The sequence below is a fragment of the Streptomyces vulcanius genome, from assembly GCF_042653945.1.
Taxonomy (GTDB): domain Bacteria; phylum Actinomycetota; class Actinomycetes; order Streptomycetales; family Streptomycetaceae; genus Streptomyces; species Streptomyces mangrovi.
Genome location: NZ_JBHSFK010000026.1, coordinates 112,917 through 169,893 on the forward strand (window position 1 = coordinate 112,917; position 56,977 = coordinate 169,893).

Annotated in this window: 51 protein-coding genes and 1 pseudogene (2 of these 52 only partly in view); 24 read left to right on the forward strand and 28 right to left on the reverse strand. The window is 70.2% G+C overall.

Annotated features, from left to right (window positions below):
* The 3 genes in view from ACFPIH_RS33945 to ACFPIH_RS33955 are tightly spaced (each overlapping or abutting the next) and all read right to left on the reverse strand, a layout consistent with a single transcriptional unit that may run on beyond the window.
* Positions 1-662, reverse strand: partial view of an ABC transporter permease gene (locus ACFPIH_RS33945; protein ID WP_381166951.1) — the 5' portion only. 1,900 nt of this gene lie to the left of the window's left edge; only the first 662 of its 2,562 coding nucleotides appear in the window; the start codon lies at positions 660-662; the stop codon falls past the left edge of the window.
* Complete coding sequence (locus tag ACFPIH_RS33950) at positions 659-1,408, reverse strand: ABC transporter ATP-binding protein (protein WP_381166953.1); 750 nt, start codon at positions 1,406-1,408, stop codon at positions 659-661. Before ACFPIH_RS33950 ends, ACFPIH_RS33945 begins: the two co-directional genes overlap by 4 nt.
* Positions 1,408-1,695, reverse strand: coding sequence for an SHOCT domain-containing protein (locus tag ACFPIH_RS33955; RefSeq protein ID WP_381167524.1), 288 nt, complete (start codon positions 1,693-1,695; stop codon positions 1,408-1,410). Before ACFPIH_RS33955 ends, ACFPIH_RS33950 begins: the two co-directional genes overlap by 1 nt.
* 177 nt (positions 1,696-1,872) lie before the next feature.
* Here ACFPIH_RS33955 and ACFPIH_RS33960 point away from each other — a divergent pair, with 177 nt between their 5' ends.
* The 3 genes from ACFPIH_RS33960 to ACFPIH_RS33970 are packed head-to-tail and all read left to right on the forward strand — an operon-like array spanning position 1,873 to position 3,610.
* Entirely contained in the window at positions 1,873-2,445 is a 573-nt protein-coding gene (locus ACFPIH_RS33960; RefSeq protein ID WP_381166955.1) for a TetR/AcrR family transcriptional regulator, read from the forward strand.
* Between the two features lie 8 nt (positions 2,446-2,453).
* Positions 2,454-3,038, forward strand: a complete 585-nt coding sequence (locus tag ACFPIH_RS33965; protein ID WP_381166957.1) for a DUF4865 family protein — start codon at positions 2,454-2,456, stop codon at positions 3,036-3,038.
* Positions 3,035-3,610: a phosphotriesterase family protein gene (locus ACFPIH_RS33970; protein ID WP_381166959.1), complete on the forward strand. Its 576-nt coding sequence runs from the start codon at positions 3,035-3,037 to the stop codon at positions 3,608-3,610. Before ACFPIH_RS33965 ends, ACFPIH_RS33970 begins: the two co-directional genes overlap by 4 nt.
* Before the next feature lie 9 nt (positions 3,611-3,619).
* Here ACFPIH_RS33970 and ACFPIH_RS33975 read toward each other — a convergent pair whose 3' ends face one another.
* The 3 genes from ACFPIH_RS33975 to ACFPIH_RS33985 are packed head-to-tail and all read right to left on the reverse strand — an operon-like array spanning position 3,620 to position 6,448.
* Positions 3,620-4,507 carry an NAD(P)-dependent oxidoreductase gene (locus ACFPIH_RS33975; RefSeq protein WP_381166961.1) on the reverse strand — a complete coding sequence of 296 codons (888 nt, stop codon included), beginning with the start codon at positions 4,505-4,507 and terminating at the stop codon, positions 3,620-3,622.
* Positions 4,508-4,516: 9 nt separating this feature from the next.
* Positions 4,517-5,767, reverse strand: a complete 1,251-nt coding sequence (locus tag ACFPIH_RS33980) for an ROK family protein (protein ID WP_381166963.1) — start codon at positions 5,765-5,767, stop codon at positions 4,517-4,519.
* Positions 5,768-5,794: 27 nt separating this feature from the next.
* Positions 5,795-6,448, reverse strand: a complete 654-nt coding sequence (locus ACFPIH_RS33985; protein WP_381166965.1) for an alpha-ketoglutarate-dependent dioxygenase AlkB family protein — start codon at positions 6,446-6,448, stop codon at positions 5,795-5,797.
* 67 nt (positions 6,449-6,515) lie between these two features.
* Between ACFPIH_RS33985 and ACFPIH_RS33990 the strand changes: the two genes are divergently transcribed.
* Positions 6,516-7,655, forward strand: a complete 1,140-nt coding sequence (locus tag ACFPIH_RS33990; protein ID WP_381167526.1) for a methyltransferase — start codon at positions 6,516-6,518, stop codon at positions 7,653-7,655.
* A gap of 7 nt (positions 7,656-7,662) precedes the next feature.
* Here ACFPIH_RS33990 and ACFPIH_RS33995 read toward each other — a convergent pair whose 3' ends face one another.
* The 5 genes from ACFPIH_RS33995 to htpG form a co-directional block, all read right to left on the reverse strand.
* Entirely contained in the window at positions 7,663-8,490 is an 828-nt protein-coding gene (locus ACFPIH_RS33995) for a class II fructose-bisphosphate aldolase (RefSeq protein WP_381166967.1), read from the reverse strand.
* Position 8,491: 1 nt separating this feature from the next.
* On the reverse strand, positions 8,492-9,388 hold the full coding sequence (locus tag ACFPIH_RS34000; protein ID WP_381166969.1) for an SIS domain-containing protein: 897 nt from the start codon (positions 9,386-9,388) through the stop codon (positions 8,492-8,494).
* A gap of 128 nt (positions 9,389-9,516) precedes the next feature.
* Positions 9,517-10,842: a lysine N(6)-hydroxylase/L-ornithine N(5)-oxygenase family protein gene (locus ACFPIH_RS34005; protein ID WP_381166971.1), complete on the reverse strand. Its 1,326-nt coding sequence runs from the start codon at positions 10,840-10,842 to the stop codon at positions 9,517-9,519.
* 155 nt (positions 10,843-10,997) lie between these two features.
* Positions 10,998-13,424, reverse strand: a complete 2,427-nt coding sequence (locus ACFPIH_RS34010) for an MFS transporter (RefSeq protein ID WP_381166973.1) — start codon at positions 13,422-13,424, stop codon at positions 10,998-11,000.
* Positions 13,425-13,531: 107 nt separating this feature from the next.
* Positions 13,532-15,433 (reverse strand): molecular chaperone HtpG, encoded by a 1,902-nt coding sequence (gene htpG, locus ACFPIH_RS34015; protein WP_381166975.1) that lies wholly within the window; start codon positions 15,431-15,433, stop codon positions 13,532-13,534.
* Positions 15,434-15,721: 288 nt separating this feature from the next.
* Here htpG and ACFPIH_RS34020 point away from each other — a divergent pair, with 288 nt between their 5' ends.
* Positions 15,722-18,151, forward strand: a complete 2,430-nt coding sequence (locus ACFPIH_RS34020; RefSeq protein ID WP_381166977.1) for a GH92 family glycosyl hydrolase — start codon at positions 15,722-15,724, stop codon at positions 18,149-18,151.
* A gap of 122 nt (positions 18,152-18,273) precedes the next feature.
* Here the strand turns inward: ACFPIH_RS34020 and ACFPIH_RS34025 are convergent, their stop codons facing one another.
* Entirely contained in the window at positions 18,274-19,323 is a 1,050-nt protein-coding gene (locus tag ACFPIH_RS34025) for an NAD(P)-dependent alcohol dehydrogenase (RefSeq protein ID WP_381166979.1), read from the reverse strand.
* A 17-nt stretch (positions 19,324-19,340) separates the two neighbouring features.
* Positions 19,341-20,753 carry an aldehyde dehydrogenase family protein gene (locus tag ACFPIH_RS34030; protein ID WP_381166981.1) on the reverse strand — a complete coding sequence of 471 codons (1,413 nt, stop codon included), beginning with the start codon at positions 20,751-20,753 and terminating at the stop codon, positions 19,341-19,343.
* A 205-nt stretch (positions 20,754-20,958) separates the two neighbouring features.
* Between ACFPIH_RS34030 and ACFPIH_RS34035 the strand changes: the two genes are divergently transcribed.
* A complete protein-coding gene (locus tag ACFPIH_RS34035) occupies positions 20,959-21,843 on the forward strand; it encodes an alpha/beta fold hydrolase (RefSeq protein ID WP_381166983.1) in 885 nt (294 codons plus the stop codon).
* Here ACFPIH_RS34035 and ACFPIH_RS34040 read toward each other — a convergent pair.
* From ACFPIH_RS34040 to ACFPIH_RS34075, 8 genes are read right to left on the reverse strand one after another with little or no spacing between them, the layout of a single operon-like run.
* Positions 21,823-22,596 (reverse strand): IclR family transcriptional regulator, encoded by a 774-nt coding sequence (locus tag ACFPIH_RS34040; protein WP_381166985.1) that lies wholly within the window; start codon positions 22,594-22,596, stop codon positions 21,823-21,825. The genes ACFPIH_RS34035 and ACFPIH_RS34040 overlap by 21 nt on opposite strands.
* Positions 22,597-22,634: 38 nt before the next feature.
* A complete protein-coding gene (locus ACFPIH_RS34045; RefSeq protein WP_381166987.1) occupies positions 22,635-23,381 on the reverse strand; it encodes an enoyl-CoA hydratase/isomerase family protein in 747 nt (248 codons plus the stop codon).
* Positions 23,378-24,973 carry a class I adenylate-forming enzyme family protein gene (locus tag ACFPIH_RS34050; protein WP_381166989.1) on the reverse strand — a complete coding sequence of 532 codons (1,596 nt, stop codon included), beginning with the start codon at positions 24,971-24,973 and terminating at the stop codon, positions 23,378-23,380. Before ACFPIH_RS34050 ends, ACFPIH_RS34045 begins: the two co-directional genes overlap by 4 nt.
* A 17-nt stretch (positions 24,974-24,990) precedes the next feature.
* On the reverse strand, positions 24,991-26,160 hold the full coding sequence (locus ACFPIH_RS34055) for an FAS1-like dehydratase domain-containing protein (protein ID WP_381166991.1): 1,170 nt from the start codon (positions 26,158-26,160) through the stop codon (positions 24,991-24,993).
* A 38-nt stretch (positions 26,161-26,198) separates the two neighbouring features.
* The gene (locus ACFPIH_RS34060; protein WP_381166993.1) at positions 26,199-27,371 is read right to left on the reverse strand and encodes an iron-containing alcohol dehydrogenase family protein; all 1,173 of its coding nucleotides are present in this window, start codon (positions 27,369-27,371) and stop codon (positions 26,199-26,201) included.
* A 4-nt stretch (positions 27,372-27,375) separates the two neighbouring features.
* Positions 27,376-28,458 (reverse strand): zinc-binding dehydrogenase, encoded by a 1,083-nt coding sequence (locus tag ACFPIH_RS34065; RefSeq protein ID WP_381166995.1) that lies wholly within the window; start codon positions 28,456-28,458, stop codon positions 27,376-27,378.
* Positions 28,459-28,489: 31 nt separating this feature from the next.
* Positions 28,490-29,677: a CaiB/BaiF CoA transferase family protein gene (locus ACFPIH_RS34070; protein WP_381166997.1), complete on the reverse strand. Its 1,188-nt coding sequence runs from the start codon at positions 29,675-29,677 to the stop codon at positions 28,490-28,492.
* A 59-nt stretch (positions 29,678-29,736) separates the two neighbouring features.
* Positions 29,737-31,158, reverse strand: coding sequence for an aldehyde dehydrogenase family protein (locus tag ACFPIH_RS34075; protein WP_381166999.1), 1,422 nt, complete (start codon positions 31,156-31,158; stop codon positions 29,737-29,739).
* A 295-nt stretch (positions 31,159-31,453) separates the two neighbouring features.
* On the opposite strand from ACFPIH_RS34075, the gene ACFPIH_RS34080 reads away from it, so the two are divergent.
* From ACFPIH_RS34080 to ACFPIH_RS34100, 5 genes are all read left to right on the forward strand, one after another.
* The gene (locus ACFPIH_RS34080) at positions 31,454-32,380 is read left to right on the forward strand and encodes an NAD(P)-dependent oxidoreductase (RefSeq protein WP_381167001.1); all 927 of its coding nucleotides are present in this window, start codon (positions 31,454-31,456) and stop codon (positions 32,378-32,380) included.
* A gap of 63 nt (positions 32,381-32,443) precedes the next feature.
* The gene (locus tag ACFPIH_RS34085) at positions 32,444-32,821 is read left to right on the forward strand and encodes a carboxymuconolactone decarboxylase family protein (RefSeq protein WP_381167003.1); all 378 of its coding nucleotides are present in this window, start codon (positions 32,444-32,446) and stop codon (positions 32,819-32,821) included.
* A gap of 192 nt (positions 32,822-33,013) precedes the next feature.
* Positions 33,014-34,291, forward strand: coding sequence for an MFS transporter (locus ACFPIH_RS34090; RefSeq protein WP_381167005.1), 1,278 nt, complete (start codon positions 33,014-33,016; stop codon positions 34,289-34,291).
* Between the two features lie 241 nt (positions 34,292-34,532).
* The gene (locus ACFPIH_RS34095) at positions 34,533-35,291 is read left to right on the forward strand and encodes an alpha/beta fold hydrolase (RefSeq protein ID WP_381167007.1); all 759 of its coding nucleotides are present in this window, start codon (positions 34,533-34,535) and stop codon (positions 35,289-35,291) included.
* Entirely contained in the window at positions 35,276-36,682 is a 1,407-nt protein-coding gene (locus ACFPIH_RS34100) for an MmgE/PrpD family protein (protein ID WP_381167009.1), read from the forward strand. The genes ACFPIH_RS34095 and ACFPIH_RS34100 overlap by 16 nt, the downstream gene beginning before the upstream one ends.
* On the opposite strand, the gene ACFPIH_RS34105 is transcribed toward ACFPIH_RS34100, so the two are convergent.
* Positions 36,636-37,484: an oxidoreductase gene (locus tag ACFPIH_RS34105; RefSeq protein WP_381167011.1), complete on the reverse strand. Its 849-nt coding sequence runs from the start codon at positions 37,482-37,484 to the stop codon at positions 36,636-36,638. The genes ACFPIH_RS34100 and ACFPIH_RS34105 overlap by 47 nt on opposite strands.
* 27 nt (positions 37,485-37,511) lie before the next feature.
* Positions 37,512-38,399, reverse strand: coding sequence for an aldo/keto reductase (locus ACFPIH_RS34110; protein ID WP_381167013.1), 888 nt, complete (start codon positions 38,397-38,399; stop codon positions 37,512-37,514).
* Positions 38,400-38,769: 370 nt separating this feature from the next.
* Here ACFPIH_RS34110 and ACFPIH_RS34115 point away from each other — a divergent pair, with 370 nt between their 5' ends.
* Together ACFPIH_RS34115 and ACFPIH_RS34120 are read left to right on the forward strand one after the other, a co-directional pair.
* Complete coding sequence (locus tag ACFPIH_RS34115) at positions 38,770-39,561, forward strand: helix-turn-helix transcriptional regulator (protein WP_381167015.1); 792 nt, start codon at positions 38,770-38,772, stop codon at positions 39,559-39,561.
* A gap of 292 nt (positions 39,562-39,853) precedes the next feature.
* A complete protein-coding gene (locus tag ACFPIH_RS34120) occupies positions 39,854-42,385 on the forward strand; it encodes an amidase (RefSeq protein ID WP_381167017.1) in 2,532 nt (843 codons plus the stop codon).
* Between the two features lie 103 nt (positions 42,386-42,488).
* Here ACFPIH_RS34120 and ACFPIH_RS34125 read toward each other — a convergent pair whose 3' ends face one another.
* The gene (locus ACFPIH_RS34125) at positions 42,489-43,400 is read right to left on the reverse strand and encodes a helix-turn-helix transcriptional regulator (RefSeq protein ID WP_381167019.1); all 912 of its coding nucleotides are present in this window, start codon (positions 43,398-43,400) and stop codon (positions 42,489-42,491) included.
* 161 nt (positions 43,401-43,561) lie between these two features.
* Between ACFPIH_RS34125 and ACFPIH_RS34130 the strand changes: the two genes are divergently transcribed.
* The 3 genes from ACFPIH_RS34130 to ACFPIH_RS34140 are packed head-to-tail and all read left to right on the forward strand — an operon-like array spanning position 43,562 to position 46,936.
* Positions 43,562-45,010, forward strand: a complete 1,449-nt coding sequence (locus ACFPIH_RS34130; RefSeq protein WP_381167021.1) for an MFS transporter — start codon at positions 43,562-43,564, stop codon at positions 45,008-45,010.
* Between the two features lie 43 nt (positions 45,011-45,053).
* Positions 45,054-45,905: an aldo/keto reductase gene (locus ACFPIH_RS34135; protein WP_381167023.1), complete on the forward strand. Its 852-nt coding sequence runs from the start codon at positions 45,054-45,056 to the stop codon at positions 45,903-45,905.
* 44 nt (positions 45,906-45,949) lie between these two features.
* Positions 45,950-46,936, forward strand: a complete 987-nt coding sequence (locus ACFPIH_RS34140) for an aldo/keto reductase (RefSeq protein WP_381167025.1) — start codon at positions 45,950-45,952, stop codon at positions 46,934-46,936.
* 363 nt (positions 46,937-47,299) lie between these two features.
* Here the strand turns inward: ACFPIH_RS34140 and ACFPIH_RS34145 are convergent, their stop codons facing one another.
* The gene (locus ACFPIH_RS34145; protein WP_381167541.1) at positions 47,300-47,659 is read right to left on the reverse strand and encodes a hypothetical protein; all 360 of its coding nucleotides are present in this window, start codon (positions 47,657-47,659) and stop codon (positions 47,300-47,302) included.
* A gap of 358 nt (positions 47,660-48,017) precedes the next feature.
* On the opposite strand from ACFPIH_RS34145, the gene ACFPIH_RS34150 reads away from it, so the two are divergent.
* From ACFPIH_RS34150 to ACFPIH_RS34165, 4 genes are all read left to right on the forward strand, one after another.
* Positions 48,018-48,971, forward strand: a complete 954-nt coding sequence (locus ACFPIH_RS34150; RefSeq protein ID WP_381167027.1) for an FAD:protein FMN transferase — start codon at positions 48,018-48,020, stop codon at positions 48,969-48,971.
* A gap of 60 nt (positions 48,972-49,031) precedes the next feature.
* Positions 49,032-49,487: a hypothetical protein gene (locus ACFPIH_RS34155; protein WP_381167029.1), complete on the forward strand. Its 456-nt coding sequence runs from the start codon at positions 49,032-49,034 to the stop codon at positions 49,485-49,487.
* 66 nt (positions 49,488-49,553) lie between these two features.
* A complete protein-coding gene (locus ACFPIH_RS34160; protein ID WP_381167031.1) occupies positions 49,554-50,927 on the forward strand; it encodes a metallophosphoesterase in 1,374 nt (457 codons plus the stop codon).
* A gap of 573 nt (positions 50,928-51,500) precedes the next feature.
* A complete protein-coding gene (locus ACFPIH_RS34165) occupies positions 51,501-52,706 on the forward strand; it encodes an aldo/keto reductase (protein ID WP_381167033.1) in 1,206 nt (401 codons plus the stop codon).
* A gap of 143 nt (positions 52,707-52,849) precedes the next feature.
* Here the strand turns inward: ACFPIH_RS34165 and ACFPIH_RS34170 are convergent, their stop codons facing one another.
* Complete coding sequence (locus ACFPIH_RS34170; RefSeq protein ID WP_381167035.1) at positions 52,850-53,014, reverse strand: hypothetical protein; 165 nt, start codon at positions 53,012-53,014, stop codon at positions 52,850-52,852.
* Between the two features lie 25 nt (positions 53,015-53,039).
* Between ACFPIH_RS34170 and ACFPIH_RS34175 the strand changes: the two are divergent.
* Positions 53,040-53,291: pseudogene (locus tag ACFPIH_RS34175) on the forward strand (MFS transporter); the annotation flags it as partial.
* Between the two features lie 215 nt (positions 53,292-53,506).
* Complete coding sequence (locus ACFPIH_RS34180; RefSeq protein ID WP_381167037.1) at positions 53,507-54,253, forward strand: maleylpyruvate isomerase family mycothiol-dependent enzyme; 747 nt, start codon at positions 53,507-53,509, stop codon at positions 54,251-54,253.
* Positions 54,254-54,260: 7 nt separating this feature from the next.
* On the opposite strand, the gene ACFPIH_RS34185 is transcribed toward ACFPIH_RS34180, so the two are convergent.
* Positions 54,261-54,608: a MarR family winged helix-turn-helix transcriptional regulator gene (locus ACFPIH_RS34185; protein ID WP_381167528.1), complete on the reverse strand. Its 348-nt coding sequence runs from the start codon at positions 54,606-54,608 to the stop codon at positions 54,261-54,263.
* A gap of 201 nt (positions 54,609-54,809) precedes the next feature.
* Here ACFPIH_RS34185 and ACFPIH_RS34190 point away from each other — a divergent pair, with 201 nt between their 5' ends.
* Positions 54,810-56,297, forward strand: a complete 1,488-nt coding sequence (locus tag ACFPIH_RS34190) for an MFS transporter (protein WP_381167039.1) — start codon at positions 54,810-54,812, stop codon at positions 56,295-56,297.
* A gap of 71 nt (positions 56,298-56,368) precedes the next feature.
* Positions 56,369-56,665 (forward strand): DUF6332 family protein, encoded by a 297-nt coding sequence (locus tag ACFPIH_RS34195; protein WP_381167041.1) that lies wholly within the window; start codon positions 56,369-56,371, stop codon positions 56,663-56,665.
* Here ACFPIH_RS34195 and ACFPIH_RS34200 read toward each other — a convergent pair.
* On the reverse strand, positions 56,626-56,977 hold the 3' portion of the coding sequence (locus ACFPIH_RS34200; RefSeq protein WP_381167043.1) for a response regulator transcription factor. It continues 314 nt past the right edge of the window; only the last 352 of its 666 coding nucleotides appear in the window; its start codon lies beyond the right edge, outside the window; its stop codon occupies positions 56,626-56,628. The genes ACFPIH_RS34195 and ACFPIH_RS34200 overlap by 40 nt on opposite strands.

Sequence of the window (56,977 nt, forward strand, 5' to 3'; positions counted from 1 at the left end):
ACGATGCCCGACGCCTGTCCGGGCCGGGCGGTGAGGTACTTCTCGGCGTCGGCGCGGGTCATGCCGGTGTAGGTCACCTGCGCCATGCCGTCCTCGCCGCCGAAGGTCGCGAGGCCGACGATCGTCACGCGCACCGGGTCCGGCGTGCGCAGGACGGTGGTGTCGCCGATCTTCAGACCGCCCTTCTCGGCGGATCCGCGGTTGACGACGACCTCGCCGGAGCGTGCGGGGGCGCGGCCCTCGGCGAGCCGGTAGGGGTTGAGCTTCGGGTCGTCGATCCAGTTGCCGGCGAGGGTGGGCGGGCCCTGGCCGCCGATCGGTCTGCCGTTGCCGCCGACGAGTTGGCCCGCGCCCTGGATGTCGGGGGCGGCGGCAGCGACGCCGGGGACGGCCTCGACGGCGGTGACCAGGGAGGCGTCGACCGCCCTGCGCGTGCCCCGGCTCTCGCCGGGGGTGGTGATGGCGTCGGCGCCGCGTACGACGGCGTCCGTGCCGGCGGTCGCGCTGCCGAACATGGAGTCGAAGCTCGCGCGCAGTGTGTCGCCCATGACGAGCGTCCCGGCCAGGAAGGCCACGCCGAGGAAGACGGCGAGGAAGGTCCCGGCGAACCGCCGCTTGTGGGCGCGGAGGGAGGCGAGACTGAGCCGGAGGGAGGCGTTCATGACGGCACCTCGAAGGCTTTCAGGCGGTCCAGGACACGGTCGGCGGTCGGGGACTCCATCCGGTCGACGAGCCGTCCGTCGGCGAGGAAGACGACCTCGTCGGCGTGGGCGGCTGCCCCCGGGTCGTGGGTGACCATCACGACGGTGCGGCCGGTCTCGCGCACGGTATGGGCGAGCAGGCCCAGCACCTCTCCCCCGGAGCGGGAGTCGAGGTTGCCGGTCGGCTCGTCCGCGAACACGACGTCGGGGCGGCCGGCGAACGCCCGGGCCACGGCGACCCGCTGCTGCTGGCCGCCGGAGAGCTCCGAGGGCCGGTGGTGCAGCCGGTCGCGCAGGCCGACGACGTCCACCAGGGCGTCGATCCACTCCGGTTCGCCACGGCTGCCCGCCAGGTCCAGCGGCAGCCGGATGTTCTCCTCGACGGTCAGGGTGGGCACCAGGTTGAACGCCTGGAACACGAACCCGACCCGGTCGCGGCGCAGAAGGGTGAGGCGGCGGTCGTCGAGAGCTCCGAGTTCGGTGTCGCCGATGTGGGCGGTGCCCGAGGTGAGGGTGTCCAGGCCGGCCGCGCAGTGCATCAGGGTGGACTTGCCGGAGCCCGACGGGCCCATGATCGCGGTGAACCGTCCGGCCGGGAAGGCCACGGTCACCCTGTCCAGGGCGCGTACGGCGGTGTCGCCGACGCCGTACACCTTCACGGCGTCGACGACCCGGGCGGCCGTCCGGGTGGCGGTCGCGGTCGTCATCACGCACCGCCCTTCCGATCGAACCGGCCGAACTGCTCGTCCAGGACGGACAGCCGGCGCCAGTACTCGTCCTCGTCGATCTCGCCGGCGGCGAAGCGCCGGCCGAGGACGGCGAGCGGCGAGTCACCGGTGGGACGGTCGACGGGGTTCCAGGGGCCGCGACGGCCGCGCCACACGGTGCGGCGCAGGAGCGTGACGACGCCCACGGCCACGGCCGCCCAGATCAGCGGGAAGAACAGGATCCAGGGGCCGGGGCCGCCGCCGTCCCAGTTCGCCAGGGTGTTCATCTCGGTCATCTCCTCGGTGGGGTCTTCCTGTGTTGCCTCGAGACTCCCGCCGGGAGGGGGTCCGGGTCGTCGTACGGCCAGCGGCAGTGCGCGTACCTCCCGGGGAGTACGCGAGCGTCCCGGGGCTCCTTCCTGCGACCCTCGACTTCTGTAACTACTAGTATGTACAGTGGCGGCATGAGTACCTCGGACCGACTGATCGAATCCACCCGGGAGCTGCTCTGGGAGCGCGGTTACGTGGGCACCAGCCCCAAGGCGATCCTGGAGCGCGCGGGCGCCGGGCAGGGCAGCATGTACCACCACTTCAAGGGCAAGCCGGAGCTCGCCCTGGCCGCGATCCGGCGGACTGCCGAGGAGATGCGGGCCACCGCGGGCGCAGTGCTCGACGGGCCGGGCACTCCGTACGAGCGGATCCGGGCGTATCTCACGCGCGAGCGGGAGGTGCTGCGCGGCTGTCCGATCGGCCGGCTGACGATGGACCCCGAGGTGATCGCGAGCGACGAACTGCGCGAGCCCGTGGACGAGACGATCGACTGGATCCGCGAGCGGCTCGCCCACCTGGTCGAAGAGGGCCAGGAACAGGGGCAGTTCGCGCCAGGGCTGGACGGCGAGGAGATCGCCGCCACCGTCGTCGCGACCGTCCAGGGCGGCTATGTCCTCGCCCGTGCCTCCGGCTCCCCGGCCGCGTTCGACGCGGGAGTGCGCGGACTGCTCGCGCTCCTGTCCCCGCAGTCCTGCTCCCAGTCCTAGGAGGCCCGATGCACGCGATGCAGTACGAACTCACCCTGCCCGCCGACTACGACACGGCCGTCGTCCGCGCGCGCGTGGCCCGCGTCGGACACCTCCTCGACGACTGGCAGGGCCTCGGCCTCAAGGCGTACTTGCTGCGCGAGCGCGGGACACACGGCTCGCCGGTCACCCAGTACGCGCCGTTCTACCTCTGGGACACCGTGGAGGGCATGAACGCCTTCCTCTGGGGCGGCGCCTTCCAGGGGCTGACCGACGACTTCGGCCGCCCGGTGGTCCGGCAGTGGACCGGCCTCGCGTACGAGGAGGGAGTCGCCGCCGGTTCGCCCGCGCGGTGGGCCCTACGGCTGCGGCGGCCGGTGCCGGAGGGAGGGGTGCTCGGCGACGCCGCGCGGGAGGCGGTGGAGGAGGCCGGGCGGCTGGCACGGGAGGACGGCGCGGTGCTCGCGGCGGCGGCCGTGGACACGAGCCGCTGGGAGACCGTGCACTTCTCGCTGTGGGACCACGACACGCCGAAGTCCGACGGGGAGTTGTTCCAGGTGCTGCACCTGTCGGCGCCCGGTCGGCCGGCGCTGCCCGGGGGCCGCCGGTGGTGACCGCCGTACGGACGGTCCTCGGGGACCTGCCGCCCGAGCGTCTCGGGGTGTGCGACGCACACGACCATCTGTTCCTCTCCAGCCCCCGGCTGGCCGGCCAGGAACTGCGCGCCCCGCACGCGGCACGGGCCGAGCTGGCGGCGTTCCGGGCGCTGGGCGGGGGTTCCGTCGCGCAGTGGACGCCGTACGGTCTGGGGCGGCGGGCCGCCGATCTGCCCCGGCTGTCCCGGGAGTCCGGAGTCCAGGTCGTCGCCGCGACGGGGCTGCACCAGGACGCGCAACTGGGCAGCGGCGCGCTCGACGTGCTGGACCTGCTCTGCGGGGAGTTGGAGGTGCCGCCGCACCGGGTGATCCTCGGCCATCTCAATCGCTCACCGGACGGCTCGATGCACCGTCAGGCGGCCCGGTCCGTCAACGGCGGCCCTGGGATGCCGTATCTGCTGCGCCGGCTCCGCCCCCGGCTGGAACTCGCGGTGGGAGAGGAGCTGGTGACCCGGATCCTGACGGAGAACCCCGGCCGGGCCTTCGGCGCCGACTGGAAAAGGACGGGGAAGTCACGTGAAGTGACATGAAGTGACGTGCTACGGCTGCTTGTCGAAGCTGGCGAAGTAGGCGGCGGCCATGTCCTCGTCGGCGTGTCCCAGTGCCGCCGCGCGTTCCAGGCGCTCCGCGCTCGCGGCGGCCACGTCGAGCCGTACGCCGTTGCTGCGTCCCGCCTCGACGATCAGCCGGGCGTCCTTCGCCGCCGTCGTGACCGCGAACTGGGCCGGGGAGAGCCGGCCTTCGAGGATCATGCCCGCCTTCGCCCTCAGGTAGCCCATGTCCAGGGGGCCGTCGGCGATCAGGCCGAAGAACGTCTCGGGTTCGACGTCCAGCGCCTGTGCGAGGGCGACCACCTCGCCGGTCGCCGCGGTGGCCGCGAGGACCCAGCTGTTGGCCACCAGCTTCAGCCGGGTCGCCCTGCCCGCGCCGCCGTCCTCGCCGGTCCACACGGTGCGCGCGCCGACGGCGCCGAAGACTGGCGCCACCACGTGCCGGTGGTCGGCGGGGCCGGCCGCGAGGACCGTCAACCGGCCGGTCTCGGCGGGCTGCCGGGTCCCCAGCACCGGCGCGTCGAAGAACACCAGTCCGTGCTCGTCGGCGAACGCCGCGAGGTCTCCGATCGCCTCGATCCCGGCGGTCGTCGACTGCACCCAGACGGTGCCCCGGCGCAGCGCGGGAGCGGCCTCGCGCATGACGTCCAGCACGGCCGGGCCGTCGTACAGCATGGTCAGTACGACGTCGGCGCCCTCGACCGCCTCGGCGGGAGTGCCGGTGACGGTGATGCCGTCCGCGGCCAGCGGCTCGGCCTTGGCGCGGCTGCGGTTCCAGGCGCGGACGGCGAGCCCCCCGGCTCGGGCGAGGTTACGGGCCATGCCGGCGCCCATGATGCCGGTGCCCAGGACGCTTACGGTGAGCTTGTCGGTCATGGCATCAACCTACGCTCGCACCGCGCTCAGCGCCGACAGCGGATCGTCCAGCACCGGCTGCCAGGCCAGTTCCGCCGCGCCGACCAGGCTGTTGTGGTCGAGGGAGCAGGCGAGGATAGGGACGCCGCCGCTGCGGCCCCAGAGGCTGCGGTCGGCGACGACCGCGCGCAGCCGGTCGGGGTCGGCGTCGAGGAGCGTGCGGTGCAGGCCGCCGAGGATGATGCGGTCGGGGTTGAGGATGTTCACCAGACCGGCCAGGCCCAGGCCGAGACGGTCGACGAGGGTCTCGGCGGCCGTGCGGACGACGGGGTCGCCGTACTCCTCGCGGATCAGTTCGTTGGCCTGCTGGAGCAGGGAGCCCTCGGGGCCGGGTTCGCGGCCGGCGGTGCTGAGAAGGGCGAGCGGGTCGGCCTCGACGTCCAGGCAGCCGCGGCTGCCGCAGTGGCAGGGGCGGCCCTCGGGGTTGACGGTGAGGTGGCCGACCTCGAGGGCGAGGCCCGAACTGCCGGTGTGCAGACGGCCGTCGAGGACGAGCGCGCCGCCGACGCCCCGGTGCCCGGTGGCCACGCACAGCAGGTCGCGGGCGCCGCGCCCGGCGCCGTGCCGGTGTTCGGCGAGGGCGGCGAGGTTGACGTCGTTGCCCGCGAAGGCGGGGCCGGTGATCCCGGCGGCGCGGACCTGCTCGGCGAAGATCTCCCGGACCGGCGCCCCGGCCGGCCAGGCCAAGTGGAGCGGGTTGAGGGCCAGGCCCTCGGGTTCGGCGACGGCGGACGGTACGGCGAGTCCGGCGCCCACGCAGCGGCGGCCGGTCTCGCGGAGCAGGTCGGCTCCCGCGTCCACGGCCGCGCCGAGCACCTTGGCGGGGTCGGCGTCGACGGCCTCGCAGCTGGGCGTGGTGGCGACGATCCGCCCGCCGAGGCCGACGAGCGCGGCCCGGAAGCCGTCGGCGTGGACCTGGGCGGCCAACGCGACCGGCCCCTCCTCGGCGACGTCCAGCCGGTGCGAGGGCCGGCCCTGTGAACCTGCGGCGGCGCCGGGACGGGCGTCGACCCTGATCAGACCGAGCGCCTCCAGCTCGGCGGCGACCGCGCCGGCCGTCGCACGGGTCACGCCGAGTTCGGCGGTGAGCACCGCGCGGGTGGGCGCCCGCCCGGTGTGCACGAGCTCCAACGCGGGCCCGAGCGCACCTCGCCCCCGGTCCAGCCGCGCTCTCGAGGTGGTCCCTTCCCCCGCCGGCCGGGGGTCCGCCTTCCCGCTCATGGAGGTGAGTCTCCCATGATCCGTTACTCAGACGTCGTCGGGGAAGCCGCTGACCCGCAGGGTGATGTTCAGCCGTCCGGTCAGACCCAGCGCGGCCGGCGCCGTGCCGGGCCGGACGCGCGGCACCCCGTGGTACGCGAGCCGCGACGGGCCTCCGAACACGAACAGGTCGCCGCTGCGCAGCTCGACGTCGGTCCAGGGCCGGGTGCGGGTCTCGGCGTTGCCGAAGCGGAAGACGCAGGTGTCGCCGAGGCTCAGGGACACCACCGGCGCGTCGGACTTCTCGTCGGCGTCGCGGTGCATGCCCATGCGGGCGTCGCCGTCGTAGAAGTTGATCAGCGCGATGTCGTACGGCTCCGGTGCGCGGCCCAGTGCGTCGGCCGCCGCGCGCCGGCCCAGTTCGTCCAGCCAGGCCGGGAAGGGCTTCACCGGTGTGCCGTCGCCGTCGACGACCGTGCGGGCGTACGCGTAGGGGTGCCAGTGCCAGCCGAGACAGACCTGGCGGGCGGTCATCGTGCCGCCGCCGGGGGTGCGCACCGTCCGCAGTCCGGCCGGCGGACGCGCCCACTCCCGGCAGGCCGCCACCAGCTCGCGCTGCCGGTCCGCGTCCAGCCAGTCGGGGACGTGCACCGCACCGGGTGCGACCAGCGCACGCTCCCGCGCGAACAGCTCACCGTCCATGACCTCATTCTCCCTCAGCGGGCCTGAGCTGGGACTCGGCTAGCCTTGGCACATCATGGACGACCGTATGACGACGCCGTGGGGCGAGTTCGAACTGGCCCGCTTTCCCGAGGAGCCGCGTGACAGGCTGCGTGCCTGGGACGCCTCGGACTCGTATCTGCTCAGGCATCTCGCCGAGCAGGGCACCGACCTGTCCGGCACGGTCGTGGTGCTGGGCGACCGCTGGGGTGCGCTGGTCACGGCGCTCGCGGCGCACTCGCCGGTGCAGATCACCGACTCCTGGCTGGGGCAGGAGGCGACCCGGGCGAACCTCGCGCGGGCGGGGGTGCCGGCCGGCTCGGTGGGGCTGCTCACGACGCAGGACCCGGTGCCCGACCGCATCGACGTGCTCCTGGTCCGGGTGCCGAAGAGCCTGGCCCTCCTGGAGGACCAGCTGCTGCGGCTGGCGCCGGCACTGCACGCGGGCACGGTCGTGGCCGGCACCGGCATGGTGAAGGAGATCCACACCTCGACGCTGAGGCTGTTCGAGCGGATCCTCGGCCCGACCCGGACCTCCCTGGCCGAGCAGAAGGCCCGGCTGATCCTGTGCACCCCGGCCCCCGCGCTGAAGCGGCCCGCGAGCCCGTGGCCGTACGCCTACGACCTTCCCGACGACGTCGGCGGCACGCTCGCCGGGCGCCCGGTCGTCAACCACGCGGGTGTGTTCTGCGCCGACCGGCTGGACGTCGGCACCAGGTTCTTCCTGCGGCATCTGCCGGACATGCGCGGCGGTCCGAGGGTGGTGGACCTGGGCTGCGGGAACGGGATCGTCGGTACGGCGGTGGCGCTGGCCGACCCGCGGGCCGAAGTGCTGTTCACGGACGAGTCGTTCCAGGCCGTGGCCTCGGCGGAGGCGACGTACAAGGCGAACGGGGTGCCGGGGCACGCCGAGTTCCGGGTCGGCGACGGGCTGGCCGGGGTCCCGGACGGCAGTGTGGACGTCGTGCTGAACAACCCGCCGTTCCACTCCCACCAGGCCACCACGGACGCGACGGCGTGGCGGATGTTCACCGGCGCGCGGCGGGCGCTGCGGACGGGCGGCGAGCTGTGGGTGGTGGGCAACCGGCATCTGAGCTACCACGTGAAGTTGAAGCGTCTGTTCGGGAACTGCGAAACGGTCGCCGGTGACCGGAAGTTCGTGGTGCTGAAGGCGGTCAGGCAAGGCTGAGTGGGCGTCAGGAAGGCGTGAGAAGGCGCAGGGTTCGCTCCACCGTGCGCGCCATCGCCTCCCGGCCCTCGGCCAGGTAGCCGCGTGGGTCCACCGCCTCGGGACGGGCGTCGAGGTGCTCCCGGATCGCGCCGGTCATGGCCTGGTTGAGGGCCGTGCCGACGTTGACCTTGGTGATGCCGCCCGCGACTGCGGCGGTCAGTTCGTGGTCGGGGACTCCGGAGGAGCCGTGCAGGACGAGCGGGACGTCCAGGGCAGCGGCGAGCCGGCCGAGCAGGGCGTGGTCGAGAGCGGCGGTGCGGGTGGTCATGGCGTGGACGCTGCCGATGGCGACGGCGAGTGCGTCCACCCCGGAGCCCGCGACGAAGGAACGGGCCTCGGCGGGGTCGGTGCGGGCTCCGGGGGCATGGGCGCCCTTGCCGCCGATCTCCCCCAACTCCCCCTCGATCCACAGCCCTTGGGAGTGCGCCCAGTCGACGGCCGCGCGGGTGGCGGCGAGGTTCTCGGCGTACGGCAGACGGGAGGCGTCGTACATCACGGAGCCGAACCCGGCGTCGGCGGCCTGCCGGAGGAGGCTGTCGCTCTGGACGTGGTCGAGGTGCAACGCGACGGGTACGGCGGCCTGTTGGGCGGCGACTACGGCGGCCCGGGCCAGCGGCAGCAGCCGTCCCTGGCGGAACTTCACGGCGTTCTCGCTGACTTGGAGGACGACGGGCGCTCCGGCGGCCTCGGCGCCGGTGACGACGGCCTCGATGTGTTCGAGCGTGATGACGTTGAAGGCGGTGACGGCGGCACGGGCGCGGGTGATCAGCTCGCCGGTGGTCGTGAGGGGCACGTCAGCTCCCGGTCGGCCGCGCTCGCAGGACGACCGAGCGGGTGAGATGGCGGGGGCGGTCCGGGTCGAGGCCGCGGGCTGCGGCGACGGCCACCGCGAGCCGCTGGGCGCGGACCAGTTCTGCCAGCGGGTCGAGCCGGCCGGGAATCCACAACGCGCCGGTGTCCCGCACCTGTTGGGCGAGTCCCTGGGGCTCGGCCCCGAACATCCAGGTGGCCGTGCCGGGGCCGCTCACGCTGATCGGCCCGTGCCGGTACTCCATGGCGGGGTAGGCCTCGGTCCAGGACAGTGAGGCCTCGCGCATCTTCAGCGCGGCCTCGTTCGCCAGACCGACCGTCCATCCACGCCCCAGGAACGTGAACTGTCCGCATTCCACGAGCCCTTGGGGCAGGGGCTCGGCGAGTGCGGTGCGCGCGTCGGCGACGACGGCGTCGGTGTGCAGGCCCAGATGGGCGCGCAGGAGGGTGAGCGCGGTGGTCGCGAACCTGGTCTGCACGACGGAGCGTTCGTCGGCGTGGTCCAGGACGACGACCTGGTCGGCGGCCCGCATCACCGGGGTGTCGGGGTCGGCCGTGACGGCGGTCGTGGGCGTACGTCCCTCGACGCGTGTGAGCAGGTCGAGCACCTCGGTGGTGGTGCCGGAGCGGCTGAGGGCGAGAATCCGGTCGTAGGGACGGTCGTACGGGAACTCGGAGGCGGCGAACGCGTCCGTCTCGCCGTGTCCCGCGCCCTCGCGCAGGGCGGCCACGGCCTGGGCCATGAACCAGGACGTGCCGCAGCCGACGATCGCGACCCGCTCCCCCGCCGCCGGGAGCTTCCCCGCGTGACGGGCTGCCTCGGCGGCGGCCTGCGTCCAGCACTCCGGCTGGCTCATCAGCTCGTCCTCGACGTACGTCATGCCGTCACCCTCCCCCGCGATGATCGCTCGTGCAAGGTAGAGCCGCCCTTTCGAACAACTTCGAGCAGGCGATGGTGCGGCTGTTCGAGAAGGCGGGAAACGGGGCTGCCCAACTGAACCCGTGCGGCTCAGACGGTCGCGGTCCGGCGCTCCAGGAGGGACTCATGGATCTCCGCGGCCCGGACGGCCGTCGTGGACAGCAGGGTCGAGGTCAGGCCGTGGGTGTGTTCGGTGGCGCCCTGGACGTAGATGCCGGCCGTGACGTCGGGGGTGGTCTCCACCCGGTGGTCGCGGGTCACCCGCAGGGCGTCGCCGTCGTCGCGCAGGCAGAGTTTGGCGGCCTCGCCGAGCAGGGCGGCGAGGTCCCGGGGGCGGTATCCGGTCGCGTGGACCAGGATGTCGGCATCCAGGGTCTCCTCCTCGCCGGTGGGCAGGAACCGTACGGCGATGTCCAGCGAGCCGTCGGGTTTCCGGCGTACGTCGCGGATGCGGGAGACGTTGAGGAAGCGCAGCCGTTCGCGGCCCGCGACCTTCTCGCGGTAAGCGGTGGCGTACAGCGCCTCGATCAACTCCATGTCGACGACGGAGTAGTTGGTCGAGCGGTGGTAGTCGACCAGTGACTGTTTCACCTCGGAGGGCGAGCCGAAGTACACGTCCACCGCCTCCGGATCGAAGATGCGGTTGGCGAACGGGCTGTCGTCGGCCGGTGTGTAGCCGTACTTGGCGAACACCGCGCACACCTCGGCCTCGGGGAAGGAGCGGTGGAGGTAGTCGACCGTCTCGGCTGCGCTCTGCCCGGCGCCCAGGACGACGGCGCGACGCACCGGCCTTCCCTCGGCGGTGAGTTCGGCGACACGGGGCAGCAACTCGCTGTTGTGCCAGATGCGTTCGGAGAGTTCGACGCCCGGCGGGAGGTGCGGCTCCATGCCGACGGCCACGCTGATGTTCCGGGCGCGCAGGGTCAGGGTGCGGCCGGGGCGTTTCGGGTCCCGGCAGACCACGTCGAAGCGGGTCACGTCGCCGGAGTCGTCCCGCACGGGGTCGATGGAGACGACGGGGTGGTGGTAGGCGACGAGGTGGCTCATCCGGTCCGCGGCCCACTCGAAGTACTCGTGGAAGTCCAGGCGCAGCGGGAACAGCGTCTTCTGGTTCAGGAAGTCGATGAGCCGCCCGCGCTCACGCAGGAAGCAGAGGAAGCTGAAGTCGCTGGTCGGGTTGCGCAGGGTGACCAGGTCCTTGAGGAACGACACCTGCATGGTGGCGTCGTCGATGAGCATGCCCCGGTGCCAGCCGAACCGCGGCTGGCGTTCGAGGAACAGGGCGTTGAGCTGCCGTCCGGGCGGAAGCGAGGCGTTGTGTTCCTCGATCGCGATGGCCAGGGCCAGATTTGACGGGCCGAAACCTACTCCGAGGACGTCGTAGTCGATGTCCGATCCCAGTTGCGGTGCGTTCACCGTGGCATCGCCTCCCTCAGGCCACCACATGGTAGATAAGGTAAGGCTAACCTTGCAATGAGCCACCTCTCGCGTCGCCGTGATCTCCGTCTCGCCGAACTCGCGTTTGGCAGCGCCGGAGGAGCGCGGCGCCCTCGCCCCGCTCCTCCGGCCGGCTACTCCCCGGTGTGCGTGAGTGCGATGTCGTGGTCGTCCACGTCGCCGCCCGCGAGGCTGATGCCCGCCGCGCGGGGCGGGTAGCCGGTCGCGACGACCGTGTACTGGCCGCTGTCCAGGTCGGAGAAGACATACGCCCCGTCGTGCCCGGTGGTCGTGGAGGCGACGACGTTGCCGGCGGCGTCCATCAGGGTCACCCGGGCGTCACCCAGCGGCCCGGCCGTGCCGCGTACCGTGCCCCGCACCTGCGCGCCGGGCCGCAGTTCGACGTCGACCCGGGTGATCCCGGTGGTGCCGATCTCTACGGGCAGCGCCAGCGGCCGGTGCTTGGGCGAGTTGACCGCGAGGGTCACCGGCCCCGGCACCAGGTCGGCGACCGTGAACTCGCCTATGCCGTTGGTCCGCGCGGTGGTCAGCACGTCGCCGCGGACGTCGGTGAGGATGACCACCGCGTCGGCGACCGGAGCACCGCTCTCCGCGGAGCGCACCACCCCGGCGAGCCCGCTGGTCCCGCTGAGCAGCACGTCGTACGTCAGTGGCGTGGGCCCGACCACCACGGTCGTCGCCTGCGGCTGATGGCCGTCGGCGGCGGCGATCAGGACGTACGTCCCCTCGCCGGGCGCCCGGACCGCGTAGGAGCCGTCGGGGTCGGCGACCGCGCGGCCCACCTGGCGTCCGCCCAGCGAGATCAGCGTGACCGCGGCCCCGCCCACCGGCGCGCTCTCCGCGCCGCGCACCTGTCCGCGTACGGAGTGTCCGTCGCCGGCCGGATCGCCCTCGGCGAGCCCGGGAACGGTCGCGACCAGCTCGGCCACCGCGCGGGCCAGCGGCACGGCGACGGCGGCGCCCACGGCGGCCCCGTCCGGCGCCTCTGCCGTGGCCGGCGCAGGTGCCGTGGCCGGCGCAGGTGCCGTGGCCTTGGCCGGTGCCGTGGCCGGCGCAGGTGCCGCGAGCGGTGTCGGCGCCGGTGCCGATGCCGGTGTCGGCGCCGGTGTCGGCCCCGCAACCCCCCGCTTCCGGCCCGGGATGAACACCGCGACGAACAGCGCCAGCAGCGCCGCCCCCGAGCCGACCGCCATGACCACCTTGAAGCCGTTCTCGGAGGGCAGCGCGATGCCGCCGAAGGGCGTGGTCATCTGGGCCAGGATCACCCCGGCGACGGCGCTCGCGGTCGACGTGCCGATGGACCGCATCAGGGTGTTGAGGCTGTTCGCCGCGGCCGTCTCGGAGGGGTCCACCGCGCCCATGATGAGCGCGGGCATCGCGCCGTACGCGAAGCCGATGCCCGCGCCGATGACACAGGAGGCCAGCACCAGCTCCCACACGGCGTCCATCAGCACGATGTTGATGCCGTACCCGGCGGCGACGATCACCGCGCCGATCATGAGCGTGACCTTCGGGCCGCGTGCCTTGGAGACCAGCGCGGAGAGCGGTGCCGTGGCCATCATCACCAGGCCGGTGGGGGCCATGACCAGCCCTGCGGTCAGCAGTGACCTGCCCAGACCGTAGCCGGTCGCCTCAGGCAACTGCAGGAGCTGAGGAAGGACCAGGGACATCGCGAACATGGAGAACCCGAAGGCCATCGACGCGAGGTTGGTCACCAGCACCTGGCGGCGGGCGGTGGTCCGCAGGTCCACGAGGGGTTCGCCGACCCGGAGTTCGAACAGGCCCCACAGGAGCAGCACGACGACCGCGGCGGCGAAGAGCCCGAGCGTGGTGGCGCTGGTCCAGCCCCAGTCCGCGCCCTTGGAGACCGCGAGCAGCAGACTGATCAGGCCGCCCGCCATGCCGAGGGCACCGACGACGTCGAAGCGTCCGCCGGTGCGCACCTGTGACTCGGGCACGGCCAGCAGCACGAGCACCAGCGCGACGGCACCGAGCACGGCCGAGGTCCAGAACAGCATGTGCCAGTCGAAGTGGTCCGCGATGAGCGCGGCGGCGGGCAGCCCGAGGGCACCGCCGACACCGAGGGAGGCACTCATCAGCGCGGTGGCCGACCCGAGCCGCTCGGCGGGCAGTTCGTCGCGCATGATGCTGATGCCGAGCGGGATGACGCCGGAGGCGAGACCCTGGAGGGCACGGCCGACGATCATCGGGGCGAGCGCGTCGCTGAGGGCGGCGGTGACCGATCCGGCCATCAGCATGACGAGGCTGACGAGCAGCATGCGGCGCTTGCCGTACATGTCGCCGAGCCGGCCCATCACGGGGGTGGCGACGGCCGCCGCGAGGAGGGTCGCGGTGACCGCCCAGGCCGCGTCGGAGGCGGGTGCGTCCAGCAGCTTCGGCAGCTCCGGGACGATCGGGATGACCAGGGTCTGCATGAGCGAGACCACGATCCCGCCGAAGGCCAGCACCGCGACGACCAGGTCGGGCCGCGGTGCGGCGGACTCCCCTCTCGCTGCGGGCCTGGATTGCGCGTGGGACATGGTCGGGCCTCCGTGGGGATACGAGCCTGCGCGACTGCGCAGCATCGTATGCCCATTTGATTGACTCAACCAACTAGAATTTTCGGTGCTCGAACCGTGAAGATTCGCTACAGGGCGCGCTCCAGATGGTCCGCCACCAGCTTCACGAACCTCCCGGGCTCCTTCGGCCGGCCGCCCTCCGCGAGCACGGCGAGGCCGTACAGCAGTTCTGCGGTCCCGGCGAGCTCCGTGTGGTCCTCGCGCTCCTTGTACGCCTGGTTCAGCCCCTTCACGAGCACATGCCCGGGGTTGAGTTCGAGGATCCGCTGCGCCTTCGGCACCTCCTGCCCCATCGCGCGGTACATGTTCTCCAGCGCCGGGGTGAGGTCGTCCGCGTCGGAGACGACACAGGCCGGGGAGACGGTGAGGCGCGAGGACAGACGCACCTCCTTGACGTCGTCGGCCAGTCGCTCCTTCATCCAGCCGAGCAGAGCGGCGTACTCCTCGCCCTGCTTCTCCCGCTCGTCGTCGGCCTTCTCGCCGTCCTCCGCGCCCAGGTCGACCTCGCCCTTGGCGACGGACCGCAGCCGCTTGCCCTCGAACTCGCCGACGACGTCGACCCAGACCTCGTCGACGGCGTCCGTGAGCAGCAGGACCTCGATGCCCTTGGCCCGGAACGCCTCCATGTGCGGGGAGTTCTCGATGCTCTCGCGGGACTCGCCGGTCAGGTAGTAGACGTCCTCCTGTCCGTCCTTCATCCGCTCCACGTAGTCCTTGAGCGTGGTCGGCTCGTCGGCGGAGTGGGTGGAGGCGAACGAGGAGGCGGCCAGGAGGGCGTCCCGGTTGTCGGAGTCGGTGACCAGGCCCTCCTTCAGCACGGCGCCGAACTCCCGCCAGAAGGTGGCGTACCGCTCCGGGGCGGCGCTCCGCATGTCCTTGACGGTGGACAGCAGCTTCTTGGTGAGCCGGCGCTGCATCATCAGGATGTGGCGGTCCTGCTGGAGGATCTCGCGGGAGACGTTCAGCGAGAGGTCCGCGGCGTCGACCACGCCCTTGACGAAGCGCAGATAGGACGGCAGCAGCGCCTCGCAGTCGTCCATGATGAAGACGCGCTTCACATACAGCTGGACACCGCGCTGGTAGCCCTGGGTGTAGAGGTCGTGCGGGGCGTGCGAGGGGACGAACAGCAGGGCCTGGTACTCGAAGGTGCCCTCCGCCTGCAGCCGGATCGTCTCCAGCGGTTCGCGCCAGTCGTGGCTGATGTGCTTGTACAGCTCGTGGTACTCGTCGTCGGACACCTCCTCGCGCGAGCGCGCCCACAGGGCCTTCATCGAGTTCAGGGTCTCGGGCTCGGCGTCCGTGCCGTCCTCGCCCTTCTTCGGGACGGTCCTGATCGGCCAGGTGATGAAGTCCGAGTACCGCTTGACGATCTCCCTGACCGTCCAGGACGAGGTGTAGTCCTGCAGCTTGTCCTCGTCGTCCGCGGGCTTGAGGTGCAGCGTGACGGAGGTGCCCTGCGGAGCGTCCTCGACGGTCTCCAGGGTGTACGTGCCCTCGCCGCGCGACGACCAGCGGGTGCCCCGGTCCTCGCCGGCGCGCCGGGTCACCAGGGTCATCTCGTCGGCCACCATGAAGCCGGAGTAGAAGCCGACGCCGAACTGCCCGATGAGCCCGTCGGCCCCGCCGCCCGCCTCCTGCGCCTCGCGCAGCTCCTTCACGAACTGGGCGGTCCCCGAGTTGGCGATGGTGCCGATCAGCCGGCCCACCTCGTCGTACGACATCCCGATCCCGTTGTCCCGCACGGTCAGCGTGCGGGCCTCGCCGTCGGTCTCGATCTCGATGTGCAGGTCGGAGACGTCGGCGTCGAGCGTGTCGTCCTTCAGCGCGGCGAGGCGCAGCTTGTCCAGCGCGTCGGAGGCGTTGGACACGAGCTCGCGCAGGAAGACGTCCTTGTTCGAGTAGACCGAGTGAATCATCAGCTGGAGCAGCTGACGGGCCTCTACCTGGAACTCAAACGTTTCGGTCGGCATGGTTGGCGTGTACCTCACGGGTTTCGGGATCTCCGGCGTAGTGGTGAGGCCACTCTAAGCCACCAAGTCGGCCGATGATCCAGGACGTTCACGCCGCCGGGGTGCATCCCGACCGGGTGCGGAGCATCGGGTGGGCGGCGTAATCCGCCCGGGCAGCCCTGGTTCGCGCGGGCGGCGGCCCGACCGTTCACCCCGCCTTTGCCGCCAGGTCGCACGGGCCCCTTCCCTCCCTCCGGGCGGCCTCCTAGCTTGTGCTCAACTGCCCCTCGGCGAAAGGCGACTGACCGTATGCGCTGCCAACCGCTGCACACCGCAAGACGCTTCGGCACGAGATCAGTGATCGCGCTGGTGGCCACCGCTCTCGCCGTGGCCGTCCCCTTCCCGGCCATCGCGGCCGACCGTTCGGCCGAGCATCTCTCCGCGCTCGTGGACCCGCTGATCGGCTCCGCGAACGGCGGCAACACCTACCCCGGCGCCACCCTCCCGTACGGGATGATCGCCTGGTCCCCGACCAGCACGACCGGCGACCAGACCAGCACGGGCGCGGCCAACGGCTACCAGTACGACACCACGCGCATCCGCGGCCTGAGCCTGACGCACGTCAACGGCGCCGGCTGCAATCCCGGCGCCGCCGGCGACGTACCGATCATGCCGTTCGTCGGGGACGTCACGTCCTCGCCCTCCGCCGACACCAGGGACGCCGTCTACGCCGCGGACTTCTCGCACGCCGACGAGCAGGCCGGCCCCGGCCGCTACACGCTCGGTCTGAAGTCCGGTGCCACCGCCGACCTGGCGGTGAGCAGGCGCGCGGGCGTCGCCGACTTCACCTTCCCGAGCGACAAGCCCGCCAGCCTTCTCTTCCGGGTCTCCAACTCCCTCAACGGCAGCGAGGACGCGCACGTCGACATCGACGCCGCCCACCGCAAGGTGACCGGCTGGGTGCTCACCGGCGCCTTCTGCGGCCGTCGCGCGAACGGCGGGGTCAACAACCGCAAGAGCTACTACAAGCTGTACTTCAGCGCGTCCTTCGACCGTGCCTTCTCCTCGGTCGGCACCTGGAAGGACGGCACGCTCTCCCCCGGCTCGGCCACCGCCTCCGGCGGCGAGGGCTACGCGACGGGCGCGAACCGCGCGGGTCGCGGCTCCGGCGGCTGGGTCGGCTTCGACACGAGCGCCGACAACGATGTCCACATGCGGCTCGGCATCTCGTACGTCAGTCTCGGCGGCGCGGAGGCCAACCTCCGCGGGGAGATCGCGCCGCACGCGAGCGTGACCGAGGTGGCGGCGGCCGGGGCGCGGTCCTGGGACCGTGAGCTGAGCGCGGTCCGGGTCGAGGGCGGCGACGACGCCCGTCGCCGTACGTTCTACACCGCGCTCTACCACTCCCTCATGCAGCCCAACCTGATCAGCGACGCCGACGGCCGCTACTGGGGCATGGACCAGGCTGTCCACCGTCTGGCGCGCGGTCAGCGGGCGCAGTACAGCAACTTCTCCGGATGGGACCAGTACCGGGCGCAGATCCAGTTGCTCGCCCTGCTGAAGCCCACCGTGGCGGGCGACTTCGCGCAGTCGCTGTACAACTTCGCGCGGCAGAACGGCGGAGTGTGGGACCGCTGGGTGCACATCAGCGGCGCCACCCATGTGATGACCGGCGACCCGTCCGCGGCGACGCTCGCCACGTTCTACGCCATGGGCGTGCGCAACTTCGACTACGAGGGGGCCTTCGACTCGCTGGTCCGCCAGGCCACCGTGCCCCATCCGGACGGGCTTCTGGACGCCGGCTGTCCCGGTCAGTGCGTGGGCCAACGCCCCAATCTGGCCCAGTACCTGAGCTCGCACTACGCCGCCCAGGACGTGTGCCACTGCTGGGGCGGTGCCGCCGAGACCCTGGAGGACGCCGTCGCCGACTCCGCGCTCGCCAAGTGGGCGAAGCTGCTGGGGCGGCAGACCGAGGCCGAGGCACTCACCGAGCGGGGTGCCTACTGGCGCAACGTCTTCAACCCCGGGGCCACCGCCGGCGCCGGCTACATCCAGGCCCGCAGGCTGGACGGTTCCTGGGTCACCCCCTTCAACCCCGCGAGCGACCTCGGCTTCGCCCAGGGCACCAGCGCCACCTACACCTGGATGGTGCCGCAGGACGTCCAGGGGCTGGCGGAGGCGATGGGCGGCCGGGAGGTGGCCGCCACCCGGCTCGACGGCTTCTTCCACAAGGCGGACGGCTCCTGGTCGGTCCGCGGCGGCGACGCGCTGCGCTACGACCCCACCAACGAGCCCGGCATTCACGCCCCTTGGCTCTACAACGCACTCGGACAGCCCTGGAAGACCCAGGCGACCGTGCGCCAGATCCTCGACACCGTGTACGGCACCGGACCTTCGGGCCTGCCCGGCAACGACGACCTGGGCACCATGTCCGCCTGGTACGTCTTCTCCGCCCTGGGGCTGTATCCGCAGACCCCCGGCAGCGCCTCCCTGCTGCTGGGAGCGCCGGTCTTCCGCACCGCGGTCCTTGACCGGCCCGGCCGGGCGGACATCAGGATCAGCGCCCCCGAGGCCGACGCCACACACGCCTACGTGGACGCCGTACGACGCGACGGACGGCCGTACCGGAAGTCCTGGGCGGACGCCGGTCTGATCCGGCGGGGCGGCACCCTCGCCTTCCGGCTCTCCGACCAGCCGAACACCGAGTGGGCGACCGACCCGGCCGGCCTGCCGAAGTGACCCGCGTGTGGGCCCGGCCCCGCCCCCGGGCCCACACCCCATGTGCTCTTGACGCAGACGCGGGGTGTGGCACGCTCCCCCACTGCCTCGGAGGTGACGAGCGGGAGGAGTCGCACGACTGGTCAGTCGGCCGCCATGGTGTTGATGTCGATCACGAACCGGTAGCGGACGTCACCGGCCGCAAGCCGGTCGAAGGCGGTGTCGATCTGATCGGCGTGGATGATGTCGACCTCGGCGGTGATTTCGTGCTCGGCGCAGAAGTCGAGCATCTCCTGGGTCTCCTGGATGCCGCCGACCAGCGTGCCCGCCAGCGATCGCCGGTTGTACAGCAGGGAGAAGACATCGACGCTGATCGGCCTCTTCGGCACGCCGAGGTTGACGAACGTGCCGTCCAGGGTGAGCAGTTCGAGGAAGGCCTCGTAGTCGAGGCTGGCCGGCGCGGTCGAGACGATCAGGTCGAAGGCTCCCGCCAGATCGGTGAACGTCGCGGGGTCGGTGGTGAGGCGGTAGTCGCGGGCACCGCGCCGCAGGGCGTCGTCACGCTTGTCCGGGGTCAGGTCCAGAACGGTGGGGGGCGCGCCCAGTGCCGCCGCGATGGGCACTCCTACGTGTCCGAGGCCGCCGAAGCCGACGATCGCGACGCGCTTGTCCGGCCCGGCCTTCCAGTGCCGCAGTGGCGAGTACGTCGTGATCCCGGCGCAGAGCAGCGGCGCGGCGGTGTGCAGTGGGAGGGCGTCGGGGATGCGGACCACGTAGGCCTCGTCGACGACGATCTTCTCGCTGTAGCCGCCCAGAGTGGGCTGCCCGTCGCGGCCGGTGTCGTTGTAGGTCCTGACGTGTCCGGCGCGGCAGTACGGCTCCAGGCCGGCCCGGCAGTAGTCGCACTCCCGGCAGGAGTCGACCATGCAGCCGACTCCCACCCGGTTTCCGACCGAGAACCTGCTCACATCGGGCCCCGCCGCCGACACCACGCCGGCGATCTCGTGTCCGGGCACCAGCGGGTACGTGGTCGTCCCGAACTCGCCGCGGGCTCGGCTGACGTCCGTGTGACAGACCCCGCAGTAGGCGATGTCGATGAGGACGTCCGTCGGGCCGACGTCGCGGCGGTCGATCGTGGTGGCCTTGAACGGCTCGCCCGGTCCGGCCGTGGAGCGCGCGTTGACGGTGATCATGGATCTCCTCGCCCTCGTCAGCCGATGGACTTGTACTCGAGGAACTCCTCGATGCCATAGCGCCCGAACTCCCGCCCGATACCGGACAGTTTGAAACCGCCGTGCGGGGCACGCTGGTTGACCGGCGATCCGTTGATGCGGATGCGCCCGGCGCGCAGCTTGCGCGCCAGGGCCCTGGCCCGGTCCGGGTCACCGGCCCAGATCGCCCCGGCGAGTCCGTACTGCGTGTCGTTGGCGATCTCGAAGGCCTCATCCTCGCTGTCGAAGGGGATGATCACCACGACGGGTCCGAAGATCTCCTCCCGTGCGATCCGCGAGGTGTTGTCGCCGGAGAAGACCGTCGGCCGCACGAAGTAGCCGCGTTCCAGGCCCTCCGGCGCCTCGGGGCCACCGGTGAGCAGACGCACGCCCTCTGCCAGGCCGGAGCGGATGTAGTCGCGCACACGCTGCTGCTGGGTGGCGTTGGCGACGGGGCCGAGGGTGGTCGCCGGGTCGTAGGGGTCGCCGAGCACGTAGCTCTCGGCCTTGCGTACGGCCAGTTCCTCCGCCTCGGCCAGACGGGAACGCGGAACCAGCACGCGGGACAGTCCGCCGCAGACCTGACCGGAGTTGCGGAACGCGTCCTCGATGCCGACGTTCACGGCCTGCTCCAGGTCGGCGTCCTCCAGGATCACGTTGGCCGACTTGCCGCCGAGTTCCAGGGCGACCTTCTTGACGGACTGCGAGGCCAGTTCCATGACCCTGCGCCCGGCACGTACGGAACCGGTGAGGGACACCATGTCGACCAGCGGATGGGTCACCAGGGCCTCGCCGACATCCGGGCCGGCGCCGGAGACGAGGTTGAAGACCCCGTCGGGCAGGCCGGCCTCGGCGACGATCTCGGCGAAGACGAACGAACTCAGCGGCGCGACCTCCGTGCCCTTGAGCACGACCGTGCATCCGGCGGCGATCGCCGCCCCGGCCTTCATGCAGACCATGCGCATCGGCCCGTTCCACGGGGTGATCGCACCGACCACACCCGCGGCCTCACGGGCCACCACGGTGTGGCCCACCTGCTCCTCCCACACGATGCCGGGCAGGCTCTCCGCGATGCTCCGGAGGTCCTCCACCGCCGCGGCGCCCTGGGACTCCTGCGCGATCTTCGCGGGCTGGCCGATCTCGCTCACGACGGCCCGCGTGATCTCCTCGCTGCGGGCCTCGGTCAGCCGGGCGAGCTTGTGGAGCATCTCGACCCGCTCGCCGACCGACGTCTGCGACCACGCGGGGAAGGCGTCCGCCGCAGCCCTTGCCGCCAGGTCCACGTCCTCGGCCGAGCCGGCCGGGATCGTCGCCACGGTCTCCTCGGTGACCGGGCTGGTCACCGAGATGACGCCATCGCCCGAGGAGGTCACCCACTTGCCGTTGATGAAGATCTGGTCGCGTTCGATCACCGGAGACACTCCTGATTCTTTTCGCCCTGCGTCACAGCGGCCCCGTCAGGCCGGGCACAGGATCCGCGACGGGTAGTTCGTGACGTCGGGTGCCGTCCCTGACACCCGACAAGTGAATTCGTATATACGAACTTAATGTCGCCATTTCGACTCAATGCAAGCTACGCTGGGCCGCCGACAGTGTCAACGGTTCAAGGGAGAGCCCGTGACGGAGACCGGCTGCGCCCCACGCGAGCAGGTCATGTTCGAAGGTGTCCACGGCATCGGCCTTGCTGCGGACCGCTGGGAGCCCGACGATCCGCAGGGCACGGTGCTGCTGCTGCACGGTGGCGGTCAGACGCGGCACTCCTGGGCACGGACGGCACGGCGGCTGGCCGCACGGGGCTGGAGAACCATCGCGTTGGATGCCCGGGGGCACGGCGACAGCGGGTGGTCTCCGACGGGCTTGTACACCCTGGACGACATGGTCGGGGATCTGTCGCGGACGGTGGAGGCGCTGGACGAACCGCCCGTGGTGATCGCCGCGTCGATGGGCGGCAGGACCGCGCTGGTCGCCGAGGGCGAGTGTCCCGGTACCGTCGCGGGGCTCGTTCTCGTCGACATCGCTCCCCGGCTGGACCCGGCCGGGCAGGCCAGGGTTCGCGCCTTCATGCGGGGCGCCCCGGACGGGTTCGCCTCACTGGAGGAGGTCGCGGAGGCCGTCCGCTCCTACAACCCGCGCCGTCGCCCGACGTCGGGGCTCGATGGGCTGAAGAAGAACGTCCGGCTGCGCGAGGACGGGCGCTGGTACTGGCACTGGGACCCGGATTTCCTCAGCTTCACAGCCGACCCGGCGAACACCTCCGCGGAAAGGATGATCCGAGCCGCACGCCGGATCACGGCACCCACGCTGCTCGTTCGCGGACGCCGTTCGGACATGGTCACCGCCGAGGCCGCCGCCGAACTGCTCGGCCTCATCCCCGCCGCGCGTCTGGTCGAGGTCCCGGCGGGTCACATGGTCGCAGGCGACGACAACGACGTCTTCACCCGTGAGGTCCACGAGTTCCTGAACCTCACGGTCGATCGACGGTCAGATCGGTTCCCTCGCTGAAACGGTCTGGCGCGACCAGGAGTCGACGTGCTTGAGAAGTACCGTGCGCAGCTTGGCCTCACGGGGCCTCATCTCGACGGCCTGGCCGATGAGGATGGCCGCGGCGACACTGTCGCCGGCCTGGTTGCGCACGACGGCCGCGAGCGCGAGCTGGGCCCCGTGGTGGCGGAGATTCGTCGCGACGCGGCTCTTGCTGATGTCGGCGAACTCGGCGAGGAACTCCGAGACGACCTCGGGGTTCTCCGACTGCTGGCGGCGCAGGTAGGTCTCCCGGTCGGCGTCCGGGCGTGCCACCAGCAGCGCCTTGCCGCCCGCCGTCGACAGCAGCGTGCGCCGGATGTTGCTGCGTGCCGCGAATCCGGTGAGCGCGTCCGTGCCCGACTCCCCGATGTAGATCAGGTGGTCACCGGCCTCGACACCGAGAAAGACGGTCAGCCCGGTCGCCTTGTGCAGCGCGTCGAGGTCCGTCTGCGTCACCTGCCCGGCGCGGATATGGCCGCTGGCCAGGGTGAGGCCGTACACAGCAGGCCCCAGATAGAAGCGGCGGTTGTCCTCGTACAGCCATCCCTTGGCCTGCAGGCCCCGGATGAAGCCGTGCACCGAACTCTTGGGGGCGCCCAGCGCCCGGGCGATCTCGGCGAAGCCGATGCCCGGGTGGTAGACGACCTCCTCGAGGATCTGGGTCACCCGGTCGACGGTCCGATGGTTCTTCGGGCCGCTGTCGTCGTCGGAGTCTGAAGACGTGTCCGTCACGGTGCCCAATGTAGCGGAATCCGATCACGTATTCATAATTACGAACTCGTGAAGTGCGGTCGCCGTTTCTCGACGGAGGCGGCGATCCCCTCGGCGAAGTCCGCCGTGCCCAGGAGGGCGGCCTGGGCATGCGCCTCGATGTCAAGGGCCGCCGACACCTCCGCCACCATCGAGCGGCGCATCGTGGAGCGGATCGCGGGCAGTGACAGCGGCGCGGAGGCCGCTATCTCGGCGGCGAAGGCGATCGCCGCACCGCGCGGATCGTCCGCCACCCGGTCGCACAGGCCCAACTCGACGGCCTCCGCGCCATTGACTGACCGCCCTGTGTACAGCAGCTCCAGGGCCCGCTGTTGTCCGAGTGCCCGCGGCAGGGTCACGCTCAGGCCGAAGCCGTGGTGGAAACCGAGGCGGGCGAAGTTGGCGGTGAGCCGTGCGTCGGGAGCCGCGACGCGGAAGTCGGCGGCCATGGCCAGTCCGAGCCCGCCCCCGACGGCGGCGCCGTGTACGGCGGCCACCACGGGCTTGCGCCCGGAGAAGATCCGCAGAGCCTGGCGGTAGAAACGGCGGATGCCGGCCGCTCCTATGCCGCGAAGGTCGACCCCCGCGCAGAAGTGCCTGCCCTGCGCGGCGATCACGACACACGAGACGTCGTCGTCATCGTCGTAGGACAGCAGTGCGTCGGCCAGGTCGGTCAGCGACTTCTCGTCGACGAAGTTGTGCGGTGGTCTGCGGAGTTCCAGCAGTGCGACACGGTCGGCGACCTGCTTGTGGAAGACGTCGCTCACGCCCGCTCACCCGCCTGGAGGGCGAGGTCCGCTCGGGCCTGTGCTGCCAGCCCCTTCTTGTCGATCTTGCCGGAGTGGTTGGTCGGCAGCGGCTCCGGCTGGAGATGCCACCGGCTGGGGACGGCGAAGGATGCCAGCCTGGGGCGTAGCTCCTCCCGCAGCCGCTCCGCCGTGAGGCCGTTCTCGACGACCACGGCGGCCATCACCTCCTCCCCCAGGTCCGGGTGCGGGACGCCGAACACCGCGGACTCGACCACGCCGGGGATGCCCGCGAGGGCCTCCTCGACCGCGGCCGGGGCGATGTTCTCCCCACCACGGATGATCATGTCCTTCGCCCGGCCGGTGATCCAGAGGTAGCCGGCGTCGTCGATCCGTCCCAGGTCGCCGGTGTGCAGCCATCCCTCATCGTCGATGGGTGTCTCGTCCACCCCGAAGTACCCGGTCATCTGAGTGGGACTGCGGACCAGGATCTCGCCGTCCTCGTGGTCACCGGTCTCCAGGATCCTCAACTCGACGCAGGGAAGCGCTCGGCCGCTGGTCCCGGGGTGCTCGGTGGTGTCCCGGCCGGAGGCCGCCGTCGCCTGGCCGCCGTTCTCGGTCAGGCCGTAGCCGGTGGGCACCCGTGGCGCCACGCCGGGGAGCCCGGTGCGCAGCCGGTCGAGGAACTCCCCGTGCACCGGTGCTCCGCCGACGGTGAGCGAGCGCAGGGAGGTCAGGTCGCGGCGGTGGACGTCGGGGTGCTCCAGCACCCGGGAGACCATGGTCGGTACGGCACTCCAGCGGGTGATCCCCCACTCCTCGATGAGCCGCAGTGCCTCTTCCGGGTCGAACCTGCCGGCCGGCATGACCAGGGTGTCGCCGACCGTGATCGCGCGGATGAGTGTCTGGACTCCTCCGATGTGGAACATCGGGCCGGTGTGCAGGCCTGCGTCTCCCGTCGACTCGTCGATCTGCTGCGGGAGCCGTCGGGTGATGTGCAGGAGCATGTGCAGGCCGGCCAGGAGGGAGCGGTGCGAGAGCACGACCCCCTTCGGCCGGCCGGAGGTTCCGGAGGTGAAGACGATGACCGCCGGAGCGTCCTCGTCCTCCTGCTCGCCCACGGCCGGAACCGGGCGCAGCACAGGCTCTGCCTGTGTGTCGCACTCCCAGCGGCCGACCGTGGTCCCGGCAGGAAGGTTCGCCGCGCCCCGCGCGTCGGCCAGGACGAGCTTGAGGTCCAACAGTGCGATGCTGTCGGCCAGTTCGGCCTTTCCCCACCAGGCGTTGGCGAGCACGGGTACGGCGCCGACTGCCGCGCAGGCCCAGAAGTTGGTGATCCACTCCGGGCTGTTCCAGCCGAGAAGCAGCACCCGGTCTCCGCGCCCGAGGCCGGCCCCGGCGAGTTGCGCCGCCTTCGCCGTGACCGCGTTGCGCAGCCCCGCGAACGTCACCACCTGCTCGCCCTGCGCGATGTGCGGCCGCTCTCCCCACCGGTCCGCGAAGGCCAGCAGGCTGCCGATGGTGCGGGGACGGTCCTTGTAGGTGTGGAAGGCGGTCCCCCGCACCTCCTCTACGCCGATCTCGTCGCCCCAGACGGCGGTCGTTGTGATCACGCGTTCCTCCATGGCCACTACGCGGCGCCCCGGCGCGGCAGGGCGACGACGGCCGTACCGGGCATGACGTTCTGCTCTCGCTGGTTCCAGGCCCAGGTCTCCAGACGGACGACCGGGTCACCGTCCTGGTCGATCTCCTTGGCCACGACCCGGCCGCCGAGGCGGACGACGTCCGAGAGGTAGACGTGGGCGCGGTACTGGCCGTGGACCGCCTTCAGCGTGCCCGTGTCGCCGGCCCAGTGGGTGAGGGAGTGGATCTGCCAGCAGGTGCGCTGGATGCCGACGTCGTAGGCGAGTTGGGCGCCCTGCAGCTTGGCGGCGTAGTCGTTGTAGTGGACCGAGTAGACCGGTTCGAGGGCGTTGGTGCCCGGGTCGCGGAACGCCCAGCGCGGGTGCTTGCGGTACCGGCGCAGGGCGACACCGTGCGCGGACAGCCGCGGGATGGGGGCGGCGCCGGCGGCGATGTAGGCGATCTCGTCGGTCAGGCCGATCGGCCCCTTGGTGATGACGTCCATCTCGTCACCGACCGCGACCTCCTCCCAGTAGCGCGGCTCGGCGCCGCGCGGCTTCTCGGCGAGGATGTCCTCCTCGATCTGCTCCAGCTGCTCGCCGGTCCAGGGATGGGGCAGTTCGATCTCACGGGACTTGCGCCGCGCCTGGGCCTCGGTGCGTTCGAACCTGACCCGCGAGCAGATGAAACTCGCCACCAGCTCGTCGTTCTGGTTCCAGTACTCCTGGCGCAGGTAGTCCTTGATGCGCCGCCCGGCGAACTTGCTGGCGTCCGGGCCGTCGAAGCCGTCGAAGTACACCCGGGCCGTGATCTTGTCGCCGACATGGATCGGACGGTGGAACGTCATGTCGGTCTCGGCGTGGAATCCGCCGAGACCGCGCCAGCCGACCTGTACCGATCCCAGGCAGGCGAAGATGAAGCTCGGCGGGGCGACGATCTCGCCGAACGGGCCCTTGGCCGCGTATTCCTCGTCGGCCCACAGGGGGTTGTCGTCGCCGATGCCTTCCGCGAAGCGGAGGATGGCCAGGCGGGTCGCGTACTCGTTGTTGACGCAGGCGTCGGTGCGCAGCTCGGTGCCGATGAGGGCGCGCATGCCGTCGAGCATCTCGTCGGTGAACCTGCCGGTCGCCAGTTCCTTGCCGATCCCGGCGTTCTTCTCTGTTTCCGTTGTCGTCATCACAGTTCCTATGAGTCGTCTGTGTCGTGGTCGGCCGGCTACCAGGCGTTGGTCAGCAACGCGAGGGCGTCGACCCGGTCGGGGACCCGCGGCCCGCTGGTGATCGCCCAGTCGTCCAGGGCGTGGTCGGCCGCCTCGACCAGGTCCTGCTCCAGGACGCCGACATCCCTCAGGCGGGCCGGGACCTCGAACACCTCCAGCAGCCGTTCGATCTTTCCGATGACGGCCTGCGCACTGCGGTCCGTGAGTCCGAGGACATCCGCCAGCATGGCGATGCGGTGGCCGACGACGCCGGCGTTGAAGCGCATGGCGTGGGGCAGCAGCAGCGCCTCCACCACGCCGTTGGCGGCGGAGGAGCGGGGGCCCACGGCGTGCGAGAGGGCTTGCGCGAGGCCGCCGCCGGTGTGGTCGCTGCCCTGGCCGCTCATCAGCGCCGCCAGCATCAGGTGCAGCCGGGGCCGGGAGCCTTCCGGGTCGGTACGCAGCTGCGGAAGCCACGCGACCGACATGCGGAGCGCGTGGGCCAGTTGGGCGTCCGCCAGGGGGTCGATGTGCCGCGACTGCAGCCCTTCCACGGCCATGGCGAAGACGTTGAGCGCTGCCGACCAGGTCAGTCGCGCGGGTGCGGTGAGCGCCATCGCCGGGTCGAGGAGGACGCCCTGCGCCCGGGTCTTCGGGTCGTAGAGGGCGAGCCGCTCGCCGGTCTGCGGATCGCGTACCGCGCTGCCGGCCTTCGCGTAGGCCGTCGTGGGGGTGGTCGGTACGACCCATTGGGGCAGCTTGGGGGCGGTGAGCCTCGGGCTGACCAGCTTGCCGTCCGCAGCACGCCGGGTGCACAACTGCCATACGTCGCGTCGCTCGGCGAGCAGGATGGCGGCGGCGCGTGCGGTGACCACCGCCGATCCACCGCCGACGGCGATCACGGCCTCCGCGTCGTGGTCGGCGAGGAACTGCCGGGCCCGCTCCACCACGGGGATCGGGCTGTGCTCGGCCACCCCGTCGAACTGACCCACCAGGTGCTCACCCAGTGCCTCGTGCACACGGCTCAGGGCATCGGCGTGCTTGGTGACCGAGGGCCCGCACACGATGACCGCCCGCCGGGCGCCCACGCGGGCAAGTTCACGTGGAAGGGCGGCGAGGGCGTCCTCACCGCAGAAGGTGCGGAAGGCCGGGCTCACATGGCGGAGCCTCGGGTCGGGATCAGTACTCATTGGCTCATCCCTCGAGTTCGACGACTGCACGGCCACGGACCCGGCCCTCATGGAGTGCCTCGACCGCGTTGTTGAGCTCGTCCAGCGCGAACCGGTCGGTGACGAGTGCGCTCGGATCGAACCGCCCGTCGCGGGTCCACTCGACGAAGGTCTCGAAGTCGCGGACCGGATCGCAGCTCCCGCCGACACAACCGAGCAGGCTCTTCTCGCCGTTGAGCAGATCCATGCTGTCCAGCTGGAAGGGCACCCGCGGGATGCCGACCAGCACGTCGGCGCCGCCGCGGATGCCCGCGCCGCGGACGCCGGGACGTACCGATGCGAGGCTCACCGGGATGTTGGCGCCGATGCCGGTGCAGTCGAAGGCGTAATCGACGCCCCGCGTCCCGTCGTCGTGCGGGGTCAGCGCGCGGATGGCCGCCACCGGGTCGGTCTTCTTGGCGTTGACCACATCGGTCGCCCCGAACTGCTCGGCAAGCTTCAGCTTGTCGTCGTCGACGTCCACGGCGACGACCGGAGAAGCCCCGAGGATGGCGGCACCGGCGATCGCGCACAGTCCGACGCCGCCTGCGCCCCAGACCGCGACGCTCTGTCCCGCGCGGACCTCGGCGCTGTTCATCACCGCGCCGGCACCCGTCATGAGCGCGCACCCGATGATCGAGCCGAGGTCCAGGGGAGTGTCTTCCGGCGTCTTGACCACGTACTGCTCGTCGACCACCGCGTGCGTACCCCACGTGAAGGTGTTGTGGGTCCTGGCCAGGTCCCCGTCCGGGAAGGCGATGCGCGCAGGCTCGGGCGGGCGGCCGTCCAGCGGTGTGCGTGGGATCCAGGTGGTGAGGACCTCGTCTCCGGGCACGACATGGCGGACCTGGTCGCCCACCGCGACCACCGTGCCGATGGACTCGTGCCCCAGCAGCATCGACTCGGTCCGCGAGGGGTCGTAGATCCGGTCCAGCTGGCTGTGGCACACCCCGAACGCCTTCTGCCGTACGACGACTTCATACGGTCCGACGACGTCCAGTGTCACTTCCCGGATCTCCACTGCCTGCTGACCGGCCGGGAGCACCGCGATACGTGCGTCAACTGCCATGTGGCTTCAGCTCCTTTCGTTCCGCGGCCGCTCAGATGACGCCGGCATCGCGCAGCTCGGCGATCTCGTCGGGCGTCATGCCCAGGTCATGCGCGAGGACCGACTCCGTGTGTTCTCCCAGAGCCCCGGAGCGGGTCGGCTCGACCATCGGCGAGTCGGAGAGGAACAGCGGGCTGCCCAGGGTGGTGAAGGTGCCCTGGTCGTCGGCGACCGTGCGCAGGACGCCTCGCGCGTGCACATGAGGGTCGTCCAGGAGCTCCGGCAGGGTGACGACCGGCGCGCAGGGAATGTTCGCCGCCTTCAGCGTCCGGGCCAGGTCGTCCTTGGACCGGGTGTGCGTCCAGCGGGTCACGATGGCGTCGACCTCGTCCATGTGCGCACAGCGGCTCTTCATGTCCACGAAGCCGGGTCCCTCGGTTGCCGGATCCTTCATCAGTTCGCAGAGCCTGCGCCAGTGGCCGTCGGTCGGGCACAGCACGGTGATCCATCCGTCGCTCGCCTCATAGGCGTTGTACGGCGCGACCGCCATGCCGCCGTGCCGGTTGCCGGTGCGCTCGGGGTTCGCGCCCTCGCTGTTGATGAGACCGGCGATGTTCGACGTCAGCGACGGGATGATCGCGTCCTGAAGGGAGACCTCGACGTGCTGGCCGCGCCCGGTGCGTGTGCGCTGGTACAGCGCCGCAAGGACACCGGCGACCAGGTGGGTGCCCGCCATGAAGTCGACCACCGACGGGCCGGTGCGGATCGGCGGGCCGTCCCCGAAGCCGGTGGTGCTCATGACCGCGGTCCGTGCCTGGACCGTCAGATCCATGGCGGGCTCTCCCGCGTAGGGGCCGAACGAGCCGAAGCCGGTCCCGGAAGCCATGATCAGGCGCGGGTTGAGGGCGCTGAGCTGTTCGTAGCCCAGGCCGAAGCGGTCCATCGCCCCGGGTGAGAGGTTCTGGACGACCACATCGGCGTTCCGTGCCAGCTCTCGCAGCACCTCCTGACCGGCGGGGTTCTTCAGGTCCAGCCGGATGGTCCGCTTGCCGGAGTTGAGGAATCGGAACTGGACCGAGGTGCCGTCCTTGTCCACGGCCGGCAGCCGGCGATAGGGGTCCCCCTCGGGGGCTTCGACCTTGATGACGTCCGCGCCGAGGCGGGCCATCAGCATCGAGCAGTACGGGGCGAAGTAGAACTGTCCGACACAGATCACCTTCACGCCCTCAAGGGCAGTCATCCACGGCCTCCGTCATCGATGTCATCGATCCGTTGGTGCGCCTCCGCGTGTCTGCGCGGTCAGCCGATGGACTGGTACTCAAGGAATTCCTCGATGCCGAAGCGGCCGTTCTCCCGGCCGATGCCGGACAGCTTGAAACCGCCGTGCGGGGCACGCGCGTTGACCGGTGAGCCGTTGAGACGGACACGGCCGGTGCGCAGCCGCAGCGCCACCTCGCGGGCCCGGTCGGTGGTGGCGGCCCAGACACCCCCGGCGAGGCCGTACGGCGAGTCGTTGGCGATGGCGATCGCCTCCTCCTCGGTGTCGAAGGGGAGGATGGTGACGACGGGGCCGAAGATCTCCTCGCGGGCGACGCGGAGGTCCGGTGTGCCCGTGAGGACGGTCGGCTTGACGAAGTAGCCCTTGTCCAGGCCTTCCGGCTGTTCGCCGCCGCCCGCGATCAGGCGGGCCCCCTCGTCGATGCCGGCCTGGATCAGCGCGCGCACGCGGTCCCGCTGTGCCCGGGAAACCACCGGACCGAGTGTGGTCTCGGCGGCGAACGGGTCACCGAGGACGTATCGGGCCACCCTCGCCGCGGCGATCTCCTCCGCCTGTGCCAGGCGTGAGCGGGGCACCAGCATGCGCGTGAGGCCGCCGCACACCTGACCGCTGTTGCGGAAGGCGTCCTCGATGCCCGCGGTGACCGCGCGCTCCAGGTCCGCCTCCGGAAGGTCCTCGAGGATCAGGTTGGCGGACTTGCCGCCGAGTTCCAGTGCCACGCGCTTGACCGACGCCGAGGCCAGTTCCATGACCCTGCTGCCGGCCCGGGGGGACCCGGTCAGCGACACCATGTCGACCTTCGGGTGCGAGACGACGGCCTCCCCGATCTCGGGGCCGTTGCCGGAGACGAGGTTGAACACACCCTTGGGCAGGCCCGCTTCGAGCGTCGCCTCGGCGAAGAAGTAGGAACTCATCGGCGCGATCTCAGTGCCCTTCAGGACCACCGTGCACCCCGCCGCCACGGCGGCGCCGACCTTCATGGCGATCATCAGCAGCGGGACGTTCCACGGGGTGATGGCCCCGACCACGCCCACCGGAGCCCGGTGCACCAGCGTGTCACCGACCTGGACATCCCAGTCGACGTCCTTGAGAGCGTCCGCCGTGTTGCGCAGGTGCCGCACGGTGGAGAGGGTCTGGTGCCCGGTCGCGATGGACAGCGGCTCACCGATCTCCGTGACGATCGCCCGAGTGATCTCGTCGGCGCGGTGCTCGACGATGTCGGCCAGGTTGTTCAGCACCTCGGCCCGCTGACCGTGCGAGGACCGCGACCACTCCTCGAAGGCGGTCGCGGCAGCCGAGGCGGCACGGTCGACGTCCTGGGCGTCTCCGCGGGGGATCGCGGCGATGACCTCCTCCGTCACGGGGTTCTCGACCTCGATGACTCCGGCCCCCGCCGACGGCACCCACACGCCGTTGATCAGCACCTCACGGCGTTCGATCACGTCAACCTCCAAGGTGGCACGGTGCGCACCGTGTTCGTATTTACGAACTTCAGTACGCATTTACATTCGTGAGACTAGGAACGGCCGCCGGTGATGTCAATGGCGCGACCGGTGTTACAGCCACGAAAAAAGCCCTGCGCACGAGCGTTGACACACCTGGCGCCGGACCCTACCGTCGATCGCACATACGGTCTCGAGTTCCCATATACGAACTATCCCTCCCCCACTCTCAAAGCACGGCCGTGTCGGCCACCGGCCCGCCGAGATCTCGTCCGTCGACGAAAAGGACAGGTTCATGAAGGTTGGCTTTATCGGGCTCGGTGCCATGGGCACCGGGATGGCGCTCAATCTGCGCAAGGCGGACTACGACCTCGTCGTCCACGATCTCCGCCGAGAGGGAGCGAAGCCGCTGGAGGAAGCAGGAGCCACTTGGGCGGAAACGGCCGCCGAGCTGGGGCGCGTCGCGGACGTGGTCTTCACGTCCTTGCCCGGCCCGAAGGAGATGCAGGAGGTCGGTCTGGGCGAACACGGGCTGCTGAGCGCGATGCGGCCCGGAACCGCCTGGTTCGACCTGACCACCAACTCCCCAGGCGTCGTGCGGGAGGCACACGCCGTCTGCCGTGGGAAGGGCGTCGACCTCTTCGACGCCCCTGTCAGCGGCGGGCCCAAGGGGGCGAGTTCGGGCAAGCTCGCGATCTACGTGGGAGGCGACCGCGACGCCTTCGACCGGCACGGCAAGGTCCTTCAGGCCATCGGCGACCAGGTCATGTACGTCGGAGAGATCGGCGCCGGCAACACCGCCAAGCTGGTCCACAACTGCGCGAGTCTCACCATCCGAACGGCGATCGCCGAAGTGTTCACGCTGGGTGTGAAGGCCGGTGTCGAGCCCACGGCCCTCTGGCACGCGATGCGCCAGGGAGCGATCGGACGCTCCCGCACCTTCGACCGCGTCGGCGACCGGTATCTGCGGTCCGCGTACGACCCGCCGTCCTTCGCCCTGGTCCTCGCGGACAAGGATTTCCGGCTCGCCCTGGAGCTGGCGGAGCAGCTCGACGTACCGATGAAGTGCGCCGAAGCGGCCTACGAGGACGTCCAGGACGCCCTGGCCCGCGGCTGGGGCCGGCGCGACTCGCAGTCACCCATGCACCTGCAGAACGAACGTGCCGGCGTCACCGTCGAGCTCACCGCCGAACAGGTCCAGGAAACCCTCGACCGCGGCTGACGAACCGAGCCGACCAGAGGCATCCCCCACCCCAATTCCCGTCCGTACACGAGGAGATCAGTCTTGGACGCCAGTGAGAGTGGTCGGCGCATCCTGAGCGAGCTCATGGGGCCCGACTACGTCGAGAAGAAGGACAGGAACCGCAACTCCTTCAACGAGGCCATCCAGCAGTACTCGGAAGAAGTCTGCTTCGGCCGGATCTGGGCCCGGGACGGCATCGACCGCAAGCAGCGCAGCATCATCAACATCGCCATGCTCACCGCGCTCAACCGCCCGGCTCAGCTGAGCCATCACATCGAGGGCGCCCTCACCAACGGCTGCACGGTCGACGAACTGAAGGAGATCCTCCTCCAGACGGCCGTCTACTGCGGACTGCCCGCCGCCGGCGAGGCCTTCCGGGTCGCGGAAGAGGTCCTGCGCACCCGCGGACTCCTGGACTGACGCTCACTCAGAGCATGCGCGGCGCAATACCGCACCCTGTCGACGGACCGGTTTCCCCCGGCCGTCGGCCCCACCGACGCCGCGACGAAGCCGCGTCGACAACAGGGAGATGCAATGACGCACTCACCGGAACAGACGATTCCACCCGTCGGAGCACCCGGCCCGACCGCCGGAGCGGCGAATCCTCCCGGGATGAAACGAGTCGCGACGGCCAGCTTCATCGGCACCGTGATCGAGTTCTACGACTTCGGCATCTACGGCACAGCAGCCGCCCTCGTCTTCCCTCAAGTGTTCTTCCCGGCCCTGGGTGAGGCCGCGGGCACCGTGGCCTCGTTCGCGACCTACGGCGTCGCCTTCGTGGCCCGCCCCTTCGGCAGCATCCTGTTCGGGCACTTCGGCGACCGCCTGGGACGCAAGAAGTCCCTGATCGCGACCATGCTGCTCATGGGCCTTGCCACGATCCTCGTCGGCTGTATGCCCACCGCCAACCAGATCGGAGTGGCCGCTCCCATTCTGATCGTGGTGCTGCGCATCCTGCAGGGGCTGGCCGCGGGCGGCGAGTTCGCCGGCGCCGTCCTCTTCTCCTCCGAGCACGCCCCCAAGGGCAAACGCGGGTTCTGGTCGATGTTCGCCAACTTCGGCGGAGGCGGCGCCATCACGCTCGCCAACCTCACGTTCTTCCTGACCACGCTGTTCATGAGCGGCGACACGTTCACGAGTTGGGGCTGGCGGATCCCGTTCCTCGCCAGCTTCCTGCTGGTCATCGTCGGCCTCTGGATCCGGTTGCGCATCGACGAAACCCCGGTGTTCAAGAAGAACCTCGAGCAAGCCGGTACCTCCCGGATCCCGTTCATAGAGGCGTTCAAGCACCAGCCGCTCCAGGTGCTGCTCGCCGCGGGCACAGTGCTGGTCGGCTTCACACTGACCTACGCCGGCGGAACCTACCTGGTCAGCTACGGCACGGCGGTACTCGAACTGCCACGCACCTTCGTGCTCGGCATGGCAATGGTGGGTGGCCTGGCGATCTCCGCCGGAGTGGTGCTCGGCGCGGTCCTCTCCGACCGCATCGGACGGCGCTGGGTCATCGTCGGCGCGGCCTCCGTGGCCGTCGTATGGGCACTGGCCCTGTTCCCCATCCTCGACCACGGCACCCGTGCGGGCTTCGCTGTCGGGCTCCCCGTGACGATGTTCATCTCCGGGGTCGCCACCGGGCCACAGGGCGCGTTCCTCGCCGAGCTCTTCCACACCCGCTACCGCTACACCGCGGCCGGCCTCAGCTACAGCCTGGCCGGCATGCTGGGCGGCGGAGTTCCGCCCTTGATCGCGGCATCCGTCATCGACTCCTTCGGCGGCTTCGCCTTCGGCTGCATCCTGGCCGGCTTCTGCCTCGTGAGCGTGATCTGCGTGCTTGTCGTCGGCGAGACACGAGAGCTCGACCTCGAACGAGCCACGGCTGAAACCGCGTCCTGATCTCCTCAAGCGGCGGAGGCCGTACGAACTCCGACCGCGGTGGAGGCCGTACGAAGTCCGGCCGCCCCCCGTCGTCGTGCAGGGTGACTCCCTCGACCAGGACGCCGACGCCCGCTACCGCGGGCCCGGCGTGCGGGTTCCGCCGGCCGACGTCCCTCTGCGCCACGACCTCACCGGTGCGCCACGCCCGTCGTCCTCGGCGGTTCCTACGTCCCACGGACAGACATGGAGGTGACCTGCCATGCCGGCAGCACCGATCCCGGCACGTTCACCCTTCGTGCTCCTGCACGGCGGCCGTCACGGCGGCTGGTGCTGGAAGCACGTCGCCGCCGCGCTGCGGCAGGAAGGTCACCTGGTGTACACGCCCACCCTGACGGGCCTGGGCGAGCGAGCCCACCTGTTGAGTCCGAGCATCGGCCTGGACACCCACGTTCAGGACCTCGTCGCGGTATTCGAGTTCGAGGACATCCAGGACGCCGTCCTCGTGGCCCACAGCTACGGCGGCATGGTCGCGTCCGGAGCGATGGAACGGATCGCCGACCGGGTACGCAGTCTCGTCCTCTTCGACGCGCACCTCCCCCGGACCGGGGAGTCGCACGGCGACATGGTCGGCCCCGCCCGCGCCGCCAAACACGTCGAGATGGCGGAGAACGGCGGCCAAGGCTGGTACATCCCGCCCTCCGACGCCTCCTGGTACGGCGTCACCGATCCGGAGCACGCCGCATGGGTCAACAGCCACACCACGTCACAGCCGTTGAAGACCTACCAGGACCCGGTGGGGAACACCGACCGCGCCTGGAGCCACCCGGGCATGTTCATCGAATGCGTCCCGTCGACCCTGGAACCGCACGCCCTGGACAGGGTGCGAAAACGGCACGCCGACGATCCCGAATTCCAGTACCGCGTCCTCCACGCAACTCACGACGCCATGGTCACGGCACCCGAGGCAGTGACGAAGCTGCTCCTCGAGGCGGTGGACACATCATGTCCGAATCGATGACTCTCTCCCTCGCCCGGTACGCGGCCTCCACCTCGCTGGAGCGGATTCCCGAGGAGGTACGCGAACGCGCGAAGCAGGTGATCCTGGACGAGCTGGCCAGTGCCCACTTCGGCAGGGAGCAGCCGGCCGGCACGCTCGCGGCGCAGTACGTCGCCGGGCTGGGCGGCCTTCCGGAGGCACGGGTACTGGGCACTTCCCTGCGTGTCTCCGCGCCCCTCGCCGCTCTCGCGAACGGGACGGCGGGGCACGCGGACGAGATCGATGGTGCGCATGTCGTCGGCGGTCACCCCGGCGCGACCCTGGTCCACGCGGCGGTCGCCATGGCCGAGCGGCAGAGCGCGACCGGCGCGGAACTGCTCAACGCCGTGGTTCTGGGCTACGACATCGGCGTACGGCTCATCGAGGCGTGCGGCGGATTGTTCGGCGTCAAGGAACGGCACCACCTCAACGCGGACTTCCTGCACGCCGTCGCCGCCGCGGTGGCGAGCAGCCGGCTCATGGGACTCGCCGCCGAGCGGTACTGCCACGCGATGGCGCTGGCCACGTTCCAGGCGAGCGGGCTGGTCGCCCTGTTCCAGGAGAAGCGGCACATCAGCAAGGCGTTCTGCAACGGCCAGTACGCGATGGCGGGCGTCAGTGCCGCGCTGATGGCGGCCACCGGGTTCGAGGGGTGCGACGACATCCTGGGGGACCCGCACGGCCTGCTCGACGCCTGGGGAGCGGAGGGCGCCTCCGAGGTCGTCACGCGCGGTCTGGGCAGGGACTTCGCCGTGACGGGAGCGAACTTCAAGTTCGTACGGGCCGGTTACCCGATCCACGCTCCCGTGGAAGCGGCCCTGTCGCTCGTCGCTCGCCACGCCATCGGCACCGGGACGATCTCCGCGGTGGAGGTGGGAATGCCGGCCCGCGCCCTGCGCGTAGTGGACGACCGGAGAATGCGCAACATCTGCCTACAGGACATGCTCGCCGTCGCTCTGCTGCGGGGAGGACTGAAGCTGAGCGAGACACCCTTCCCCACCGTGCTCGACGACCCCGCCTTCGCCCCGCTGCGGGCCCGGATCACCCTGGTCGTGAATCCCCTCCTGGAAGCCCAGGCCCCACATGGCCGCGGCGCCCTCGTCACCATCAGGACCCAGGACGGCAGGACCGTCTCCGAACGCGTCGACCACCCGCGCGGCCACAGCGCACGGGGCGGCGTCACCTGGGACGAACTCACCGCCAAATGGCATGAGGCGTCCCCCGAACAGGACGTGGACTCCTGGATCGCCGGCGCCCGCAGGCTCGACGATCTCGAGCACGTGGGACAGCTCTCCAACCTGTTCACCAACAGCCGTAGTGCTGCACTCATTCGGGGAAGTCGGTGCCGAAGCTCGTCTCCTTCCATGCCTTGATTTCCTCGGTCTGAGCCTGCAGTTCGTCCCCGACGATCCGCACGGCGTCACTGCCCAGCAACAGCCGGAACGGGGCTTCGTCGGCGTCCACGGCCCCGATGACGGCCTGGGCGGCACGGGCGGGGTCCCCGGGCTGGCGGCCGTGGGTGGTGTCGTTCTCCTTGCGTCGGAGGCCGGCGGTGCCGTCGTAGTCCGCGATGACGGTGCTCGACTGCTGGAGCGAGCGCCCCGCGAAGTCCGTGCGGAAGGCTCCGGGCTCGACCAGGACCACCTTGATCCCGAGCGGTGCCAGCTCCTTGCGCAGCGCGTCGGACAGGCCCCCGAGGGCGAACTTGGTGGCCGAGTAGTAGCCGGAGCCGGGCATGGCCAGCCGGCCGCCGATGGAAGAGACGTTGACGATCGCTCCGCTGCGACGCTCCCGCATGCCCGGCAGCACCGCCTTGATCAGGCCGACCGGACCGAAGAAGTTGGTCGCGAACAGCTCCGCGACATCCTCCTCCGCGCCCTCTTCGACGGCGGCGCGATAGCCGTGCCCCGCGTTGTTGACCAGCACGTCCACACCGCCGAATCGGTCCTCGGCAGCCGAGACGGCCTCGGCGACCTGCGTGGTGTCGGACACGTCGAGCGGGAGCGCGAGGGCGGTATGCGGGTACAGCGCCGGAAGATCCTTCACCGATGAGACGTTCCGGGCGGTGACGACGGCGTTCCAGCCCCGTTCGAGTACCGCGTGTGCGAGAGCGCGGCCGAGACCGGTCGAGCATCCTGTGATCAGCCAAGTGGGCATGGTGATGCGCGCTTTCATCAGGTCGGGAGGGTGCGGAGCTGACCGTCAGCGGGTGCCGAAGGTGTCCAGCTTGATGACCTCGGGGTCGGGACCGCTGCGCAGCCCGGTGTCGAGGGCGTCGATGTCGGCCACCTCGTCGGGCGTGAGCGTGAAGTCGAAGACGTCGAAGTTCTCCGCGATGCGGTGCGCCTTGACGGACTTGGGGATCGCGCACACGCCGTGTTCGAGGTGCCAGCGCAGGACGACCTGGGCCGCCGTCTTGCCGTACTTCTCTGCCGGCGCGGTGACGACCGGCTCCTCCAGGACGCTGCGCCCACCGTTGGGCGCCTGGGCCCGGTAGCGGGTGATTCCGCCGATCGGCGACCAGGCCTGCGTGGCGATTCCGAACTTCTCGTGCACCTCACGGAGTTCGCCCTGGACGAAGTAGGGGTGCAGTTCGACCTGGTTGACCGCCGGGACGATGTCGGTCTGCTCCATGAGGGTGCGCAGGAGCCCCGGTGTGTGGTTGGAGACGCCGATCGCCCGGACGCGGCCGTCGGCCAGCAGCTTCTCGACGGCCTTGTAGGCTGCGAACCAGGGTTCGGGCTCCAGCGGCGCCGGCTGGTGCAGGAGATACAGGTCGAGGGATTCCAGGCCGAGCTTGGCCAGGCTGGTGTCGAAGGCGCGCAGCGCCGAGTCGTAGCCGTAGTCCGACAACCACAGCTTGGTGGTGACGAAGACATCGGCGCGGTCGACCCCGGAGCGGCGAAGGCCCTCGCCGACCTCCTTCTCGTTGCCGTAGGAGGCCGCGGTGTCGATCAGGCGGTAGCCGTCCCGGAGTGCGGCCTCGACCGCTGCGGTGGTCTCGTCCGGAGGGCTCTGGAAGACGCCGAGCCCCAGGGCGGGCATCTCGACGCCGTTGTTCAGCTTGAGGAGTGGCGTTGCGGCGGTCATGAGGAACCTCCTTGCGTGGTGAGGGTGTTCAGGGGACGACGAGGACCGGGTGTCGTCGTACGCATGAACTCTGCCTGCTTCCTGTCAGCGCTTGTGGTGGTGTTCCACGTCGGTGGCGGTGCGGGCTCGGGAGGGGTGTTCGGTTGCGGCTTTCGCCCTCGATGATGTCCTTGGACCGCATGCCCACGCTCACGGCGTTCGGCCACCCGGCGTACAGGACTGTCAGGGCCGGGATCCCGACACCGGCGACGCTCCCTCGCACACACGTCACGTGCCAGACCGCGCTGTGCCAGGGAACCGCGTTCAGGGGCATGACAGGGCCCCCCACATGCTCTACCGGCAGGTCACCCGCACCCGCACACTCGACGGCATGACACGTGAGCAGCCCGTCGGCGGGGGCACCGAGCTGGGCGGCTTCCTGCGCGCCCGTCGGGCCCGGATCACCCCCGCCGAGGCAGGGCTCACAGCCGGCCCGGGACCGCGCCGCACGCCGGGGCTGCGCCGGGAGGAGCTGGCCACCCTCGCCGGCATCAGCATCGACTACTACAGCCGCCTGGAACGCGGCAAGGAAACCCGGCCCAGCCCGTCCGTCGTCGACGCCCTGGCCCGGGCTCTGCGCCTGGAGCAGGACGAACACGAGCACCTGCGCGGCCTGGCCGCCCTCGCCGCCCGTACCGCGCCGCAACCTCCGACGCCGCCCAGCCGGACCATCCGGCCGGGCGTGAAGCTGTTGCTGGAGAGCCTGCGGCCGAATCCCGCGCATGTGGTCAGCCGTACCAACGACCTGCTCGCGGCCAACCCGAGCGGGCTGAGGCTGCTGGCCGGCATGGAGGAGTGGCCGGTCAGGCAGCGCAACATCGCCCGCTACGTCTTCCTCCACCCCACCGCGCGCACCCTCTTCCACGACTGGGCCACCCAGGTCCGCGGCTGCGTCGCCCGCCTGCGCGCCCTGACCGGCACCGACCCCGACGTCGGCGACCTCACGCTCGGCTACCAGTCCATGGAACTGGAGGGCACCCCCGGCCACCGGCTCATCACGTACTACGCCGAACCAGGAACCCCCGAACACGACGTCCTCGTCCTCCTCGACATCCTCGGCTCGCGGCCGACGCCGCAGGAACCGATCTCTTCCGAGGACGAAGCCACGTCATCCTCCACCTGAGCCGCGCACAGCACTCCCCGCGGACGACGGGAGGTGCGAAGAAGCGCCGCAGCCAGTGAGCCTTTTCCAACCGCCGGCCGACGCGGGAGATTGGAAAGGGCTCACTACGCATGAAATGCCATCGCCATTCAGTTACTGTTCCCCGGCTACTACGGGTTGAATTCTGGGCGTTCCGTTCGACCGTTAACATGACTGGAATCTTTCAGAAATTTCACGGGTAGGCCCTCTTCATAGCCTGACGCCGAACCTTCCGGAAGTCGCCCATCGTGCACTGATCGAAGAGGACCGCATCTTGCGCAAAAGAGGAAAATTACAAGGCCGACGTCGTTGGCCGAGGCGAACACTGGCGTCAACCGTCGTCGCTACTTCGGCGATTACACTGGTCGTGACCATTGGTGTTCCAAGTGCCTTGGCATACAACTCGGTGCAGGTCGCTTCCGGCGACAGCTGGAATGTCAATGATGCAGCCGCTCCGGGTGTCGACACCGGCAGCATCAGGAGCACGACGTCGAATGCAGTAATGGGTTATGGCGGCATCCGCATGGATGTGGCGAAATCCAGGAGTCCACTCAACGAGATTCTTCTCCGCGGCTTCGGAACAACATATGACGGGCGTAACACATTCACCAGCGCCCATCCCGTCAAGCTTGACGGGATCGCGGTCCAGCGCAAGCTGGTGATCAATTCCGGTAAAAGCTACGGAAGGTTCTTCGACACCTTCACGAACACGACGCGGCAACGGCAGTCGGTCGACGTCGCCTTCGGTGGCCAGTTGGGGTACAACACAGGGTCCAACCAGAGTGCGATCGCTGCAACGTCAACGGGTGACCAGAGGATCTCCCGCGCGGATGCGTGGGCGGAGTGGTACACGCCGACAGCCGGCTCCGGTTCGGCCAGCTTCAATGGGCCGTCGGCGACAACAATCGGCACTCCGGGGTACGCCAAAAGCTTGAGCCGTGTGGGGAACTTCCTGCGGGACCCCTTCAAGAATCCCCTGCCGACAACAGGCGACGAGGCGAATCACCCGGCTTTCATCAACCGGCTGGAGCTCGCACCGGGACAGAGTCTCTCCCTCCTTCACTTCGTAGTGACGGGACTGTCCGAAAATCGCGCTCTCAATAGTGGAGCAGCGGTCCCTGCGGCAGGTTCACAGGTGAGCGACGTCGGCGCCACGGCCTCCAGCCTGACCCGATCTCCGAACCTGGCCGGACTGTCCACGGCGGAAATCTGCTCGTTGGTGAACTACGACGTTCCCGCACTGACCGCTCCTGGCTTCAACGCGTCAGATTGCAGGATCCTGCGAGACAAACCGCTCAAGGGTGCGGGGCGTGGCGCGGTCACCCTCCCGGTGGTGAAGACGAGTTCCAAGTATGACGTGATCGGCAAGACGATCACACAGTTGCTCGCGGACATGAAAACGGGTAGGGCAACCTCCAGGGAAATCACCCGCGCCTACCTCGACCGGATAGCCGCGTACGATCAGGGTCCCTTCGGGCTGCACTCGGTCATAGCCGTCGCCTCCAACGCCATGGACCAGGCAAGAGCCGCTGACATAGCTCGAGCCCGCGGGGACAAGCGGCCACTCCTTGGCATTCCCATCCTGGTGAAGGACATCATCGACACCAGGGACATGCCGACGACGGGCGGCTCGCTTGTCTTTGACGGTTACCGTCCGAAGGAAGACGCCTGGCAGGTCGCCAGACTTCGCCAGGCCGGCGCGATCATTCTCGGCAAGGCCAACCTCTCCGAATTCGCGAACAGCGGCTACTACAGCGAGAGCGCATACGGTCAGGTGTGGAACGCCTTCGACCCATCACGCAGTTCGATCGGGTCAAGCGGTGGTTCCGCCGTGGCCGTCGCGTCGAGCTTTGCCGCTGCCGCGATGGGTACCCAGACGGGCGACTCCCTGTGGGGCCCGTCGGGTGCCGCCAGCCTCGTGTCGCTTCGCGGCACGGACGGCATGGAGAGCAGTCAAGGCACGATGCCACTGACTGTTGTTCAGGACTACGTGGGATTCATCTCCCGCACTGTTCAGGACGAGGCGCTCCTACTCAATGCGGCAGCTCTTGGAAACCCGAACGACCCGCTCGACGACGTCGCGGACGGTCACCGCCCGAAGAACTGGACGACCTACCTCAGGGCCGACGCGCTCAAGGGCAAGGTGATCGGCGTTCCGGATTCCGCGTTCAACGACCCATTCGGTACCACCGAGACCAGCGACGCACTCAGGGCGGAGTTCGCACACTTCCGCCAAGCGGGTGCGACCATCAAGACGATCAGCAACCCTCCCCCGGCTCCGCCGCGCACGTACACAGGAGACACGAACTACGAGGGGTGGCGGGAATGGATCGCCGACCACCCCGACAATCCGTACTCGGATCCGCTCCAGATCATGAGGAGTCCGCTGCGCCTGCCGTACAACCGAAGCACTGGCCCGTACACCGGCTCAGGTCCGATGTCCGCCCAGGACATCGCGAACATGCAGGCTTGGCGCGCCGGCTACCGGCAGTCTCTGGGGACCTGGATGGATCAGCAGGGAGTTGACGCTGTCCTGTATCCGACCGAGCTCAGCGACATTCACCTCAACGACTCGACCGGCAACAGCTTTGGCCGTCTCGACCCGCAGTCGTCGGCCTCGGGCGTTCCGACAGTCATCTTCCCCGCAGGTGTCAACAAACACCATCAGCCGGTGGGTCTCCAGCTCCAGGGCAGGGCGTTCCAAGACCCCGAACTCATGGGCATGGCGTATGCCTTCGAGTTGTTTGCACACGGGCATGTTGAGCCGACCGTTACGCCTCGGCTTGCGTACGATCCCCGCTCGTGAGCTGACCTCCAACTGACGGAAAGGAACGGCGCCACCCTTTCGTGGGTGGCGCCGTCTCTTCCTGTCATGGATGTTTTCGATGGATAAGCTCAGTGGGTCTCGGTCAGGACTGTGCGCGCCGTTGTTGTCCGGCGTTCGCTTCGGGATGCACGGCCGCGTCGGGTGCGGTCTGGTCGAGCAGGAGCATGGCGTCGTGGTCGGGGGTGCCGGGTTCGGCGGTGTAGACGCCGAGGCGCTGTCCGGGGGCGTCTTCGAGGTGCAGGCTCTGGCCGCTGAGGGTGAGGACGCCGACCTCGGGGTGGTGGAAGGTCTTCTGGGTCTTCTTGCGGCCGACGACGTCGTAGCGCTCCCACAGCTTGGCGAAGTCCGGGCTCTTGAGAAGGAGTTCACCCACGAGTCCGGCGAGGTCGGGGGCGTCCGGGTCGGTGCCGGCCACCGCGCGGAGCCGGGCGACGCAGCCGCGGACCAGGTACTCCCAGTCGTCAGGGAAAAGGGTGCGCGCGGCGGGGTGCAGGAAGACGTAGCGAGCGAGGTTGCGCTGAGTAGCGGGCCAGTCGGCGAGGCCCGCGTACAGGGCGAGGCCACCGGGGTTCCAGGCGAGCAGGTCCATGCTGCGGCCGATGACGTAGGCCGGGCTCGGCCGCAAGGTCTCCAGGAGCAGCTTCAGGTGCGGGGGCACGGCGCGGCTGGGCGGCGGAGGTTCGGCAGCGTACCGGGCGGCCTGGGCGGCGAGGTCGCGCAGGTGCTGGTGCTCGGCGTCGTCGAGGCGCAGGGCGCGGGCGAGGGCGTCGAGGACAGAGGGACTGGGACGGGTCTCCTTGCCGCGCTCCAGGCGGATGTAATAGTCGATGCTGATGCCGGCCAGCGTGGCCAGTTCCTCGCGGCGCAGGCCGGGGGTGCGGCGCAGTCCGGTGCCCGCGGTGAGGCCGACCTGGTCGGGGCTGGTCCGGGTGCGACGCGCGCGCAGGTACCGGCCCAGTTCCATGTCGGCGCTGCTGCTCTGCTCGGCTGCCATAAGCCCAGTGTCACCCCGTCCTGACCTGCGTGGCAGGCAGGTGGGGGGCCCTGTCGCACCCCTGAACATCAGTCCCTGGCACATCCCGGCCTGCCACCGGGGCGGAAAAAGCACGAAGCTCGTCTTCTGTCCCACCCGCTCCCGGCTCAGGAGATCGTTCCTTGTCCCCGTCCGCCTCGCCCGCCCAGCTCCGGGTCGGCACACCTGCTCCGCCGCCGCAGAGCACCTCCGGCACACGCGCGGCGCTGGCTGCCGTGCTTCTCGGCTTCTTCACGATCATGGTCGACGCGATGATCGTGAACGTGGCCCTGCCCTCGATCGGGCGCGGTTTCGGCAGCGGGATGACCGGGCTGCAGTGGGTGGTCGACGGCTACACCCTCGCCTTCGCCGCGTTCCTGTTGTCCGCGGGCGCGGTCAGTGACCGTATCGGGGCCCGGCAGGCGTTCGCCTGTGGCCTGGGTCTGTTCGTGGCGGCGTCCGCGGTCTGCGCGATGGCACCGAACCTGGGCGTGCTGATTGCGGCGCGGCTGGTCCAGGGAGCCGGCGCCGCGCTCGTCGTTCCGTCCTCCCTCGCCCTGCTGCGCGAGACCTTCCCCGACCCGGCGGCCCGAGCGAAGGCCATTGCCCTGTGGGGCGTGGGCGGCTCCGTCGGCGCGGCTGCCGGGCCCGTGGCGGGCGGCCTGCTCACCCTCCTCGACTGGCGGATGATCTTCTTCGTCAATCTGCCCGTCGGCGCGGTGGCCCTGGTTCTCCTCAAGCGCTCCCGACGCTCCCCGCGTCAGGACGTGCCGTTCGACTGGACCGGCCAGGTGGCCGCCGTCGCCGCCATGGGTGCGCTGACGTACGCGGTCATCGAGGCCGGCGCCGACGGCTTCGGCACCGCGCGGGTACTGGTCGCGTTCGTCGTGGCGGTCGTGGCGGCCGTCGTCTACGTGGTCGCGCAGGCCCGTGGGCGGCATCCGATGACGCCGCTGCCGCTGCTGCGCTCCCGCACGATGTCGCTCGCGGTCGCCATCGGGTTCGCCCTGAACGTCGGCTTCTACGGGATGATCTTCCTGCTGGGGCTGTACCTCCAGCAGGTGCACGGGCTCAGTGCCCTCGCCACCGGTATGACCTTCCTGCCGATGACCGTCCTGACCTCCTTCATGGGTCCCGTCGCCGCCCGCCTCGCGACACGGTTCGGTGCCCGGATGCCGGTGGTCACCGGCCAGTGCCTGATTTCCGCAGGTCTGCTGGCGATGGTGGCCCTCCCTGCCACCGCCCCGGTGTGGCTGACCGTGGTGTTGATGGTGCCGGTCGGCTCCGGCGGCGCGATGGCCGTGACCGCGCTGACGGCGCTGCTGCTGGAGAAGGTGCCCGCCGAGCGGGCCGGCGTCGCCAGTGGTGTGCTGAACGCGGCCCGTCAGCTCGGTGGCGCCCTGGCTGTCGCGGTCTTCGGCGCGCTGGTCGCGGACCGGACCGGATTCGTCACCGGTCTCCACACCAGCCTGCTGATCTCCGCAGCGATCGTGGCGGTGAGCATCGTGGCCACCGTGCTCCTGCGTACTCCCAGCCCTCGTCGGATCCCGGCCACCGCCACCGACGCGGGCCCACGCCCGGTCGGTCGCTGACCGGTCACCTCCCTGGCCTCCGTTCCGTACAGAAGGAAATCCCATGCAGACCGTCACCCTCAACAACGGCGTCGAGATGCCGATCCTCGGCTTCGGCGTGTTCCAGATCCCGGCGGAGGAGACCGAGCAGGCCGTCACCGACGCCCTGGCCGCCGGCTACCGGCTGCTCGACACGGCCGCGTCGTACGGCAACGAGGAGGCCGTCGGCCTCGCGATCAAGAACAGCGGTATCCCTCGCGAGGAGCTGTTCATCACCACCAAGCTGTATGTCCAGGACGCGCCCGCCGAGGAGAACACCAAGCGCGCCTTCGAGACCTCACTCAGCAAGCTCGGCCTGGACCACCTCGACCTCTACCTGATGCACCAGCCCTACGGGGACGTCTACGGCCAGTGGCGCGCCATGGAGGAGCTCCACCGCGCGGGCCGCGTCAAGGCGATCGGTGTCGCCAACTTCTACCCCGACCGGCTCCTCGACCTCGTCATCAACAACGAGGTCACACCCGCGGTCAACCAGATCGAGACCCACCCGTTCTTCCAGCGCGCCGACTACCAGGAGCTGATGCGCGAGCACGGGGTGCAGATCCAGTCGTGGGGCGGGTTCGCCGAGGGCAAGAACGACCTCTTCACCAACCCGGTCCTGAGCGAGATCGGTGAGAAGCACGGCAAGTCCGTGGCACAGGTCGTGCTCCGCTGGCTGACCCAGCGCGGCGTCGTCGCGATCCCCAAGTCGGTCCGTGCCGACCGTATGGCCGAGAACCTCGACATCTTCGACTTCCAGCTCACCGACGACCAGATGGCGGCCGTCGCGACCCTGGAAACCGGCGGCTCACTGTTCTTCGACCACCACGACCCGGCCATCGTCACATGGCTCAGCGCGCGGCGCCTGGACGCCTGAGCCGACTGGACACATCCGCACCACACGTCATAGGGAGAAGAGCTGTGAACACCCGCACACTCGGCAGCAGCGGACCGGACGTCTCCGCCATCGGACTGGGCTGCATGGGCCTCAGCCACGGCTACGGCACGGCAGTCGACAACCAGGACGGCATCGCCCTCATCCGCGCCGCCGTCGACCAGGGCGTCACCTTCTTCGACACCGCCCAGGTGTACGGCCCGTTCACCAATGAGGAACTCGTCGGGCAGGCCCTGGCACCCGTGCGCGACGGGGTCGTCATCGCCACCAAGTTCGGCTTCTCCTACGACGGCTCCCGCTCCACCGGCCTCGACAGCCGTCCGGAGCACATCCGAGCGACCGTGGAGGACTCCCTGCGCCGACTGGGTGTCGACAGCATCGACCTGCTCTACCAGCACCGCGTCGACCCCAACGTGCCGATCGAAGACGTCGCCGGCGCGGTGAAGGGACTCATCGAGGCGGGCAAGGTCAAGCACTTCGGCCTGTCCGAGGCCGGGGTGGACATCATCCGCCGCGCCCACGCCGTACAGCCGGTCACCGCGCTGCAGAGCGAGTACTCCCTGTGGTGGCGCGAGCCCGAGGAGCGGATCCTGCCCACGCTCCTCGAACTCGGCATCGGGTTCGTCCCGTTCAGCCCGCTCGGCAAGGGCTTCCTGACCGGTTCGATCACCAGCTCCACGTCGTTCAACGACTCCGACCTGCGAAGCAGCCTCCCGCGGTTCACCGAGAAGGCCCGCGAAGCCAATCAGGCCCTCGTCGACCTGCTGGGGACCGTCGCCGCACGCAAGGGCACCACCACCGCGCAGATCGCGCTGGCCTGGCTACTGGCCCAGCACCCCTGGATCGTGCCGATCCCCGGCACCACGAAGATCCACCGTCTGCACGAGAACAACGGTGCTGCCGATGTCCCGCTCACTCCGGAGGACCTGGCGGAGATCACCGAGGCGGCCGACCGGGTCGACGTCAGCGTGGATCGCTACCCCGAACACATGCAGCGTTGGATCAACCGCTGAAGCCGCCCGCCGGGCAGCCGACGGCGGCCAGGGACGCCAACGATCTTCAGTCGGCCGACCCGCCGCGCCGGGGCGACGCACGTTCCTTCGCTGCGCGCCACTTCTGGGTACGACGGGTTCTCGGGGTCTTCGACGCGGGCCGGATCATCAGCCCGGAACTCGCCGACAGCCAGGCCATCGGCGCGGCCCTGCTGGAGCACACGGTCACCGACCACCACGACGGCCGGGACGACATGGCCGACCCCAAAATCGTCGCCCACACGCATCAGGCTCGGGCACACCCCTTCTTCTCAAACATGAACGGTCGGCGGTCATGCGCCAGGATGACGGCGAATCCGGCGGCGTCGTCCCCAGGTTCCGCGCCTATGCCCGCTGCTCACCCGGGGTACTGCTCGGTGGGGGTCTCACCGCGAGCTCGATCCGCCTGGTCGAGGAGGACCCCGGCGTCGTAGGCCCCGGGGTGCCTTCGATCAGCAGGGACTGGTAGCGGAGGGTGGGAACGCCGACCTCAGGATGCCGCAGGACCTTGTGCCCCTGGGCGAACGCATTCACGTCGTAGCACTCCCAGAGCATCATCACCTCCCAGTCGGGGAAGAGCTCGCGGGCCAAGGGGTGGAGGAAGACGTACCTCGCGACGTTGGTGCGGCTGAACACCCGGGCCGGGAAGGGCCGCAGACGCTCCAGCAGCAACTCGGTACCCGGGTCCACGGAGCGGCTGGGCATGCCCTGGTTCGGAGACTGCCCGCGAGCGGCACGCAGACAGAGGTCGTGCAGGTGCTTGTGCTCGGTTTCCCCGAGGCGCAACGCCCGTGCCAGGGCGTCGAGCACAGCCGGGCTGCGATGGATCTCCCGGCCTGCACACGCCGTGCCTCACTGTGCCAGGGAACGACGTTCAGGGGTGTGACAGGGCCCCCCTCACACCTGTCCCACTGGTCAAGGAAGTGCAAAGATCCATGTCAGGCTGGCCACCAGGGATCTCCGCCCGCCGTCGGCGTCTGATAGCGCCCAAGCACACAGTCGTGTGTGCGACAAGCCGCTCACAACACCCCAGGGAGATCGTCAACAACAGGAAGCAGCAGCGGTGAGCCAGGTGAAGCCAGGTACGAAGGAACCGTCGACTCCGGCCGTCCTGGGCAAGCCGGAGGCCGACGGCAGCCGGTTCGACTTCGATGCCATCGGCACCCGTTGGCAGATCGAGACCGCCGAACCTCTGAGCCGGGACCTGCGCTCGCGCATCCTCCACCGGATCGAACGGTTCGACACCACGTACTCCCGCTTCCGTCCGGACTCACTGGTGACCAGGATCGCCGCCGCTCCCGACGGTGGCCGGTTCGAATTCCCCGAGGACTCACTCGCCCTGTTCGCTCTCTACGACCGCCTCCACGCGGCCACCGACGGCGCCGTGGACCCGCTCGTCGGCCGGGAGTTGGAGCTCCTGGGCTACGACTCGACGTACTCCCTCACGCCCGCGCCCGACGAGGTGCGGGCCGCTGAACGCGCCCGGGGGCGGGTGACCTGGGCCGGGGACATCAGTCGGGACGGCAGGACGGTCGTCACAGAGCGGCCGTTGGTGATCGACGTCGGGGCCGTCGGGAAGGGCTACCTGGTCGACCTCCTCTCGGCGATACTCCGCGAGGCCGGTCACACCGACTTCGTCGTCGACGGAAGCGGCGACCTGCGCCATGTGGGCGAGCGGGCCATCCGCGTCGGCCTTGAGCACCCGTTCGATCCGCGGCGGGTGATCGGTGTAGCCCACCTGCGGGCGCAGGCACTGTGCGCGTCCGGGACCAGCCGGCGCGCTTGGGGCGACGGGCTGCACCACGTGCTCGACGCCAGGACGGGCATCCCCGTCAGCGAGGTGGTCGCCACCTGGGTCATGGCCGACGAGACCGCACTCGCCGACGGGCTGGCGACGGCGCTCTTCTTCACCGAGGCACGTCGGCTCGCTGAGTTCTTCGAGTTCACCTACGTGCGGATGCGCTCCGACCGACAGGCCGAGTTCTCACCGGATTTCATGGGCGAGCTCTTCACCTGAGAGCAGGCAACCCGGATCCCGCAAGGAAGCTCCACAGAGAAGCAGAGAAGCAGAGAAGACATGTCAGCCTTGAGCAAGAAGATCACGACGACCCTGGTGGGAGTCTCCGTCACCGCCGCGATGGCCGGCTGTGCGGACACGGGCACGGACAAGGACAGCGCGAGCGCGCCGTCCGCCTCGAACATCACCAGCGCCGCACCATCCCGATCCCCCTCGAATCGCGGCCCGTACGAGGACGGCGAGTACACCGTGGACGGCGAGTACGGAACTCGCGGCTCGAGTATCGGGGTGGCCATCACGCTCGAAGACGACGCGATCACCGCTGTCGAAGTCACCCCTCACGCGACGGACGAGACCTCGCTCGCGTTGCAGAGGCGCTTTGCCGAAGCGGTCCCGGCGCTGGTGGTCGGCAAGGACATCGACGACGTGAATCTCGACCGGGTGGCGGGGAACAGCCACACGCCCGCCGGATTCGACGACGCGCTCGAAAAGATCAAGGCCGAAGCCTCCGGGTGAAGCGCTCTGACACCCCGAAGGGCTCAGGAGCCCGCGAACATCTCATAGGAAGGGCTGCGCAAGGTCGTGGTCGTCATATTCGTATTCGTCAGTGCCGTCGTGCTGGCGCTGTTCGGCGCACTCCACTGGTACGTGTGGCGCCGTCTCGTCAGGGACACAACCGCCAAGGGTTCGCTCCTCCGGAGAGCAGGAAGTGTCGCCTTCGTGGCCGGGCCCCTGCTGTCGGTGGGTGCCATGACGGCAGAGGGCGAAAGCGTCCCCTTCCTTGTGCAGCGGATCCTGGCCTGGCCCGGGTACCTGTGGATGGCCCTGTTCCTGTACCTGCTGCTCGGGTTGCTGGCCGGTGAGGCCGTCCGGCCTCTGCTACGGCGGTGGCTCGCGCGTCGGGACGCCGGGGCGAACGCGCGGCAGGGCACTCCGCCGGCGGCACGGTCCACGGAAGCGCAAGCAAGTGACTCCGGCCCGGAAGAACTCGTTTGGGCCGGCGAGCCGCTGTCCGCAACGGTGCATCGCGGCGATTCCGATGCCGCACGAGGCACCGCCGGGTCCGTTGCCGTACAGGATCCCCCGCCCGCGCCGGAGCCCACGCCGCCGGCCGGCACCGCCCCCACCGGCCCGTCACGCCGCCTCTTCGTCTCCCGTGTCGTGGGCGGCACCACGGCAGCCGTCGCCGTCGGAACCGTCGGCCACGGCACGTACGGTGTGCTGCGCGGGCCGAAGGTGAAGCGCCTCACGGTTCCGCTGGCCAAACTGCCCCGCAGCGCGCACGGGTTCCGGATCGCTGTGGTCAGCGACATCCACATCGGTCCCATCCTGGGCCGTGGCTTCGCCCAGCGGGTCGTCGACACCATCAACGCGACCCAGCCCGACCTGATCGCGGTCGTCGGCGACCTGGTGGACGGCAGCGTCGAGAACCTGACCCCATCCGTCGAACCGCTTGCCCGACTCCGGGCACGGCACGGCACCTACTTCGTCACCGGCAACCACGAGTACATCTCCGGCGCCGAGCCGTGGATCGAGAAGGTACGGGAGCTGGGGCTGCGCCCCCTGGAGAACGCCCGCACCGAACTGCCCGGCTTCGACCTGGCCGGTGTCAACGACGTCCGGGGCGAAGAAGAGGGTCAGGGCCCCGACTTCGGCAAAGCCCTTGGCGACCGGGACCGTTCCCGGACCGCCGTCCTCCTCGCGCACCAACCGGTCGTCATCGACGACGCCGTCCGCCACGGCGTCGATCTCCAGCTCTCCGGCCACACCCACGGCGGCCAGCTCTGGCCCGGCAGCCTCCTCGCCGAACTGGCCAACCCCACCGTGGCCGGACTCGAACGCTACGGCGACACCCAGTTGTACGTGAGTCGCGGTGCCGGCGCCTGGGGCCCACCCGTCCGCGTGGGCGCACCGTCCGACATCACCGTCGTCGAACTCGCGTCAAGGCAGGCATAGTCCCGGGCCGACCGCGCGAGAACCAGCAGCAGACGGTGGCCCCTGTCGATCGTCAACGGCCTTGCGCCGCAATGCTGATGTGTTCTGGGGAGCCACAACGTCCTCTTTTCGCCAGGCCGTTGTTCTGTTCCGTGCCGACGAATCCTCCAGCGCGTCGCGGCGGAGCCCGGAGTGCGCGAGCCTCCGTACTGTCTCCATGCCAAGTCAGGCCGAGAGTGCTCTGTCCGAGAGTGAGGGGTACTGCCGTTGCCTGGCAGATCACGCCCTCCCACCCCGACGGGAACGCTGATTGACTCAGTCTCACCGCCCGGCGGCATCGGAGCCAGACGACGCCCGTCGCCGGACGAGCAGGGGCATTTTTCGGAGCCACGGACGTGGACCGATGCCGCAGGACGAAGTGCCCAGGTGTTCATCTCGAGCGCGGTCCGATTCGGCCGCTCGACAAGCACCGGCCCCGTGCCGCCCTTCCGGGCCAGGACCACAACCGGACCAAGGCAACGGGATCTGATTCTTCGTCACCGACGGTGACGCACCGCGGGTGCTCACAACCGACGACCATGAGGGATGTAATCCATGCACGAACAGGACAGCACGCCGAACGGCAGCTCGACAGACCGCGGCCGTCGCGGCTTCCTGGGCGCGGCCGCACTCGCAGCGACCTCGCTGGTCGCCGTGACGGGAGCCGCACCGTCACAGGCACACACAGCGTCGACCGCCACGGGCACCGGGGCCCCCGTCCGCGGTCGTCACCAGGTGACCGCGGCGATCACGCAGACCGGTCACCGCCGCCTCGGGTCCCTGAAGGTCTCCGGCATCGGCCTTGGCTGCCAGACCATGCCGGGCAACCTCTACGGCCCCGTCACCAGTCGCAAGGACATGGTCGCCCTCATCCGGACAGCGGTTGGCCAGGGTGTGACGTTCTTCGACACGGCCGAGGCGTACGGGCCCCTCGAGTCGGAGCGGATCGTCGGCGAGGCCCTCCGTCCCGTCCGCGACAAGGTGGTGATCGCGACCAAGTTCGGCTGGGACATCGACCCGGACACGGGCACCCGAGGCGGCCTGAACAGCCGCCCGGAGCACATTCGCCGAGCCGTCGACGGGATGCTGAAGCGCCTGCGGACGGACCACATCGACCTGCTCTACCAGCACCGCGTCGACCCCACCGTCCCGATCGAGGACGTCGCGGACACAGTGAAGAACCTCGTCGCCCAGGGCAAGGTGCTGCACTGGGGCCTGTCCGAGCCGGGGCTGCAGACCGTCCGCCGGGCCCACGCGGTCCTGCCGCTCACCGCGATCCAGAACGAGTACTCCACGCTGTGGCGCGGACCCGAGGAGCAGGTCCTGCCGCTCTGCGAGGAACTCGGCATCGGCTTCGTGTGCTGGGCACCTCTCGGCATGGGCTTCACGACCGGGACGATCAATCCGTACACCCGGTTCGCGCAGGGCGACTTCCGGGCCGCAGTGCCCCGCAACAGCCCGGACAACATGCCCGCCAACATGGCGCTGGTGCAACTGCTCCAGGACTGGGCCGTACGCAAGGGCGTCACGCCGGCCCAGATCGACCTCGCCTGGCTGCTGGCCCAGAAGCCGTGGATCGTGCCGATTCCCAGCACCTCCAGGCTGTCCCACCTTCTGGAGAACATCGGCGCGGAAGAAGTCAGGTTCAGCCGCGACGAACTCCAGGAGCTGAACGCCGCCGTCGCGCGCATCACCATCAGCGGTGCGCGGCTCATGCCGCCGGTCCTCGCGCAGACAGGCGTCGAAGCACCGCCCCGCTGACCGAATCACGCGGGCCCTCCACGTCCCGTTCCCGGCCGAACTCCGTTACACCGAACGGATGTTGCGGCCGGGCCCCGGCACCGGCCGGAGGGCAGTTCCGGACACGCGGTAGGGCCCCAGCTCACTGGGGTCCCTGCCGCTGTTCACGCATCCCGACGCCCGGCGGGCGTGCCGTACGCCGGGGGGGTGCGCAGAGGCATCCGCGCACCGGCCTCGACCAGGGCGTCCGTGCACTGCGCGTTGCGCAGGACGGTCCACGTCATCCCGGACTCCCGCAGTTCCTCCTCCGTGGCGCGGTGATCGCCCACGGCGAGCGAGGGATTGTCCGGGCCCCTGCTGGGCTACCTGGTCACGGGGCTCGGCCTGGCCAACCTGTTCCCGGTGGCCGTGGAGCGCGCCGGCACTCTCGCCGGTCCGACCGGAGTCGCCGTGGCCTCCACCCTCGGCTACGGCGGCATGCTCCTCGGGCCGCCCGCGATCGGCTTCATGGCGGAATGGCTCTCCCTGCCGACCGCCCTGACCAGCGTGGCCGTCCTGTCGGCGACGGCCGCGCTGATCGGCCTCGGCACGCACCGGGCGGCCTGAGCAGCGGACGGCGGCCGGAGGCGGGAGCCGGTGGCGGGAGCCGGTGGCGGGAGCCGGTGGCGGGAGCCAGCACCCGGCAGCCTCAGCCAGCACCCGGCAGACTGAGCCAGCGCCCAGCGCCCAGCGGCCGGAGGCAGCGCCCGGCGGCCCGGAGCCGGCGCCCGGCGGACGTTAATTTCCGGTCCCGGCCGCCCCGTCTCCGGCAGACTCACCCCATGGAGACAGCCGAGTTCATCAAGACCCTCGACCGCGACGGCGGCGCGCTGGCCGACGCGGCGGCCGACGCGGGCGTGGACGCCGACGTACCGACGTGTCCGCAGTGGAAGGTCCGGGACCTGCTGCGGCACACGGGGATGGTGCACCGCTGGGCGACCTCGTTCGTGGCCGACGGTCTGACCGCGTTCCGCCCCTGGGGCGCTCCGCCCGACCTCGACGGCGCCGAACTGCTCGACTGGTACCGCGCGGGGCACCGCCGACTCGTCGACACGCTGACCGCCGCCCCGCCCGACGTGACGTGCTGGCACTTCCTGCCCGCGCCCTCGCCACTGGAGTTCTGGGCCAGGCGGCAGGCGCACGAGACGGCCGTACACCGGGTGGACGCGGAGTCGGCGCGGGGCCTCGCCCCCGAGGAGATCGCCCGGGACATCCCGGCCGCCTTCGCGGCGGACGGCGTCGACGAGCTGCTGCGCGGCTTCCACGCCCGCGCCAAGAGCGAGGTACGCACGGAGCGGCCCCGGGTCCTGCGGGTCAGGGCGACGGACGCGGGCGAGGACGCCGTGTGGACCGTACGGCTGTCCCCGGAGCCACCCGCGGCGGAGCGCGGCGCGGACGGGGAGGCCGAGTGCGAGATCGCCGGGCCCGCCGCCGATCTCTACCTGTCACTGTGGAACCGGTCGGAGTTCCCCTCCGTCACCGGGGACACCGCGCTCGCTCAGCTGTGGCGGGAGAGGTCCGGCGTCTGAAGCCGGCCTAGGACCGGGTCAGCATCCGGGTCAACACCGCGCGCTGCACGGGCAGTACGTCGCCGTGCAGCGCGCGCCCCTTCCCGGTGAGCGCGACCCGTACGCCCCGGCGGTCCTCTGCGCACAGGCCGCGTTCGACGAGTCCGTCCTTCTCCAGCCGGGCGATCAGCCGGGACAGCGCGCTCTGACTGAGGTGGACGCGCTCGGCGATCTCCTGGACGCGGTAGTTGCACACGCCGTCCGGCGCCGCCGACCCGGCGAGCACGTCCAGCACCTCGAAGTCGCTGGCGCACAGCCCGTGTTGATGCAGGGCGCGGTCGAGTTCGCACTGGGTGCGGGCGTGCAGCGCCAGCATGTCCCGCCACTGCTCCACCAGCGCCCGCTCGACGCCGTCGGCTCTGTCGGCTGTCTCGGCTGTGTCGGCTCTATCGGTGTCGTCCTGTTTTGTTTCGCCCCTGTTCACCGCCATGGCCCGCACCGTAGCAGAGGGTTTACTTCATTGCATCGGAATTAAATGCTCTTGCATTCGATGCGCACGCATGGAACTGTCTCCGCCATGACCTCTCCGCTCACCTCCCCCGTCCCCGGGGTGTCCGAGGGACGCTGGACGCCCCGGCTCTGGGGCACCCTGCTGGTGCTGTGCGCCGCGATGTTCCTGGACGCGCTGGACGTGTCGATGGTCGGCGTCGCCCTGCCGTCCATCGGTTCCGACCTCGGCCTGTCCACCTCGACGCTGCAATGGATCGTCAGCGGCTACATCCTCGGCTACGGCGGGCTGCTGCTGCTCGGTGGCCGCACCGCCGACCTGCTGGGCCGCCGCCAGGTCTTCCTGGTCGCCCTCGGCGTCTTCGCGGTCGCGTCGCTGCTCGGCGGGCTCGTCGACTCCGGTCCGCTGCTCATCGCCAGCCGCTTCATCAAGGGCCTGAGTGCGGCCTTCACCGCCCCTGCCGGGCTGTCGATCATCACGACGACGTTCCCGGAGGGCCCGCTGCGCAACCGCGCCCTCTCCATCTACACCACCTGCGCCGCCACCGGCTTCTCCATGGGCCTGGTCCTCTCCGGCCTGCTCACGGAGGCCAGTTGGCGCCTGACCATGCTGCTGCCCGCGCCGATCGCCCTGATCGCGCTGGCCGCGGGCCTGAAACTGCTGCCGCGCAGCGAGCGCGAACGCGAGCACAACGGGTACGACGTCCCGGGCGCCGTCCTCGGCACCGCGTCGATGCTGCTGCTGGTGTTCACGGTCGTCCAGGCTCCGGAATCGGGCTGGACCTCCGCCCGTACGCTGCTGTCCTTCCTTGCCGCAGCCGTCCTGCTGACCGTCTTCGTCCTGGTCGAGCGGCGCTCCCCCGGCCCCCTGATCCGGCTCGGCGTGCTGCGCTCCGGCAGCCAGATACGGGCCCAGCTCGGCGCGATGGCCTTCTTCGGGTCGTACGTCGGCTTCCAGTTCCTCGCCACGCTGTACATGCAGTCGCTGCTCGGCTGGTCTGCGCTGCACACGGCGCTCGCCTTCCTGCCGGCCGGAGCGCTGGTGGCGGCGTCCTCGACGAAGGTCGGCTCGATCGTGGACCGGTTCGGCACGCCCCGGCTGATCGCGGCCGGCTTCGCGTTCATGGTCGCCGGGTACGCGCTCTTCCTGCGCGTCGACCTCGACCCCGTGTACGCGGCCGTGATCCTGCCGTCCATGCTGCTGATCGGCGCGGCCTGCGCGCTGGTCTTCCCCTCGCTCAACATCCAGGCCACCAACGGTGTGGCCGACCATGAGCAGGGCATGGTGTCGGGCCTGCTCAACACCTCGGTGCAGGTGGGCGGCGCGATCTTCCTCGCCGTCGTGACGGCGGTGGTGACCGCGGGGGCTCCGGCCGACCCGACTCCCCAGGCCGTGCTGGACAGTTACCGGCCCGGGCTCGCAGTGGTGACGGCGATCGCCGCCGTCGGACTCCTCGTCACCCTGCCCGGCCTGCGCACCCCGTGCGGCGGCGGCTCGGTCGTGGTCGCCCGGTCCTCCGTGGAGGAGAACGCCGAGCCCGTGGGGGTCCGTGACTAGGAAGACGTCTCCAACCGTGCGTCCGGTGCGGCCTGTTGCCTCGCCGGGTGCACGGCTGTGAAAATTGCCGGATGAGCGGGTACGGGGGACGGCGCACACAGGCGGAACGGGACGCGATGACGGTCGAGATCGGCTACGCGCTGGTCAGCGCGGTGTTCGCGGCGGCGCTGGCGCTCGGGGCGGTCGCCGGTCCGGCGGCGCTGTTCGAACTCCCGGACCCTGCCGAGTGGTTACTGCCGCGTGCGGGGCTGGCACTGGCCGGTCTGCTGTTCGTGGTTCGTGCGGTGAGCGTGCTGCTGCGTTTCCCGAGCGGGGGCCGGGGAGGGGTTCAGCCCAGCCAGCCGGGTCGGACCAGCCCCGACTCGTAGGCCAGGACGACCAGTTGGGCGCGGTCGCGGACGCCCAGCTTCACCATGGTGCGGCTGACGTGGGTCTTGGCGGTGAGCGGACTGACCACCAGCCGCCGGGCGATCTCCTCGTTGGACAGGCCGATGCCGACCAGCGCCATCACCTCCCGCTCCCGCTCGGTGAGCCGGCTCAACTCGTCCGCCGCGGCGGGCTCCTTGGAGCGGGCGGCGAACTCCGCGATGAGCCGCCTGGTCACCCCCGGCGACAGCAGCGCGTCCCCGGCGACCACCGCCCTTACGGCACGCAGGAGTTCATCGGGTTCGGTGTCCTTG

Bases quoted from the DNA above. Each gene is read 5' to 3' on its own strand.
- ACFPIH_RS34155 (WP_381167029.1), top strand. From the start codon at position 49,032: ATGTCAGCCTTGAGCAAGAAGATCACGACGACCCTGGTGGGAGTCTCC.
- ACFPIH_RS34070 (WP_381166997.1), bottom strand. From the start codon at position 29,677: ATGACTGCCCTTGAGGGCGTGAAGGTGATCTGTGTCGGACAGTTCTAC.
- ACFPIH_RS33985 (WP_381166965.1), bottom strand. From the start codon at position 6,448: ATGGACGGTGAGCTGTTCGCGCGGGAGCGTGCGCTGGTCGCACCCGGT.
- ACFPIH_RS34125 (WP_381167019.1), bottom strand. From the start codon at position 43,400: ATGGCAGCCGAGCAGAGCAGCAGCGCCGACATGGAACTGGGCCGGTAC.
- ACFPIH_RS34055 (WP_381166991.1), bottom strand. From the start codon at position 26,160: ATGACGACAACGGAAACAGAGAAGAACGCCGGGATCGGCAAGGAACTG.
- ACFPIH_RS34190 (WP_381167039.1), top strand. From the start codon at position 54,810: ATGACCTCTCCGCTCACCTCCCCCGTCCCCGGGGTGTCCGAGGGACGC.
- ACFPIH_RS34195 (WP_381167041.1), top strand. From the start codon at position 56,369: ATGAGCGGGTACGGGGGACGGCGCACACAGGCGGAACGGGACGCGATG.
- ACFPIH_RS34090 (WP_381167005.1), top strand. From the start codon at position 33,014: ATGAAACGAGTCGCGACGGCCAGCTTCATCGGCACCGTGATCGAGTTC.
- ACFPIH_RS34185 (WP_381167528.1), bottom strand. From the start codon at position 54,608: ATGCTGGCGCTGCACGCCCGCACCCAGTGCGAACTCGACCGCGCCCTG.
- ACFPIH_RS34100 (WP_381167009.1), top strand. From the start codon at position 35,276: ATGTCCGAATCGATGACTCTCTCCCTCGCCCGGTACGCGGCCTCCACC.
- ACFPIH_RS34180 (WP_381167037.1), top strand. From the start codon at position 53,507: ATGGAGACAGCCGAGTTCATCAAGACCCTCGACCGCGACGGCGGCGCG.
- ACFPIH_RS34025 (WP_381166979.1), bottom strand. From the start codon at position 19,323: ATGATCACCGTCAACGCGCGCTCCACGGCCGGACCGGGCGAGCCGTTC.
- ACFPIH_RS34105 (WP_381167011.1), bottom strand. From the start codon at position 37,484: ATGAAAGCGCGCATCACCATGCCCACTTGGCTGATCACAGGATGCTCG.
- ACFPIH_RS34095 (WP_381167007.1), top strand. From the start codon at position 34,533: ATGCCGGCAGCACCGATCCCGGCACGTTCACCCTTCGTGCTCCTGCAC.
- htpG (WP_381166975.1), bottom strand. From the start codon at position 15,433: ATGCCGACCGAAACGTTTGAGTTCCAGGTAGAGGCCCGTCAGCTGCTC.
- ACFPIH_RS34115 (WP_381167015.1), top strand. From the start codon at position 38,770: ATGACACGTGAGCAGCCCGTCGGCGGGGGCACCGAGCTGGGCGGCTTC.
- ACFPIH_RS33980 (WP_381166963.1), bottom strand. From the start codon at position 5,767: ATGAGCGGGAAGGCGGACCCCCGGCCGGCGGGGGAAGGGACCACCTCG.
- ACFPIH_RS34010 (WP_381166973.1), bottom strand. From the start codon at position 13,424: ATGTCCCACGCGCAATCCAGGCCCGCAGCGAGAGGGGAGTCCGCCGCA.
- ACFPIH_RS33990 (WP_381167526.1), top strand. From the start codon at position 6,516: ATGACGACGCCGTGGGGCGAGTTCGAACTGGCCCGCTTTCCCGAGGAG.
- ACFPIH_RS33975 (WP_381166961.1), bottom strand. From the start codon at position 4,507: ATGACCGACAAGCTCACCGTAAGCGTCCTGGGCACCGGCATCATGGGC.
- ACFPIH_RS34060 (WP_381166993.1), bottom strand. From the start codon at position 27,371: ATGAGTACTGATCCCGACCCGAGGCTCCGCCATGTGAGCCCGGCCTTC.
- ACFPIH_RS34110 (WP_381167013.1), bottom strand. From the start codon at position 38,399: ATGACCGCCGCAACGCCACTCCTCAAGCTGAACAACGGCGTCGAGATG.
- ACFPIH_RS34080 (WP_381167001.1), top strand. From the start codon at position 31,454: ATGAAGGTTGGCTTTATCGGGCTCGGTGCCATGGGCACCGGGATGGCG.
- ACFPIH_RS34165 (WP_381167033.1), top strand. From the start codon at position 51,501: ATGCACGAACAGGACAGCACGCCGAACGGCAGCTCGACAGACCGCGGC.
- ACFPIH_RS34145 (WP_381167541.1), bottom strand. From the start codon at position 47,659: ATGCCCAGCCGCTCCGTGGACCCGGGTACCGAGTTGCTGCTGGAGCGT.
- ACFPIH_RS34020 (WP_381166977.1), top strand. From the start codon at position 15,722: ATGCGCTGCCAACCGCTGCACACCGCAAGACGCTTCGGCACGAGATCA.
- ACFPIH_RS33950 (WP_381166953.1), bottom strand. From the start codon at position 1,408: ATGACGACCGCGACCGCCACCCGGACGGCCGCCCGGGTCGTCGACGCC.
- ACFPIH_RS34135 (WP_381167023.1), top strand. From the start codon at position 45,054: ATGCAGACCGTCACCCTCAACAACGGCGTCGAGATGCCGATCCTCGGC.
- ACFPIH_RS33960 (WP_381166955.1), top strand. From the start codon at position 1,873: ATGAGTACCTCGGACCGACTGATCGAATCCACCCGGGAGCTGCTCTGG.
- ACFPIH_RS33965 (WP_381166957.1), top strand. From the start codon at position 2,454: ATGCACGCGATGCAGTACGAACTCACCCTGCCCGCCGACTACGACACG.
- ACFPIH_RS34065 (WP_381166995.1), bottom strand. From the start codon at position 28,458: ATGGCAGTTGACGCACGTATCGCGGTGCTCCCGGCCGGTCAGCAGGCA.
- ACFPIH_RS34000 (WP_381166969.1), bottom strand. From the start codon at position 9,388: ATGACGTACGTCGAGGACGAGCTGATGAGCCAGCCGGAGTGCTGGACG.
- ACFPIH_RS33955 (WP_381167524.1), bottom strand. From the start codon at position 1,695: ATGAACACCCTGGCGAACTGGGACGGCGGCGGCCCCGGCCCCTGGATC.